Source organism: Paenibacillus sp. FSL W7-1332 (genome assembly GCF_037969785.1).
Taxonomy (GTDB): Bacteria; Bacillota; Bacilli; order Paenibacillales; family Paenibacillaceae; genus Paenibacillus_AQ.
In genome coordinates, this window is sequence record NZ_CP150209.1 from 6083093 (window position 1) to 6140763 (window position 57671).

General features: G+C 50.8%; 44 protein-coding genes, 1 tRNA gene and 1 pseudogene. 8 read left to right on the forward strand and 38 right to left on the reverse strand.

The window, feature by feature from the left end; translation table 11 throughout:
• Positions 1-78: 78 nt before the first annotated feature.
• The 10 genes from MKX98_RS27545 to MKX98_RS27590 all read right to left on the reverse strand — a co-directional run bounded on the left by MKX98_RS27545 (position 79) and on the right by MKX98_RS27590 (position 15852).
• Positions 79-3105, reverse strand: a complete 3027-nt coding sequence (locus MKX98_RS27545) for a VWA domain-containing protein (protein WP_339219590.1) — start codon at positions 3103-3105, stop codon at positions 79-81.
• Positions 3089-5095, reverse strand: coding sequence for a VWA domain-containing protein (locus MKX98_RS27550; RefSeq protein WP_339219592.1), 2007 nt, complete (start codon positions 5093-5095; stop codon positions 3089-3091). The genes MKX98_RS27545 and MKX98_RS27550 overlap by 17 nt, the downstream gene beginning before the upstream one ends.
• Before the next feature lie 260 nt (positions 5096-5355).
• Positions 5356-6303 (reverse strand): DUF58 domain-containing protein, encoded by a 948-nt coding sequence (locus MKX98_RS27555; RefSeq protein WP_071222607.1) that lies wholly within the window; start codon positions 6301-6303, stop codon positions 5356-5358.
• A complete protein-coding gene (locus tag MKX98_RS27560; protein ID WP_339219594.1) occupies positions 6300-7289 on the reverse strand; it encodes a MoxR family ATPase in 990 nt (329 codons plus the stop codon). The genes MKX98_RS27555 and MKX98_RS27560 overlap by 4 nt, the downstream gene beginning before the upstream one ends.
• 71 nt (positions 7290-7360) lie before the next feature.
• Positions 7361-9046 (reverse strand): phage tail tape measure protein, encoded by a 1686-nt coding sequence (locus tag MKX98_RS27565; RefSeq protein WP_339219596.1) that lies wholly within the window; start codon positions 9044-9046, stop codon positions 7361-7363.
• Between the two features lie 35 nt (positions 9047-9081).
• Positions 9082-10029 (reverse strand): ABC transporter permease, encoded by a 948-nt coding sequence (locus MKX98_RS27570; protein ID WP_194544394.1) that lies wholly within the window; start codon positions 10027-10029, stop codon positions 9082-9084.
• Positions 10026-10955 (reverse strand): ABC transporter ATP-binding protein, encoded by a 930-nt coding sequence (locus MKX98_RS27575; protein ID WP_071222603.1) that lies wholly within the window; start codon positions 10953-10955, stop codon positions 10026-10028. The genes MKX98_RS27570 and MKX98_RS27575 overlap by 4 nt, the downstream gene beginning before the upstream one ends.
• Positions 10952-13351 carry a hypothetical protein gene (locus tag MKX98_RS27580; protein ID WP_339219597.1) on the reverse strand — a complete coding sequence of 800 codons (2400 nt, stop codon included), beginning with the start codon at positions 13349-13351 and terminating at the stop codon, positions 10952-10954. The genes MKX98_RS27575 and MKX98_RS27580 overlap by 4 nt, the downstream gene beginning before the upstream one ends.
• Positions 13352-13701: 350 nt before the next feature.
• Positions 13702-14601 carry a formyltetrahydrofolate deformylase gene (gene purU, locus MKX98_RS27585; RefSeq protein ID WP_339219599.1) on the reverse strand — a complete coding sequence of 300 codons (900 nt, stop codon included), beginning with the start codon at positions 14599-14601 and terminating at the stop codon, positions 13702-13704.
• Positions 14602-14730: 129 nt separating this feature from the next.
• Complete coding sequence (locus MKX98_RS27590; RefSeq protein ID WP_071222600.1) at positions 14731-15852, reverse strand: deoxyribonuclease IV; 1122 nt, start codon at positions 15850-15852, stop codon at positions 14731-14733.
• Between the two features lie 125 nt (positions 15853-15977).
• Here MKX98_RS27590 and MKX98_RS27595 point away from each other — a divergent pair, with 125 nt between their 5' ends.
• Positions 15978-16451 carry a DUF2621 domain-containing protein gene (locus tag MKX98_RS27595; RefSeq protein WP_216530670.1) on the forward strand — a complete coding sequence of 158 codons (474 nt, stop codon included), beginning with the start codon at positions 15978-15980 and terminating at the stop codon, positions 16449-16451.
• Between the two features lie 204 nt (positions 16452-16655).
• Here the strand turns inward: MKX98_RS27595 and MKX98_RS27600 are convergent, their stop codons facing one another.
• The 10 genes from MKX98_RS27600 to MKX98_RS27645 form a co-directional block, all read right to left on the reverse strand.
• Positions 16656-17666: a glycoside hydrolase family 130 protein gene (locus tag MKX98_RS27600; RefSeq protein ID WP_339219601.1), complete on the reverse strand. Its 1011-nt coding sequence runs from the start codon at positions 17664-17666 to the stop codon at positions 16656-16658.
• Positions 17667-17752: 86 nt separating this feature from the next.
• Complete coding sequence (locus MKX98_RS27605; protein WP_259445158.1) at positions 17753-18697, reverse strand: DUF1861 family protein; 945 nt, start codon at positions 18695-18697, stop codon at positions 17753-17755.
• A gap of 42 nt (positions 18698-18739) precedes the next feature.
• Positions 18740-20275, reverse strand: a complete 1536-nt coding sequence (locus tag MKX98_RS27610; RefSeq protein ID WP_220684006.1) for an extracellular solute-binding protein — start codon at positions 20273-20275, stop codon at positions 18740-18742.
• A 61-nt stretch (positions 20276-20336) separates the two neighbouring features.
• Positions 20337-21209 carry a carbohydrate ABC transporter permease gene (locus tag MKX98_RS27615; RefSeq protein WP_308116261.1) on the reverse strand — a complete coding sequence of 291 codons (873 nt, stop codon included), beginning with the start codon at positions 21207-21209 and terminating at the stop codon, positions 20337-20339.
• A 51-nt stretch (positions 21210-21260) separates the two neighbouring features.
• Positions 21261-22196: an ABC transporter permease subunit gene (locus MKX98_RS27620; RefSeq protein ID WP_259445157.1), complete on the reverse strand. Its 936-nt coding sequence runs from the start codon at positions 22194-22196 to the stop codon at positions 21261-21263.
• Between the two features lie 425 nt (positions 22197-22621).
• Positions 22622-27412 (reverse strand): polysaccharide lyase family 8 super-sandwich domain-containing protein, encoded by a 4791-nt coding sequence (locus tag MKX98_RS27625; protein WP_339219604.1) that lies wholly within the window; start codon positions 27410-27412, stop codon positions 22622-22624.
• Positions 27413-27645: 233 nt separating this feature from the next.
• The gene (locus MKX98_RS27630; protein ID WP_220684004.1) at positions 27646-28692 is read right to left on the reverse strand and encodes a glycoside hydrolase family 130 protein; all 1047 of its coding nucleotides are present in this window, start codon (positions 28690-28692) and stop codon (positions 27646-27648) included.
• Between the two features lie 35 nt (positions 28693-28727).
• Entirely contained in the window at positions 28728-30260 is a 1533-nt protein-coding gene (locus MKX98_RS27635) for an extracellular solute-binding protein (RefSeq protein WP_339219606.1), read from the reverse strand.
• An 83-nt stretch (positions 30261-30343) separates the two neighbouring features.
• The gene (locus MKX98_RS27640) at positions 30344-31228 is read right to left on the reverse strand and encodes a carbohydrate ABC transporter permease (RefSeq protein ID WP_036624100.1); all 885 of its coding nucleotides are present in this window, start codon (positions 31226-31228) and stop codon (positions 30344-30346) included.
• 9 nt (positions 31229-31237) lie between these two features.
• The gene (locus MKX98_RS27645; RefSeq protein WP_339219612.1) at positions 31238-32176 is read right to left on the reverse strand and encodes an ABC transporter permease subunit; all 939 of its coding nucleotides are present in this window, start codon (positions 32174-32176) and stop codon (positions 31238-31240) included.
• 307 nt (positions 32177-32483) lie between these two features.
• Here MKX98_RS27645 and MKX98_RS27650 point away from each other — a divergent pair, with 307 nt between their 5' ends.
• The 3 genes from MKX98_RS27650 to MKX98_RS27660 all read left to right on the forward strand — a co-directional run bounded on the left by MKX98_RS27650 (position 32484) and on the right by MKX98_RS27660 (position 37334).
• Positions 32484-34751: an AraC family transcriptional regulator gene (locus MKX98_RS27650; protein WP_220684000.1), complete on the forward strand. Its 2268-nt coding sequence runs from the start codon at positions 32484-32486 to the stop codon at positions 34749-34751.
• Positions 34752-34873: 122 nt separating this feature from the next.
• Positions 34874-37198 carry a helix-turn-helix domain-containing protein gene (locus MKX98_RS27655; RefSeq protein WP_220683999.1) on the forward strand — a complete coding sequence of 775 codons (2325 nt, stop codon included), beginning with the start codon at positions 34874-34876 and terminating at the stop codon, positions 37196-37198.
• Positions 37179-37334: a hypothetical protein gene (locus tag MKX98_RS27660; protein WP_220683998.1), complete on the forward strand. Its 156-nt coding sequence runs from the start codon at positions 37179-37181 to the stop codon at positions 37332-37334. Before MKX98_RS27655 ends, MKX98_RS27660 begins: the two co-directional genes overlap by 20 nt.
• Positions 37335-37460: 126 nt before the next feature.
• Here MKX98_RS27660 and MKX98_RS27665 read toward each other — a convergent pair whose 3' ends face one another.
• Both MKX98_RS27665 and MKX98_RS27670 read right to left on the reverse strand, forming a co-directional pair.
• Positions 37461-37646, reverse strand: coding sequence for a hypothetical protein (locus MKX98_RS27665; protein WP_339219615.1), 186 nt, complete (start codon positions 37644-37646; stop codon positions 37461-37463).
• A gap of 400 nt (positions 37647-38046) precedes the next feature.
• Complete coding sequence (locus MKX98_RS27670; protein ID WP_339219617.1) at positions 38047-40389, reverse strand: hypothetical protein; 2343 nt, start codon at positions 40387-40389, stop codon at positions 38047-38049.
• Between the two features lie 228 nt (positions 40390-40617).
• On the opposite strand from MKX98_RS27670, the pseudogene MKX98_RS27675 reads away from it, so the two are divergent.
• Positions 40618-40822, forward strand: a pseudogene (locus MKX98_RS27675) (hypothetical protein); the annotation flags it as partial.
• Between the two features lie 215 nt (positions 40823-41037).
• On the opposite strand, the gene MKX98_RS27680 reads toward MKX98_RS27675, so the two are convergent.
• The 10 genes from MKX98_RS27680 to MKX98_RS27725 all read right to left on the reverse strand — a co-directional run bounded on the left by MKX98_RS27680 (position 41038) and on the right by MKX98_RS27725 (position 51897).
• Complete coding sequence (locus tag MKX98_RS27680) at positions 41038-42900, reverse strand: DUF6382 domain-containing protein (RefSeq protein WP_339219619.1); 1863 nt, start codon at positions 42898-42900, stop codon at positions 41038-41040.
• Between the two features lie 12 nt (positions 42901-42912).
• Complete coding sequence (locus MKX98_RS27685) at positions 42913-43425, reverse strand: A24 family peptidase (RefSeq protein ID WP_339219621.1); 513 nt, start codon at positions 43423-43425, stop codon at positions 42913-42915.
• Between the two features lie 209 nt (positions 43426-43634).
• Positions 43635-44621 carry a TadE family protein gene (locus tag MKX98_RS27690; RefSeq protein ID WP_339219623.1) on the reverse strand — a complete coding sequence of 329 codons (987 nt, stop codon included), beginning with the start codon at positions 44619-44621 and terminating at the stop codon, positions 43635-43637.
• A 16-nt stretch (positions 44622-44637) separates the two neighbouring features.
• A complete protein-coding gene (locus tag MKX98_RS27695; RefSeq protein ID WP_339219624.1) occupies positions 44638-46869 on the reverse strand; it encodes a hypothetical protein in 2232 nt (743 codons plus the stop codon).
• Between the two features lie 2 nt (positions 46870-46871).
• Positions 46872-47546, reverse strand: a complete 675-nt coding sequence (locus MKX98_RS27700) for a TadE family protein (protein ID WP_339219626.1) — start codon at positions 47544-47546, stop codon at positions 46872-46874.
• The gene (locus MKX98_RS27705; RefSeq protein ID WP_194544401.1) at positions 47539-47730 is read right to left on the reverse strand and encodes a Flp1 family type IVb pilin; all 192 of its coding nucleotides are present in this window, start codon (positions 47728-47730) and stop codon (positions 47539-47541) included. Before MKX98_RS27705 ends, MKX98_RS27700 begins: the two co-directional genes overlap by 8 nt.
• A 20-nt stretch (positions 47731-47750) precedes the next feature.
• Entirely contained in the window at positions 47751-48623 is an 873-nt protein-coding gene (locus tag MKX98_RS27710) for a type II secretion system F family protein (protein WP_339219629.1), read from the reverse strand.
• Between the two features lie 15 nt (positions 48624-48638).
• Positions 48639-49436, reverse strand: a complete 798-nt coding sequence (locus MKX98_RS27715; protein WP_339224594.1) for a type II secretion system F family protein — start codon at positions 49434-49436, stop codon at positions 48639-48641.
• A gap of 56 nt (positions 49437-49492) precedes the next feature.
• Positions 49493-50743 carry an ATPase, T2SS/T4P/T4SS family gene (locus tag MKX98_RS27720; RefSeq protein WP_339224596.1) on the reverse strand — a complete coding sequence of 417 codons (1251 nt, stop codon included), beginning with the start codon at positions 50741-50743 and terminating at the stop codon, positions 49493-49495.
• The gene (locus MKX98_RS27725; RefSeq protein WP_194544403.1) at positions 50743-51897 is read right to left on the reverse strand and encodes a hypothetical protein; all 1155 of its coding nucleotides are present in this window, start codon (positions 51895-51897) and stop codon (positions 50743-50745) included. Before MKX98_RS27725 ends, MKX98_RS27720 begins: the two co-directional genes overlap by 1 nt.
• Before the next feature lie 310 nt (positions 51898-52207).
• Between MKX98_RS27725 and MKX98_RS27730 the strand changes: the two genes are divergently transcribed.
• The 3 genes from MKX98_RS27730 to MKX98_RS27740 all read left to right on the forward strand — a co-directional run bounded on the left by MKX98_RS27730 (position 52208) and on the right by MKX98_RS27740 (position 55084).
• Positions 52208-53077, forward strand: a complete 870-nt coding sequence (locus MKX98_RS27730; RefSeq protein ID WP_339219631.1) for a thermonuclease family protein — start codon at positions 52208-52210, stop codon at positions 53075-53077.
• A 77-nt stretch (positions 53078-53154) separates the two neighbouring features.
• The gene (locus MKX98_RS27735) at positions 53155-54567 is read left to right on the forward strand and encodes a PepSY domain-containing protein (RefSeq protein ID WP_339219633.1); all 1413 of its coding nucleotides are present in this window, start codon (positions 53155-53157) and stop codon (positions 54565-54567) included.
• 40 nt (positions 54568-54607) lie between these two features.
• Positions 54608-55084, forward strand: coding sequence for a FixH family protein (locus MKX98_RS27740; protein WP_220683990.1), 477 nt, complete (start codon positions 54608-54610; stop codon positions 55082-55084).
• A gap of 11 nt (positions 55085-55095) precedes the next feature.
• On the opposite strand, the gene MKX98_RS27745 is transcribed toward MKX98_RS27740, so the two are convergent.
• From MKX98_RS27745 to MKX98_RS27770, 6 genes are all read right to left on the reverse strand, one after another.
• Positions 55096-55521 (reverse strand): thiol-disulfide oxidoreductase DCC family protein, encoded by a 426-nt coding sequence (locus MKX98_RS27745; RefSeq protein WP_220683989.1) that lies wholly within the window; start codon positions 55519-55521, stop codon positions 55096-55098.
• 85 nt (positions 55522-55606) lie between these two features.
• Positions 55607-55882, reverse strand: a complete 276-nt coding sequence (locus MKX98_RS27750; RefSeq protein ID WP_076324660.1) for a hypothetical protein — start codon at positions 55880-55882, stop codon at positions 55607-55609.
• Between the two features lie 89 nt (positions 55883-55971).
• A complete protein-coding gene (locus MKX98_RS27755; protein ID WP_071222731.1) occupies positions 55972-56214 on the reverse strand; it encodes a zinc ribbon domain-containing protein in 243 nt (80 codons plus the stop codon).
• Positions 56215-56342: 128 nt separating this feature from the next.
• Complete coding sequence (locus MKX98_RS27760; protein WP_339219636.1) at positions 56343-56768, reverse strand: organic hydroperoxide resistance protein; 426 nt, start codon at positions 56766-56768, stop codon at positions 56343-56345.
• 184 nt (positions 56769-56952) lie between these two features.
• Positions 56953-57035, reverse strand: a tRNA-Leu gene (locus MKX98_RS27765).
• 103 nt (positions 57036-57138) lie between these two features.
• Complete coding sequence (locus tag MKX98_RS27770; RefSeq protein WP_156088551.1) at positions 57139-57501, reverse strand: helix-turn-helix transcriptional regulator; 363 nt, start codon at positions 57499-57501, stop codon at positions 57139-57141.
• Positions 57502-57671 lie beyond the last annotated feature (170 nt).

The window sequence follows — 57671 nt, forward strand, 5'->3', positions numbered from 1 at the left end:
TTACTTCATTCGACAATTAAAAAAGCTTCGGCCGAAGCTGCACATTAGACAGCTTCGGCCGAAGCATGAGGCGGCACATCAGCGCGTGCCGCGTTTTTTGGCTTTGAGGAGGCGATCCATGGAGGAGCCTCCTTCCGGAGCCGGCCCGGTCTCCCCGGGCCGGCCGCTGCCGTCCCCCTGCGCCTTCGGCGGCGGGGGCGGGGGTGGCGTGGGCGCGCTTCCCTTGCGCGCGCCCTGGCTTGCGGCCGGCTTCGCCTGCGCCGGCCGCTCTTCCCGCAGCAGGGCATCCGCCCGCTGCGAATCGCGCGCCTCCGGCGGGGCCTTTCGGCCCCCTGCCGGAGCTGCGCTAGGTGCCGGGGCGGCGTTCCCGCCCCCGGCGCCCTGGCCCGCGCCGCTGCGTTCGCGCGCGGGCGGGGCCTGCGGCGGCGGCTTCGCGGAGCTGCCGCCGTAGAACTGGGCGGCGCGGGCTTTGCGCGCCGCCAGCCGCTCGAGGCCGGCGTCACGCCCGGCCTCGCCGGCAGGTGCCGGCCGCCTGCGGAGCAGGGCGGCCAGCCTAGCGCCGATGGCGCCCCATGGCAGAGCCAGGCGCCGCACGGCGATGTCGGCGACCCACAGCAGCAGGGCCGCCACCAGCAGCGGATAACTCCAATCATGGAGATTCATCCGCGAGGTCGCCTGCCGGTCGAACACTTCGGCCGGGTTATCCCAGGATAGTACGCGGCCCCCGGTTATCTCGGCCAGCCGCTTCATGGCTTCCTCGCCGCTGCCGGAAGATAGCCGGTATTCCGGCGAATACGGCACAACAAAACCGGTGCCCGGCGCGGCTTGCAGCGCTTCTCCCCCGCTGGCATCCTCAAGGGACATGAGGAAGGCTCCCGGCTTGGATACGTTGACGAGTCCGGTATAACGGCCGGGCGCCTCCTGAATGAGCTCTACCGTCTGCTCGCCGGCTTCATCGTCCCCGATCACCGCATTCAGCTTCTCCGGCGGACTCTCGCCCTCTGCCATAACTTGGAGCTTTACTTGGTTGCCGGCCGTCTCGGTAGTCACTTCATAGGGCGACGACGTAAACTGCGGGAATGTCCACTTCACGATTTCAGTCAACGTGTTGGCAAAGCCGGACCACGATACCCATTCCTTGGACCACTTTCCGCTTAAATCGCTCGTCCATGCCACCGTTCGTCCGGATCCGTACTGCCATCGTGACAGGATCGGGTCCGGCTCCGGGCTCGACAGAATCGTCTGGGCGGAAGACTTCGGCGTTGTCGCTACATAACCATACAGCCCCGGAACGCCCTGCTGGAACAGACTCGCCCAATCCGCCGGGTTCTGAATGGCCGGGACAAAGGGTTTATCCACGATATAGGATTTGGCCAGCATGACGGCCTCCCGGCTGAATACCGCCGGCAGCGTCGTTTCATCCTCAACGAAGTAATACCGGCCTTTGGCCGCATCCGCCAAGGATTGAAGCAGGTTGGTATCGGCATCCATCCCGACCGCCACCGAAGACATCGTAATTTTGTTCTCCACCATCATATCGGTCAGATCCTGATAACCGGAATTCATGGCGGACTGCCCGTCGGTCATCAGAATGATATGTCTGCGCTGGGTTTTAATCTTCAGCATTTCCTCAAGCGCCGAGGAAACGGCAGGATAGATGTTGGTCCCTCCCCCGCTCGGAATCGACTGGATGCTGCTGAGCACCTCTTCCTTGTCCCCGAGCTTCTGCGGCGGAACGACCCACCACGGCTGATCGTCAAAGGCGACAACGCCGACCGTATCCTTGGCTCTCAGCAGTTCCACCGTGCGCATCGCCGATTCCTTGGCCAATTCGATTTTGTTGCCGTCCATGCTCCCCGAACGGTCGATGACGAGTATGAGGCCCAGGGATGGAATCTCCCGCTTGCCTTCCAGCTCCATAGAGACCGGCAGCGCCTTTTCGATCGGGGTTTTAAAATATCCGCCCATTCCGAAGCTGTCCTCGCCGCCCGCCATCATAAACCCGATGCCAAAGCTTCGGACCGCCTGCTCGATCAGCTCCATCTGCTTGCCGCCGACGTCACTGCCCGAAACGTTATTAAAGATGATGCTGTCGTATACGGCATACTTGGCCGCTTCCAGCGGGAGCAGTTCCGGCGGAATCACCTCGGTGCCGATCATGCCGGACTCGAGGGCTGCCGTGATATTCCCCGACGTTCTTGGGGTTCCTTCCACGATCAGTACGTTCGGCGGACCTTCCACCCGGGTGAAATCGAACGCTGCATTATTGGCGGACGCTTCATCCCCGTCCATGAAGATTTCGGCACGGTAACGGTGAAGTCCCGGACTCTTGGCCAGGCCTTTCACGGCATACCGGTTCTCGCCCGGGGTGACGTCCACGCGTTCCCGGCCGATCTCACGGTTGTCCTCGTAAATGCGCAGCTCACCGGAGGTCTTAAACGTGCTGCGGATCATAACCTCCACATAGAAAGACTCCGCTTGATACAGCTTATCCGGTACCTTCAGTTCCTCCACCGCAACGTCACGGATGGCCTGCTTGGGCGTCGGAAGCACATCAACCGCAATGCCCCGGTCCTTCAGCAGCCTCCCGGCCGCTGCCATGCTGCCTACATTCTCTTCCCCGTCCGAGATCAACACAATTCTGGAATCGCTGTTGCCCTCGAACAGGCTCCCCGCGAGCTGAAGACCGGACTCCAGCCCCGTAAACTGCTGCTCCAGCAGTGCATTAAGAGAGGCTCCTGCATTCTCTGCAGAGGTTAACCGCCGTTCTACAGCGCCCTCAAGCCCCGTAGAAACAACAGCCGTGCCATCCTTCTCGCCTTTTGCCGAGAGAGAATCGTTAATCCAGCTCGCGATCCGGGCTGAATCCCCCATACTGTCGGAACGGTCAGCCAGATATACAACCTGTTTATCTCTTAGGACGGTAAAGCCATGCAAACCCGAAATCATAAGAATCAATAATAGAATGACGCAAGTTCTAAAGAATAAAGCCAGTTTCTTCCGAAAGCCGTTTAATCGAAAATCCGATTTGTATGCATAGTAAAGAAATAATCCTGCCGGAATCAACAACAGCAACAACCATGGTTGGCTAAATTGAACGCCCACGCTGGTACACCCCCCATTCTGCTGCGATCACAGCCAGTGCCAAGACAGCAAGCCATGGCATTAACGAGCCGGCGCGGTTTGCGGTTTCGTTGCTGCCGGATGTCCCGGCATGCTCTCCCGCTTCAGACTCATCCAAGTTCGGAGCCGCTTGACTTACGACCGGCCCCTGATCGTTGCTCCAATCCGCCTCGTATGGATCCGCCGTCACGGCCAGCCAGAACCTAAGCTTCTCACCCGCTTCATTTTGCTGTTCAAAAGCGTACAGCCCCGGATATTCCGGCACAAGCTGTACCGGCGATATTCCTTGCTCATTCCGGAGCGCTTCCGCAGCAGGGATGCCGCCAGTAAGAGCAAGACCGCTCGTAGGTACCCATTTTGCCGCTACCGTATCCGCCGCAATCGGTATATCCGCTTGCGCGCCAGCCATATAGCGGCCAAGGCCGCTTCCCTTGCCCGAGGTCATCCACTCCAGTGCATTGCTGACCATGACCGGGAATTCCGGCGATAACGGAAGATCGCTATCTTGAAGCAGGAAATGAAACGACAAGCGCGGTCGCCCGTTTTCGCTTCCCGCATAGACGATCGGTTGATCCCCCAGCTTTATAACGGGCTCTCCCCAGGCAGGGGCCTGTTCCACCAGCGTGCCAAAATAGACGCCCGACAAGGTTACATAGGCGGTCACCGGATGCTTGGAAAGCACGGCGTGCCCCCCTTGGTTGCCGACTTTGGCACCTTCTCCGCCGATCGTCCATAGCGGCGTTTTAGCGGCCAATTCCGCCCACTTCCCTTGCTTGAACCCTTCCGGCACGTCCGCGTCGATGACGAGCAGATCAAATTCGCCTTCAGGCACGGGCGGTACATCCGTAGCTGTGCTGCCCTTACCCGCCTCCTTATCCGCACTGCCATTGTCCTCGGCGGTCTTGTCTTTGGACTCGTCCAAAGCAACCCGGGTGACTTCGGCTCCGCTTAGCTGCAAGGCCTTCTCCAGAAACAAATTGCCCGAAGTCAGCAGAAGCACGCGCGAAGATCCATGACCCAAACCGAATGCAAAGGATTGATTGTCTGCGGCATATCCGTCATCCTGCGACAACTCAAGCCGGTACACTTCCGCAAACGGCAGATCGGAAAAGGATTCGGTTGATTTTTTACCAGGCTCCAGTTCAAGCATCTTGCTGGTCAATAGCTGTTCATCCCCGTAAAGATTCACTTCAGCCGACATCGATTCCTTGGCATTCGTGCTGAGGACAGCGACCGCCCCATAGGATGAACCTGTTTCACCCTTGGGTGAAATGCCGAATTGGTCAATGGACACGTTAAGAGGGAGCTCCCCCTGCACCTTCTCTACGGATACCGGAACCTGAAACGTTATGGGAGCCGTATCCTGTTTCCAGTAGCTGTCCGTAAAAATAACGACCTCTGCATCACGCTCTTCCCGTGTCAGAGCGGAAGCGAGCGATAAGGTTTCCCTGTAGGATGCCTGGCCGTAATAGGGCCGCAGCCCATCCACAGCCTTATCAATGACGGTGCGGTCGCTTTCATGGGAGACCAGCGTCATGGGACTTGCTCCCACGGACAGGAGGGTGATTTCGCTCCGTCTCCCTTGGTTCTTCACGTATTCCTTTATTCGTTCCTGCATCCATTGCAGCCTGGATGCGGCTTCGCCTTCAGCCGATGGCTGAATCTGCGCGCTCATGCTGCCCGAGGTATCGGCAACGATGACCACGTGGGCGCTGCCTCCGCCAGACACCTGCAGAAAAGGCTGCATCAGTGCGAAGACCATCAGCGCAGCAGCAAGCAGCTGGAGCCACAGCAGAAGCCGGTTCTGCAGCTTCTGCCACGGCCTGTTGGCCTCCAGGTTCCGAAGTACCCGCTCCCACAGCAAATGGCTGGGAACGGTTGTATCGACATATTTTCGTTTGAACATATACATAAGCACGATGGCCGGCAGCGTTAAACCGAACCATAGACTCAGCCAAGATTGAATCCCCAACGTGTCCCCTCCTTACTCCCGTGGACCCTGACTAACACGACTTGGACGTTTTCTCAAAGCATTGGATGAAGGCCTGTCATCTGTTCCTGTTTTATTTCAATGAATTCTCTTGTTGTTTCTTCGAAATAGATCACAGACAGGTGCTCATAAAGCCTGCATTTCATAGGTGAGTATTCACCGGTGTTCGCCGTCTATCAGCTACCCAAATACGTATGAAGTTCGGCAGATGCTTGGAACGGGGCCCTGCATGGGATCCCGCTCTATCCAGTAACCAGCCCAGCTCCCGCAAGCACCCCGAACATCGCATCCGTAAGCGGCATGTCCGCCGGAATGAGCACGTAAGACATCCCCCGCTCCGCGCACACGCGGGACAGCATCGTCCGGTACCGCTCCAGTTCCTCTTTGTAAGCATCGAGCACTTTACCCGTCAACGCCACTTCCTTGCCGCTCATCGTTTCGCTGTCGACCAATCGCAAATCGCCGGTCAATTTAGGCTCCAGTTCTTCCCTCGACAACACATGCACCAGCACCACTTCCTGCCCGGTGCCGGATAAAAGGGAAAGCGCCCTGAACAACTCCTCCTCGCCGCCCTCGAGCCAAAAATCCGAGAACACCCAGGTCATCCCCGGCTGCCGGGGGAGTGCGCCAGGAACCGCAAGCGCTGCGCCCAAACTGCCTTCGCCTCCCGTTTCTGCCCCTTGCAGGAACGAAAACAGGCGATGGGCCGAGCCCTTTCCTCTCATGATCGGAAGGCGGGCGTTAATCGAACGGCTGTAACAGGCGATCTGCAGTCTGTCGTAAGAGGACAATGCCATGTAGCCGATGCTTGCGGCGAGTTGACGTGCGAGCAGCCATTTCGGACTTTCCTTCGTTCCTGCCGGATCTGCAGCAGATGGTTCGGATGACGATGACATGACAGCCCCCATCGATGCCGAGCAATCCACGAATAGACTGACCGTCAGCTCCTGCTCGTCCATGAATTGACGCACGAATGCTTTTCCCGTACGAGAATAGACGCCCCAGTCAAACCTGCGGACATCATCGCCGGGTGCATACACTCGATAATCGGCAAACTCGAGGGACGATCCGAGCCGGCGGGATCGCCTCTTTCCCTGCAGCGTCCCGGCAACCCGCCGCTTGGCATCCAGGCTCAGCCGCTCCAGACGCGGAAGCCATTCCGGAGGAAGCAGGTGCCCGCCCCCGCTCACGCGGATGCCTCCAGCGCTTGCAGAACCTCCTGAATGACATGGTCTGTCGTAATGCCGAGCGCCTGCCCCTCGAAATTCAGGAACAAACGGTGGCGCAGCGCAGATAAAGCCACGGCGCGAATATCCCCTGTCGATACATGCATCCGCCCGCTGCACAATGCACGGACCTTGCTCACTGATATGATAGATTGAATGCCCCGCGGTCCGGAACCGAACTGGACGTATTTTCGCACCGCCTCCGGGGCCGCTGCCTGTTCGGGATGCGTCATCATGAGCAGACGAACCGCATAGTCCAAAATTTCCTCGGCAACCAGCACTTCCCGGGCTCCGCGCTGGATTTCCAGCAGCTCGTCGCCGGTCATTTGCCGCTCCACCTGGAATTCGTGGGAGGACGTCGTCCGCTTCACGATTTCCTTCAGTTCATCCGCGCTTGGATACGACACTTCGATCTTCAGCAGAAAGCGGTCAAGCTGCGCCTCCGGCAATGGATACGTCCCTTCGTTTTCCAGCGGGTTTTGCGTCGCCAGAACAAAGAAAGGTTTGGGCAGCTGATGGGTTACCCCACCCACCGTGACGGTCTTCTCCTGCATGGCCTCCAGCAAGGCGCTCTGGGTTTTGGGCGTGGCCCGGTTAATTTCGTCGGCCAGCACGATGCTGCTGAACAGCGGACCCTTTTGAAAGGTCATCCCGGTGTCCCCATGCTGCCCGAACGACAGGATATTGGTGCCCGTTATATCGCTCGGCATCAAATCCGGCGTGAACTGTATGCGGGAAAAGGATAGCTCCAACGCTTCCGACACCGTGCGGACGAGCATCGTTTTACCGAGACCCGGGATCCCCTCCAGGAGGGCGTGCCCTCCTGCAAAGATACACCAAAGCATTTGCTCCACAACATCCTGCTGCCCGACAATCACCTTGCCGATATGTTCCCGCAGGCCTGATATTTTCTCCATCCATTCCTGTGGTCTCACTGCTATATCCGACATGGACGAAACCTCCATCTTCTTGGTAAAGTTCAAGTACTCATTCTAGCTTCCGTGATCGATTCTTCCATCCCCTACGGATTCGGATTGATCTGTATGAAATATTCCTCGACCAACCCTTGCATCTGGTCAGGCAGCGGATTGCGATCTAACGTTTTGCGCGCTTCGGTCTCATAATCGCGATACACTTCCTCATAAGGCCTGGACATACCCGGAACGGTCGGCGAAACGCCGCCCTTCTGAATATCTCCGCCGCTGCCCTTGATCTCGCCGGAATCGTTCTGCACATTGCCGCTGCCCTTGAAATCCCTAGGGATCGTCACAAGCTCGCGACCGCCTGAGCCAAAGCCGGCTCCGCTTCCGGTTCCGCTTCCCGATCCTCCGCTGCCGCCTGAGCCGGAGCCTGCTCCTGATCCAGAGCCGCTCCCCGAACCGGAACCACTGCCGGCGCCTTGACCTTGACCTTGACCGGCCCCGGAGCCACCTTCTCCGGGGCTTCCCTCCGAGCCTTCGCCTTCTTCTCCCGAGCCTTCCCCGGATCCCGCCTGCGCCAACGCCTCCGCACTGCCGCCGTTACTCCAGGCATCCGATACCGACATCCCGGCAGCCGTCATCTGATCGGCCAAGCTCAGTGCTTGCGAAGCAAGGGAGGACGCCAGCGAAGCGGCGGATTGCGATTGACTGTCGGATGCGGCTTTAGCTTGAGCCGCTTTAGCCAGCTCCTCGGCCAGCTGCTGGAGCGCTTCTTCCAGCTCTTTCGGCAGCTTGCCTTCCTTCAGCGAGTCTGCCGCTTTCTTGAGCTCTTGCTCCAGCTTCCCGTCCTCCAGCTGCTTGGCTGCTTCCTCTGCCAATTTTTTCAAGGTATCGGCCAGCTCGTTCTTCTCTTCCTGGGACATCTTTTTCACCTGCTCGGTGAGTTTCTTCATTTCCTGCTTGAGCTCATCGGCCATGCCTTCGGCAAGCTTTTTCCCCACCTGGGACAACGCCTTCTCCTGCTGCATTTTTTGGGCCAGCTCCGACAAAGCCTTCGCTTTTTCCTCCTGCTGTTTCGCCATTTTCTCCAGCTCTTTCATCGCTTCTTCCAGCTTCTCCAGCGCTTGCTCGGGATGCTTCTCACGCTCCAGCGCTTTTTTCAAGGCATCCAGCTTCTCCTGCAGCTTCTTCCTGTCAGCAGGATCGATCGTTTCTTTCTGGAGTTCTTCCGCCAGCTTTTCAGTTTTGGCTGCCTGCTCCTTCATCCAACTCTGCGCCTCTTTTGCCGCTTCCACCTTCTTATCCATCGGATTCGGAACAAAAACAAGGATGAGCACGGCAACCAGCGAAGCGCCACAGATCAAGAGATGTCTTTTACGGTTAGGGTAAGGAAGACGCTTCGGCAATTGCTCTGCAAAACGTGCGCCATAGCGCTCCGCCTGCTCGCGCTGCCATTTTGCAGCCTGCGATTCCTCTTCTTTGAACGATAGTGCCGTTACCATCATGTCACTTCGCTCCGCTTCGTCAGGAACATGATCCATCGCAGAAGCAGCCTCTTCGATCGGAACCCGGTGCAGCCATCCCCATAACAAACCTACGAAGCCTGCCCCGACAGGAATGGCGACGGATGCAACGGGAAGCCAGGCTATGGGCACGAATCTCCCCAGCACCAGAAGCAGCAGCAGTGCGGCAAACCCTGCCATCAGTCCGTATAAAACATACGTTATGACGCGGAATCGCTGCAGCCGCCGTCTCGCGGCTTCGATAAAACGCATGATGTTGTCCATTGCTCTTCCTCCTTACCCTGCTGTTATGCTTTAGGTTACGCTTCGTCCCGCTTCATTTCCGATACTTGCGGGAGCTGTTCTTCGTTCTTATCCTTACGTTTCCGCCTGGCGACAGGACGGATATTCCGTACGGCAACCCACAGGGCGAGAACGATCACAACCGAATAGACGATGAAAAATTCCAGCCACAATTCAATGGGAGCCTTGCTGTTCAAGCTTCCGCCGTACAGCAGGAACACGTCTTTTGAGAAGGACGGGTTAAACAAACTCATCATCGCCCCAGCCGGATTCAAGCCCAGCAAATATCCGACCCAGGAATAGCTGCCTGGTGTTGGCGCCTGGCCGCTTTGATACATATTCTGCTGTTCAATTCCCATGAAGAACAAATACAGTAGTCCTGTTATAAGGAAGATAATCAGTCCCGCACCGTAGGTCACAATAATCGCGACGATGGTTCTTTTGAATAAAGTCGAGAACATCACCCCAAGCGAACCGAGCAGCAGCATCACGAATAAATAAAAAATAAAGACGGATATGAGCTGTTTCGGCGAAATCCCCCCATACAGGAAAACAATGCTGTATACCGGCAGGGTGGCCAGCACGATCAGTGTCATGAAGCTGAGCGCCGACACCAGCTTGCTCAGCACAATCGTGGCCGAGCTCTGCTGCGTTGTCAGCAGCATGCTCAGCGTTTGCTTCTCCCGCTCGCTGCTGATGACACCGGCGGTAAGAGCGGGCGCCATGAATGCGATGAGAACAAGCTGGGCAAAACTCAGCACATAGAACATCATTTGGCTCATCTGCGGATCGAATCGCTGTGGTCCCCGCTGTCCCAAATATAAGAAGAGATAAATGAAACCCATCGCAACGGCTCCGAGCGCCAATACATAAAATAACACCGACAGCATGGAACGCGTAGAACGCATCCGCAGCCGAAATTCCTTGTCAATGACCGGATTAATTAGCTTTCTGCTCCAATTCATTCGCGTGGCCCTCCTTTGGTAATTTCGAGGAATACATCCTCCAGATTGCTCTGCGCTTCCTGAAACGAGACAATCGGAATTTCCCAGGAGACCACCTGCCGCAGCAGAGCACTCTGCTGCGTGTCATCCCCGCCGTAGTGAACATGGACGCCGGTGTTATCCGTCAATACCGACGTGACAAACGGTTCGTCCCGCAGCTTCTCGGCCAGTTCCTCTTCACGCTCGAGCGTGCGGATGTGGATGACTTTTTTTACGCGGAGACGGCTCTGAATATCGGCCACCTTGCCTTGGGCAACCATCTCGCCGTGCTCGATCACGCCGATTTCATCCACCATCTCCGCCAGCTCAGGCAAAATATGCGACGAAATGATGATCGTCTTGCCCATCAGCTTCAATTCCTTCAATATTTCACGCATCTCGATCCGCGCCCGCGGATCCAGCCCCGAAGCCGGCTCATCCAGAATCAAGACGTCCGGATCATGCACCAGGCACCGGGCAAGGCATAAACGCTGCTTCATGCCCCGCGAGAGACTGTCGACGTAGGTATCCGCTTTGTCGCTCAGGTTGACCAGCTCCAGGAGCTGCGGAATGAGCTGTTCCCGCTCGGCGCGCGGAATGCCGTAACTTGCCCCGTAAAAATGCAAATATTCGGTAGACTTCAGTTGGTCATACACGCCAAAGAAATCGGGCATGTAGCCGATCCGCTTGCGGACCTCCTTGGGATGCTGGGTCACGTCGAAGCCGCCGACCTTGGCAACACCCGAGGTTGGCAGCATCAGGGTGGCCAATATGGACATCGTTGTGGATTTGCCGGCTCCGTTCGGACCGACAAATCCAAATACCGTCCCTTTTTCAATATGAAGACTGATGTCCTTCAGCGCATGGAACGTTCCGTATTTTTTACTCAGGTTTCTAATCTCGATCATTGAGTGGCCTCCCCCTTCACAGACAGCTCCGGCATCATAAAGTTGGTCTGATCCTTGGCGGTGATCATGAAGCGGATCCGATTCCCCACGATATACTGCTCCGGATTCTTGGTAATGGTAAACACATTGTTCGCGTCTGTAACAGGCTCCCATGCGCTCTTCTTCGAGTTCCAGATCTCCATCGTAACGTTGTTGTTGAATTTGGTGCCTTTCACGGACAACTCCGAATACTTCACGTTGCCTTCCGAAATTAACGGGAATTCGGCGATCAAGCTGCCCTGTCCCATTTCAACCCCATGAGGGTAAACCCCGAACATCGGCGCATTCACCTGCGATATTTCGGGAGAGAGGAAGCCGTAAGGAATGTTAATCTCCCCGTTCAATCCCCAATCCATCTCCACGGGCTGTATCCAGAAATTGAGCTGATCACTGTCCACCTCAGCGCCTTTCAGCGTATAATTCGTCAAATGGTCCTTGCTCCATCCCAAGATGTAAGCATCCCTGTTAACCATTCTGTTGGAATATCCATATTGGGACAAAATATCGCGCTCACGCTGTTTCGGATCATTCTGCGAATAAGGGTACAGCATCCCGGACAAGTCACCGCCCGTAAACTTGATGATTTGTTTCGGGTCCTGAGGAACGGATGCAGCATCCCCCTTCTTGATATCTCCCAGCTTGTAGGCTTTGCCCCCGACAACCAGCACAACCTCGGTCAAATCGTTAATCGTGTCATTGGTGACCTTACCGTTTAATTCTCCTTTGGCATCCAGCTTCAAATCCATGCCCAGACGCCCCATCTCCTCGGTTCCTTGACGATCCACCCAGACCTTGGCTAATGACCATTGGGACATGTCGCGAAGCTCCAGCGTCGTGGACGCCTGCTCCACTCGGACAAAACTCTTATTCTCGCCCATTCCTCCAAACCTGGTCTGGGACTGCCCCGTTTTCAAATACGTATTCTCCGGAAATTCCAAAGCATAGTTCCCGCTTCGAGGCGTGAAAAATGCGGAAGCCGTCGATTTAACCGCATCCCCCTGACCGTTTAGTTCAATCAAGTTGATGGTGTGCGCGAGTTCCCGCGTCTTGTCCGATGAACCGACCACGTAAACGGAACCGCTCGCGATGACGGCAATGATCGGGATCAAGAACCAAGCCCATTCCCGCTTGTCCGCCTTCTTCAAGATATAGTAGAGCAGCGGCGCAACGACGACCGCATAAATAATGAGCATCCACAACAGCAGCGTGAAGGAAGGCATCTTCAGTGATGGAAAATACTCCAGAACGTAATTCAAACTGTCCATCAGCGAATTGTAGTACATGCCATTCTGAGCGCCCACCATGGGAAGGCTATTGCGCAATATTGATGCCCATGCATCCGGATGGCCTGCCCATGAGCTCACCGGCTCCATAGCCAGATCATAGGCCGCATATTGAACACTACCTTGGCCATAGGCTTTCGAGGCAAACAAAGGTTGTCCGTCCGCTTCAATTCCGATTTGGGCGCCTTCCACCGCTTTCGCTGTGGAAATGGTAAATGCCCCATCCAGTTTCAGCGGTTTCCCGCCAAGCTTCTCCAGCTCAGCCAGCGAATGAACGGTGGTGGTCCCATCTGCAGCGACCGGCGTGATGTCGGCAAACGGTGCCGCTGTTTTGGCATATCCAGCGCCGCCGGCCAGAATCAGGGTGCCGCCGCCATTCACCCAATCTGTAATCGCCTTGCGTTGAGGCTCTGACAGCGTATCGGAGGCAAAATTGTTGATCAGGATGACGTCCAGTCCGTTCAGCAGCATTCCATCCGATGGAACGCTGGCGTTCTTAAGCGGGAACACATTCACGCTGTTGCCCTTGCCGTTAAGGACATTCATGAAATTCATTGTATCCGGATCATCGGATAACACGGCGATGAGTGCGCCCTGATATGGAGAAGCCTGCACGTAATTTTTACCTGAGGCAAACGGAATCTGCTTCCCCTTGGTATAAGACCCTTCATAGAACAGGATCTGGTTATTATCTTTATTCAACACAGCCCCTGGAATGCCGATCACGACTTCCTTCGGCGTATCCTTCGGCAGATTCACCTGCTGAACGTAGGAGGTTTGATATCCGAAGCCATTGTAGTTCTGAATCTGCACGACCACGTCACCGGATATATCCCGGTCACTGGTTAAGGTCAGTTTGAGCGGATTCCATTTATCATGTTTAATCTTGCCTTGATAACCCATTTCGGATTGAATACCAATCTTCGCTCCGTCGGCGTAGACGTTTCCGGCCGGGAACGAGAAGGATAACGTTGCAACAATCAGCAGCGCCACCATCGGCAGCAACATCCACGTTTTTTTTGTATAAAACGACAACTGATGATTCCCCTCTCCACATATAAATTGCTTTCTCATGACAAATGACACCTATGTTCAGAAGACGTATGTAAAGGTTCTCTTCACAAGTTCAACTATATTGACGAGTCGAATCTATAAAAAGTTTGACGTTTCCTTCCATAAATAAAAATCCCACTCCAATAAGAGGAGCGGGATCAAGGGGTAATCCATTGCAGCGTTAAAGTGTTAGGCTGCTCCATTGTACTATCTATGATGAATCGTCCGAATACAGCCTCATATCTTACTTGTATCTCAGGCACAGGCCCGGTTACTCTGGCATCGCTCGCCATCGTGTTCGTTCTGTTTCCAAACCTGCTGGCTGTCTTCCTGTCTGATCATACTTACGCTTGCAAATCTTACGCAGACCGTTAGTTGAATACAACCGTTTTATTGTTATGCACCAGAATCCGATCCTCAACATGCCATTTGACGGCTCTTGCAAGCACCACGCGTTCGATGGTACGGCCAATACGCTTCAACTCGTTGACATCATCCCGGTGGCTTACGCGCTGCACGTCCTGCTCAATAATCGGCCCGCCATCCAGCTCTTCGGTTACATAATGGGCGGTTGCTCCGATAATTTTCACCCCGCGGTTATAGGCTTGCGCATAAGGCTTGCCGCCGACAAAGGCCGGGAGGAAGGAATGGTGGATGTTGATAATCCGGTTGCGGTAATGTTCGATAAAGGTTGGCGAAATAATCTGCATGTAACGCGCAAGAATAATCACGTCGATATCATCGCCGATCACATCCAGCTGACGCTGCTCCGCTTGAGGCTTCGTATCCGCCGTAACCGGAATGTGGTGATACGGGATACCGAACGATTCCACGTATTCCTTCATATCCAGATGGTTGCTTACCACCAGTGCGATATCCGCGTCCAGATCGCCGGCCTGCCATTGCCACAACAGCTCTACAAGGCAGTGATCTTCTTTTGAAACAAAAATCGCCAGCCGTTTCTTACGGACCGCATGGTAGATATTCCATTCCATACGGAATTGATCGGCAACTTCCCGGAAGGACTCCTCCAGCTGAGGAAGCTTCGTGTTCAAATCCACCAGATCAAATTCAACCCGCATAAAAAACATGCCGCCGGCCGGATCCATTGTATATTGATCAGACTGGACAATGTTGGCACCATGCTGGTACAGAAACTGGGAGACCGCCGCCACAATTCCCGGTCCATCCGGACAGGAGATCAGCATGCGGGCACGATTAGGGTACTGACCTGCCGCAGACGGCAGATCCTTCTTGATGTGAATTTCCATGAGACTTGGTGATCCTCCTTTTAAATCTGCAATTAACGTCAATCGGCCTCTCAGGAAAACATGCCGCGACTTGCGGACGTTATCCCGAGAATGCCTTAGTATTCTGAATATAAAGCCATTTAATGAAGCTTATGAAGTCAGGGAAACACCGGACAACCAAGCGATCAGGCGCTGATTGATCTGCTCCTCCGAAAGGTCGGACAGCAGGCCGGCTGCCATCACCATATCATACAGGCGCTCCATCGGTTCGCGAGGATCCGCCTTTTTGGCTTTGGCATCATTCTTCAGAAGCGTCCAGGTATCCAGCACGAACGAACGGGATTCGATGCCTTCCTTCGCAAAGAAAGCACCCAGTTCTTCTACTTGCTGAGCAAAAGTCGGCCCGAAACGGCCTTCCACATCCCCGCGCAAAAGCGCAATCTCGATCTCATACATCGGACGCTGCGTTTTCGGATCTTTACCGATCCAAGGCGTCTCCAGAATGAACGGTCTGCCCTGAAGCTTCTCATGATGAACGACTCTTTGAATGGCTTCATAGCCGATCCATCCGGTTCCAATCGGCGTATGACGGTCTTTACCCGCTCCACGCGGATTCTTGCTGTCATTCACGTGCACAACCGTTAACCGGTCGAGTCCGATCAGCTTGTCGAACTGCTCCAGCACGCCGTCCAGATCATTTACGATATCATAACCCGCATCATGAATATGGCAGGTGTCGAGGCAGATGGCCAAACGGTCATTGTACTTCACCTTATCAATAATGGAAGCAATTTCTTCAAAACTGCGTCCCATCTCGGTGCCTTTGCCGGCCATCGTCTCCAGTGCAATCTTCACTTCGGTCTCATCCGTACCGCCGAGCACTTCATTAAGGCCTTCGGCAATTCGGTCGATGCCGTATTCCGCATCCTTATCGGTATACGCGCCGGGATGGAGAACGATATTCTTCACGCCGACCGCATGCGTGCGGCGGATCTCCTCTTGCAAAAAGCTTACCGCCAGCTCAAACGTGTTGGGCTTGTACGATCCGAGATTAATAATGTACGGCGCATGGACCACGATCTCCTCAATGCCGCTTTCCTGCATGGCGGCTTTGCCTTCTTCGATAAACATGGAATCGATCGGCTTGCGACGCGTGTTTTGCGGTGCGCCGGTATATATCATGAACGAGCTTGAGCCATATGATGTGGCTTCAGCCGTCGCAGTCAGCAATCCCTTGTCCGAAAACGACACGTGGGAACCAATTTTCAACATGCTGCATCCCCCTTTTTTAACACACAATTACACCTATTTTAGCTTGTATATCGAAATAAATCTAGAAATGCGTTATAATTCTCATGAAAGTGTCATGTGACAATAATCATTGAGGTGATATACAAATGAAGAGCACAGGGGCCGTCATGGGCTATTTGTCGTCCAGTGCGCCGCCGTCATGGTTCATGAACTCCATTGCCTTCTGGGGATGGGTCATGCTTGGGTTGATGGGCATCGGCGGATTTTTCATGTTCCGCAAGTTTCTGAAAGTGCTTCCCAAAGCCGATGGTAAATCAAAGCTCGATTGGCAAAATTACTGGGTAGAACGAAGCCGCCCGCTGTGGACGGATGAATCCAAAGCATTTCTGGACGAACTGGTACAGCCTGTTCCGGGACCGTTCCGGGATATCGCCAAACACTCCATTGCAGCCGAAATCGGCAAAATCGCCGTCGAATCCGGCGCAAACGAAGTCACCCGGGATCACTGCATCAAAGGTTACATCGTAGCTACGCCGAAGCGAGATTACAAATTCCTGATGAATTTCCTCCAGAAGAAGGAAATCGACTACAAGCCATATCAGCATTTGATTAATAAGTAGAAGTCTGCTCAGTTTAATGGATCGGCCAGGCTTACAAAAAATAGAAACAAAGCCTAGCCAGCCCGTGGTGCATGGCGGTTGAATTCCGCACATGCCCCACGGGCTGGTTTGTTCCACATCAGGATATAATCCGAACCGCAGGTATCATGCAATTCTTGTACAAATTTGAAGACGGAAAGATGCAGTGTTCCGCCTGCCCCATCCTTATCTCTCCAAACAGAGCCGGATTAGATCGTCCACATGAGCGGTAGCCAAGCATTCCACCGTGTCGGCGGCCCCGTAATAGATTTTCACTTCTCCATCCTCCTCCAGCACCATGCCGCCGGGGAAAATGACATCATTGCGGAAGCCCCCATCCGTCTCGTACAGTGCCTCAGGCGCAAGCAGGGGCGATGCGCTCATGCCAAGGATCTTCTTCGGATTGTCAAGATCGAGCAGCATAATGCCGGCAGTGTACCGCTTCTTCCAGGTCGGCTCCCAGCCGTTCTTCCCTCTAGCGGAATCAATATCCACCGCATGGAACGTAGTGAGCCAGCCCTTATCTGTCTTCACGGGCGGTGCAGCCGGACCGATCTTGTCATTGGCGAACGGCACCTGCTCCACCGCCAGCAGGAGCTCGGAACGGCCCCAATAGATCAGATCCGGCGACTCCGAGATCCAGGTGTCGAACCGGTCCACTCCGCCGCGGCTATAGACCGTGAACGGCCGTTCCAGCCGGACGTAGTTGCCGTTGATCCGTTCCGGGAATAGCACCATATTTCGCAAGTCTGGCGTTGACATGCTCAATACTTCAAAGGATTCAAAATCGTCTGTTACTGCGATACCTCCCCGGATGCCGTGCCGCGTATCTACGGCGAAGCACATGTAGCAGCGGCCGTCAATGACCGTCAGACGCGGGTCATAGGCGCGCACGATCTCTTCGTCGTGCAGCTTGAAGATCGGCTTCGGCCCCGCCGTCCAGTGAATGCCGTCGTCGCTGAAGGCGATGCCGAGATCCGTCGTATGGCTCGGCTCGATCGTCTGCTTCTCCAGCGAACCGTAGTCGTTGCGGAATACCATACAATAACGGCCGCCGAACTTGGCGACGCCCGCGTTGAAGACGAGCGCGGTAGGATACGGCACGCGAGCCGCGTCCAGTACGGGATTTGCCGGATGACGGCGAATGATCGGGCTGGACGCCAGCGTTCCAATGTTGGGCATATTCGAGGTTTTCATCTATTACTATCCTCCTTGTAAGCTGAAAAGTACAATTTCCGGGTTATCAACGTGTCCTTCGCGAGTGCGAATTCTCCCGTGAGCTTCTAAACAAGAAGCCCATGCCTAGCGAAAGGATAGTCGATCGTAATGCGTCCTACCTGACAATCACTAAGACCACTGTAAAGATCAGCCTTGCCGTCCGGGCGCATGACAATGCCTGAAGAAAAAACACAGTCCACCAAATACGGTGCTTTGGCAGGTCCTACCGGGTAGCAGGAACGACTACCGATCACATGAAGGTTCGATGACTCACGGGTGGTTGGATCGAAGACGAAGGCCATGTTCAGGTACACCTTCAATTCCCCTCCGTCCTCATCCTTATCCAGGTAACAAATGTGGCCAATGATTCCGATTTTGTCACTGTCTAGGAGATACGCCTGATTGACGCCTCCCCATTCGCCTTCCCCGAAGATGCCATGAATGTAAGGTGCGTTCTCGATGATGTCCGCAGTCAAATCCTCCAGTCTGTCAATGATCGTAAAGCCAATCATGGATTCGCTCCCGAATTTGCCCCTCATCTCGGCGCTGCGCGGACGCGAGAAGACGCCGATCCTGCCGTCCGACAACGGAACAAGGCGAATATCCTTCATTTTGTTAGGTCCGGTCGTGAAGTAGTACAAATTATGGAGGTCGGTGCCTCGAAAGAAATAACCGAAAAATGTGCTGTATCTTCCACTTTGGTACTGCACATGAGTCCCGCCCATTACGAGCTCATCACCGATCTCGCTGATGTAAGGGTCCTCCAGCGTATAGATCATGCTATCTTCCACCACGCTCCATTCATCCTGTCCCGTTTCCTCGAACAGGCGGACCCAAGAGCGAGCCCATTCCTCGCGGCGTTCTACCCGCCCGAACAAATAGCGCTTCCCATCCCGTTTGAATGGAATCGAAATATTGTAGACATCAAAACCATCCACGCCATGAAATTTCAAGGTTGCACTTTCATAGATCATTTTTGTCGCTTCAAATTCAATTCGTTGCTTCTGCAAGGTCAAAATCCCTCCACACCTTCCTTTTGTTTTTCAACTCATTTATTTAAGTGAAGCTTGATACTCCTGGAATTGCTTCTGGTATTCAGCAACCACTTTATCCAGACCGGCTTTCCTCATTTTTTCCAGTGCAGCCGGGAAGGCCTTATCGTATTCTTGAACCCCCATATAAATCGGAGTGATGCTTGCCGAAGCTTCCGACAAAATATTAGTGTATTCGGCCCTTACATTCGTCGGGTCAAAAATAAAATTCGCCGCGATACTGTTGATTGCATTCGGATTTGGCTCAAACAAGACTTTGTTGTTATCTGGAATGCTGTTCTCCAAGTCAAATCGCATGAAGTTTACGTTGCCGTTTTGCGAATCAGAACCTCTAAACCCCGGATTATTATTGTTATTCGGATCTTTGATCGGCTTAAAGCCCGTCTCACCGTCCTTGGTGTAGTGCTTGCCTTCAATGCCATATTGTACAAGATCATAATTTTCTTGACTTGCCAGCATCCAATCCATGAATTTGACGGCCGCTTCCGGATTTTTGCTATTTACCGGTACGGCATTTCCGTTCTTGAAGGTGAGCGGACGCATATATTCTTTCTCCGGGTTAAACCATACAACGCCGATATCGTTTACAGTGGCTTCTGGATTGTACTTCTTGAGCCCGTTCAAGCTTCCGCCAGTTCCCAAACGGACGAACCATTCACCGCTGTCGAGTTGTGCATCTACCTGCTCCTGCTTCATGACCAGGATATCGGGATTGGTAATACCCTTTGTGTACAGCTCACGCATGAAAGACGCATCTTTCTTGAATTCTTCGGTCTCAATCCAAGACTTAACCTCGCCGCTTTGATTCACATAGAAGAACTTATCCTTCACGGTAAACGGGAACGTGTCATAAGTCCGGTGCAGGACGGACGTATGCAGGTAGATCGGGTCAAAGTCAGCGCGAGTGCCAAGATAGGGCTTATTGCTTCCCTTCCAGTTCTTCATGACAATCTCCCAAGCGCTGATCAATTCAGCTGGAGTCGTCGGTTCTTCGAGATTATTCTCAGCGAGAATGTCACGACGAATATTGAATTGACCTTCACTCGCCATTTCAACCCAATAAGAGGGAACGGCATAATACTTGCCATCAATTTTAGCACCGTCGAAGATATCATCAGGAATATATTTCTTCAGATTTTCTCCATGCTTTTCGATCGCATCCGTGATATCCGCCAGTGCACCGCGGTTATAGTAGCTTGAGAACGGCGTGCGGTCCTGCATGACGTGGAACAGGTCGAAATCTTCCCCAGTGGACAGCATTAAGTTCAGCTTCTGATCCCACGCATCCCACGGGATATATATTTTTTCGACCACAACGCCGACACCGTCCGCAGCCAGCTTCTCATTGACCTTTTGGAACACTTCCTTGTAGTCTTTCGGCTCTGTGCCTGGAACTAAATATTTGATTTTGACCGCATTGGCAGGCTTGTCATTATTCTCTGAATTGGAGACTGAAGAATTGTCTCCCTTACCGCATCCAATTAAAGTCGAAAGCACAAGAACCACAGCCAATAGAAACACACCATACTTTTTCATATTAAATATTGACCTCCTTCTATAAAGTGCTTAATTTATGTTAACCCCGAAGGGGAGTATATCAGCCTTTGACAGAACCAATAACCAGGCCTTTCACGAAGTACTTTTGCAAATATGGATAGAGTAAGATGATCGGCCCGATCGTCACGATCGCTGTTGCCATCTTGACCGATTCTGAAGGAAGCGTGATGTCGCTTGTTCCGGCCAGCATCGTCATCTCGTTCAGCATGCTGATCTCCGATTGCATTTGCAGTAGCATAAATTGCAGCGGGTACAAATCCTTGCTGTCAATCAACATGATTGCATTCCACCAATTGTTCCAGTAATCAAGTCCGTAGAATAGCGCAATCGTCGCCAATACCGGTTTGCATAAAGGAAGATAGATCCGGAAGGCAATCGTAATATCGCTGGCCCCGTCTATGTTTGCCGACTCTCGCAGCGAGTCGGGAATCCCGCTCATGAAATTCCGCACAAGGAAGAGGTTGAACGGGCTGAACAGCAGCGACGGAATGATCAAAGCGAAGATGTTATTGGTCAATCCAAGCGACCGATTCATCAGATACCAGGGAACAATTCCCGCGGAAAAAATCATGGTAATAAAGAAATAGAGCGCCAATGGATTGCGGTATTTCACATTTTTGTTCGCTAACGTATAACCAGCCATGGACGTAATCAGAATCGCCAGCACCGTACCGACAATTGTGACGAAAATGGAAATACCGTAGCTCTGCATGACTTGGGAACCCCCTGTAAAGATTAGCTTATAGGCATACAAAGAGAACTCCTCCGGGAAAAGGCTGTATCCGTTCTTCAGTATGGCATCCTCATCCGTGACCGAGATCATCAGAACCAGAAGCATTGGAAGCAAACAAAGCGCCGAATAAACCGTAATGAGAGCATACATAATCGTCTTGCTGAATGAAAACGTCTTCACTTCTATACCTCCTATAACCTTACTTCGGGAATCTATCGCCGAAACCGGATTCTAATACAGCGCGCCATCTTTAAAAAATTTGCGGGTAATGGCATTCGTGCCGAAGACCAGGATAAACCCGATGACGGACTGGAACAATCCGACAGCCATAGCTTCGGAAGGGTCGCCAATCTGACGCAAAGAGCGGAATACATACGTATCAATGATATCCGTGGTCGAATACAAGGTGCCATTGTCGCCAATCAAGGCGTAGATCATCCCGAAATCGCCGTACATGATTTTGCCGACCGAGAGCAGCATCAGTATAACCACCGTTGGCATCATCAACGGAATCGTAATGCGCATGCACATCTGCCACCGGTTAGCCCCATCAATCTCGGCAGCTTCATACAACGTCTCATCAATCCCGGTGATGGTAGCCAGATAAATGATGGCGCTCATCCCTGCTCCTTTCCACACATGCATGACGGTAAGAACAGCCGGCCATACCTTCGGCTCGGTGTACCAGTTGACCGAGACGAGGCCAAGCTGGTTCAGCAGTTTGTTCACGATCCCCATATCCATAGAAAAAAACGCATACAGCACATAGCTGATGACGATCCAGGAAATGAAGTTCGGAAACAACATCATGGATTGGCTGAATTTGACGAACAGCTTCTTGCGCAGCTCGTTCAGGATCAGTGAGATGGCCAGTGCCGTCAGCGTTCCAAAGACAATAAAAAGCAAATTTAGAAAGATGGTGTTAAAGGTGACCGTAAACGCCTTGCTCGACCCGAAAAAGAACTCGAAGTTCTTTAATCCTACCCACTCGCTATGAAATATGCCCTTTGTATAATTGAATCGTTGGAAAGCAATCAGTATATACGGATACGTCAAATACCCGAAAATAAACGTGTAAACCATCGCCGGAAGGACCAGCAAGTAAGATGTTCCATTCCTACGAATATCAGAAAACATGCCGAATGCCGGTCGCTGTCTCTTTTCCAATTTCTTATCCTCCTTCTTTGAAGTGTACATTTTTGGGCTGCGTTGACGCTTGCTCTAACTCTATAGCAGCGGGTCAGCGTTTCCAATTTCAAATACCGGATATCGCTTTCACGATTCGATTAAAGGGCTTTCAAATTTCCGAACTGATTTTCATTTTGACCGAAAAATTCAAAGAGATCGACCACAAGAAGAAATTCGTCAGACGAGAAGGGACCATCATTAAGCGGAGCCCACACCTACCTCGATCGCGCTTAAGCCGCTGAATCGAATGGCTGGAATACGCCCTCTCCCATTTTGTCACCTGACAATGTGACACATTTTCGTCCAATTTTTCCGCAAAGGTCTTAAGAAACACTTGAACACGAGCACAGGCACAGCATAAGGAACTTATCTGTTCCTACGCTGTGCCTGCTGTTAGCTCTGTTTTAGTGTTCTGTACCAAGCTCCAATATCCGCACCAATATGGTCACTGCTTCCGCCCGGGTCGCAGTACCGTTCGGAACGAACTTATTATCGCCGCGGCCGCTCATGACGCCCAGCTTGCGAACCGCTTCAATCGCGCCTTTCGCCCATTTCGGGATATCCTTATCGTCCGCGAAGCCGGTCGTTGCGCCTGCTTCATCAGACAGGTGAAGCGCTCTAGCGATCATCGACGCCATTTCCGCGCGGGTAATACGCGCATTCGGCCGGATGCTGCCGTCCGCGTACCCGCTCACAATACCTGCTTCAACCGCATTCGCGATCGCTTGCTTCGCCCATCCGCCGATTTTGGCCTCGTCCGTAAACGCAGCCGCTGAACCTGCTCCTTCCAGCTTAAGCGCATTGGCCAGCATGACCGTAAACTCGGCGCGGGTAATGGCGGCATTCGGCTTGAACGTTCCATCCAGATAGCCGCTGACAAGCTTCATGCCCGCCGCGCTCAGGATGGCGCTCTTCGCCCAATGTCTCTCTATGTCAGTGAACGATGGCGCCGGCTCGTTCGGTTCGCCGCTTTCGTCCTTCTTCTCGCCTACAGCCATGACCGCAAACTTGGTGAAGTGATCCACCTCGGCCGTAATTCGATCGCCTTTCACGACGCCGCCTATTTCAATCCATACTTTCTTTGCTTCGTCATAGTAGAAGATAGCGACTCTTTGATTGTCTCCTATGAGAGACGGATCGAACTTCATCGAGATGACGATCGGCTTCTTGAAGTTTCCAGCCATATTTTTCGTCAATTCAAAGACGTTGCTGACCAGCGTTTCCTTATCGAATACGAGGTTTGCCGTACTGAGCAGCTTCTCGATCTCAATGCGCAGCTCTTGCTCCGCCGCTCCTGCGCCTACCGTAAGGATAACTTCGTTATCGAGACTGACCTCGCCGGTCCTGCCGCTCGGAATAAGGATGATGCCGTTGGCCGATTTGATAACGGAAGTATCAATGCCACTGCCTGTGCCATTACCTGTGCCGCTGACCGGCGCCCCCGGTAGCGGATCCTTCGGCGTCTCCGGTTGCGAAGCCTTCGGCGTCGCCGTCACAGCATTGGAGAACTTGCTCTCGCCCCCTGCTCCCACGGCTTTCACTGAGAACGCGTATCGCGTGCCGTTCGTCAGGCCGGTTACTGTGTATGCGGTTTCTGTGACGTTCGCCTGCACTTGCTCCCAATCGGCCGGATCAACCGGAGCCGTAGACCCTGCATACTTGTAAACAACATAGCGATCCGCTCCAGCCACGGTATCCCAACTCAGCGAAACTTTCCGGTCGTCCGCCAAAGCGGCAAGATGAGCCGGCGCTGCCGGAACCTGCGACAATGTCGAATTCGGGGTCGCCGTCACGGCCATGGAGAAATCACTCTCGCCTCTCGCATCTACGGCTTTCACCGTGAACGCATAGCTCGTTCCGTTCGTCAACCCGGTTACCGTATACGTGGCTTCCGTTACGCTGGCTTGAGCCAGCTGCCAGTTGCCCGGATCGGCCGGCGCCGCCATGCCTTCATATTGGTATACGGAATAGGTGACGCTTTCCGCCGAAGCGTCCCATCTTAAGGTTACGGATCGATCGCCTGGCGCAGCCGTCAAATTCGCAGGCGAAGCCGGAACAGATACTTCATCCGGCGACGGGATCACTTCGTTCGACGGCGCGGACGAGGCCGATTCCCATGTGGCGTTCCTTGCGATCACCGTAAAGGTATACACTGTACCGTTCGTCAATCCGGGGACGGTGATCGGGCTGCCCGAACCTTCCGCCGTCGCAACAGCTACTCCGTTTGCCCACGCGGTTACCTGATAACCTGTAATTTCGCTTCCGCCGTTATGAATCGGTGCGGTAAAGCTTACCTCGGCGGACCCGTCATGACCGACGGCATGCACATCGGCAGGTGCGTCCGGAGCGGTAGCAAGAGCCGAATATACTTTAAATTCCCAGAGCGAGTAGCCGTATTTGGTTCCTCTTTTCGTACCATACATCTGAACGTATCTTGCATTCACGGGTTCGAAGGAGATTCTATCGATTCCGCCGTCCCCGGTTGTCGTGCTGTAAACGGTCGTCCAATTCTTTGCGTCGTCGGAAACCTGAAGTTGGTACTCCTTACCGTACGCGTCTTCCCAATGCAGATCGACCTCCTGAATGGACTTGCTGGCGCCAAGATCGACATAGATCCACTGCGGATCGGAGTAGTTAGATCCCCAACGGGTATTCAGTGAGCCGTCAACCGCATTTTCGGGCCTCACGTCCGCGGCTTTGGACGAGCTTGCCGTTACCGGCTTGCCTTCGGCAAGATTGGGCGGTACTGCTTCGTATACGTTAAATTCTTTGAGCGAGTATCCATTTCCGGTGCCCTGCTGAATGCCCTGTATCCGTACGTATCTGGCAGTGACTGGACTGAAAGCGATGTCGTCGATTCCACCGTTCCCCGTCGTCGTCGAGTAAATATCCGTCCAGTCAACAGCGTCGTTCGATACCTGGATTTTATAACTCTTCCCGTACGCGTTCTCCCATTTTAACCTAACTTGATTAATCGAATATTGATTTTGCAAATCAACATAAATCCATTCATGATCCGAATCGTTTGAACTCCAAAACGAGGTTCTGTAAAGATCCGTGGCATTCGAGGCAAAATGGTTGTCTTTGCTGGATGAAGCGACCGCGCCTTTACTGTAAGCGAGATCGAATCCGCTGTCGTCAATGGATTCTCCTTCATTCAAAGTCATGCTTCGGCCTGTGAACGTATCTTTGCCGAGCCTGAAGCTTGTCGTGGATGTTGCTCCATTTCGATCCAGCGTCACGTTTACCGTGATCCCCGGTGTTTCGGGGTTGGCGACTGAAATACGGATGGGTGCCGTGGATTCGTCAATGATCACCATGGCGGGTTGATCAACGGTAACCGTCAAACCGTCTCTCACCGTCACCGTCCCGGGTTGATAGAACAGCAACTCCGCAATTCCCAGAGATTGATGCCGCACAGCCTGGATGGATGATGTATTCGAAAGAATGCTTACCGGGTTGTCGCTCGCGTAGTTGCTGATTTCATCCGCATTTTTGTTCGGCAATACAATGTATTGGTAGGATGCGTTTGCGGGTTTCACGCCATGATCGAGCCAAATCGAAAAAATCGGTTTGGTCATCGGATCCGTTGAACTTCCCGAGATGACGTCGCTCCATTTTCCGCTTTTTGTCTCCCGTTGTACTTGAAACTCCGTTGGATTCGGGAAGACATAACCGATGTTATCGTTATAGGCCCAGCGTCCGGTCGTTTGCATCGTTCCGTACGCTATCGGATTACCGTCTACGAGAACTTCTCCTACCGCTTGACTTTGGTTCAATGTCGTGTGAATCGGCGCGGCATTCGTCGAAGCGATTCCTGTGCCAAGCGCCACCATTTCATCATCGAAGAAAAAATAACCTTTCTTTCCACTTGTACTCAACTTGTTGAAATCAAATGCGGTGGCTCCATAACGCTCATTTGTTACCCCGCCTACAAAGGTTTTCGGATTGTTGAAATTGCCGTCTTTCGTAAGTGTGTATGGAGCCGTCGTGCCGGGAACGTGGGCCCAATCCATCAACGGGTAAACCGGTCTGTATTCGTCGCCGGTTCTCTGAATGGCGGTGGCTCCTTGGGGCGTCCAATACAACAGGTTGTAACCGCTGGGGTTAATCGTTCTCCATTCTCCGCCTTTAACCGTGCTGGAGGCCATCTTGACCGTAATTCCGTAGTCGGTTCGCATATGGGAGGAGACCAGCGTTTGCCATTGCGTCATATTATTGGCGTCCAGTCCGTTGCTCGTGTTCGTGCCGATCATGCGAATATTGTCAAGGAAACTGGCAAACTCCGCAGCCCGCTTCGGGTTGGCCGTCTGCATCCATTGCAACGGATCTTCATAGAAGGTCAAAGCCGCGCTCGCGTAATCCGGCCAATCAGGCCCATTCATCCCCATGCCCAAATCGGCAACTTCGCCTCTCACGAGATACCTGGTGCCGTCCAACAAATATGACGATAACGAATCAATCGCCGCTTCGCTGTACGAGAACGCGGTGCCCGAGGTAATGTAGGCCCAGAACGACATATCTCTGGCAAAGCTTCTCCCATAGCCCGTCGTATAATTCGTTTTGCCATGCATGAAAAAAGACATGTCCGACTGGATTCCCGTCACCGTCGTCGTCACATTCGACAGGATGTTGAACGCATCCACGGCGTTCCGAACGATCTGGGCGTCTTCCAGCAATAAGCCGCGGTACATATAATTTTGATTGTACCAGGACGAATTCGCTCCATCGACTGTGTGAGGGCTACTGTCTAACGTATCGATAATATTGGAGACTTGGGTTGCCGTTAAATAGCCTTCACATAGAAGCGCAATTTTTTCCAGCCTTAGTTGTTTGCCGATTCCGGTCTCCCACCAGTTGGTTGAAGTCGGCTTTACCGTGAACCAATAATCCAGCGCCTTTTGAATACCATCTAACAGCGTTGCACTATGATAGTTTGGATCATTCGGGTCAGCAAACGCCTGCGCCATCGACTGCATCCGGTCTAAGGCAAGGTAGGGCGACCAACCTCTCCCATTGGCGGCGGAAGTTGTACTCGTGTAATCGACATCGCCCCAGCTTCCATCAGGGTTTTGATTGGATAAATAAGTACCTGCCTGTGATTTGAAGGTCCATTCGACCCGACCGTTCGTTCCGTCATTTATAATATCTTTGGAGATGTAAAAATCAACCATACGCTTTTTCATCATTTTCATATCAGCAATCTCTTGAGAAGCATTCGTTTCCTCGGGAGTGTTCGCCGATACGGGCGAGTATAAAAATATCGATGATATCATTAAACAAACCGTAGTAAGACATATCCACCTCTTTACAAACCTTTGCCTTAGGTTAGCCATTCTCATGCTCCTCCTTGTTAAGCTCAAAAAGTTGTTGATAACGCTTTCACATTAATGGATTGAAGAAGGCAGCAAAAACTGCCCTCAACCCTTCAAATAAACGTACTATATATATCCTCCAAGGGGATGTCCACTACAGCCATCACTTCGTCCGCGGCACCGTAATACATGCGGATCGTTTGATCTAGTAAAATGGCTCCGCACGAAAACACGACCTCGCCGAAAAATCCATTCACCTCATATGCAGCTTCCGGTTCCAATACCGGTACACGAGATCTTGCTATTACCTTGGCTGGGTCTTTCAAGTCGAGCAGCACTGCGCCCATACAATAGCGATGCTTGCTGTCCGCGCCGTGGTACAGCGCAAGCCAGCCGCGTTCGGTTCGAATCGGAACCGCGCCGCCGCCCATACGAGCCGAATCCCAGCCTTGTTCGCTTAACCCCATCAGGAAGCGATGGTTCCCCCAATGTATGAGATCGGGCGATTCGGCAATCCACATCTCGGGGGAACCGAACGACTTCGGCACCGGACGGTGCAAAGCGTAGTATTTGCCGTTAATTTTCTCCGGGAATATCATGACGTCCTTATTTTCGGGAGCGAGCATAAGCCCGTGACGCTTGAATGTTCGAAAATCCCGGGTCTCTGCCAGGCCAACGCCAACGCCGCGAGCGGAGGCGGAGCTGTAAGTGATATAATACATGTCCCCGATTTGGGTCACGCGCGGATCTTCAATCCCCCACGCTTCCAGAGCGTGTTCCGGAAACAAGGCCGGCTGCGGCTCGATGTCGAAATGAACGCCATCCTTGCTTCGCGCCACCCGCAGATGGGATAAAGATGTGAGCATGACCGTACGTCCGTCCCTTGCTACGAAGCGCGAGTCGGAGAAATCATAGCTCGGATCGGCCTTGTCGTAGTGCTCTATAAGTACATCGGTGCCTGCTTCGTTAAGCCGGGGGACGAGCACTTCGTCCCCCCGGTCCGATACGGGCGCTTCCGAAACGCGCAGCAACAGAATAATTTCATCCCGTACTTGCGCAACGCCTGCATTAAACGCTCCAAGCACTTGAAAGTTGGGGCGGGAGGGTGCAACGTCCCGGGTCCGTATAACAGGATTTTGCGCGCAGCGTTTTACGTTCATGTGAGATACCTCTTTCCGTCTTTCAATTAATGTTATTATTTACCGGATGTAACGGCGTCGATTTGCGCTTGAATTTCATCGATCACTTTTTGTCCGCCGAGGCTCGCCATTTTTTCCTCCAGCGTCGCCTTGCCTTCATCCGCAGACAGCACACCTTGACTAAGCGGCAGGAAAAACGAATCGTGAAGCGGCGTAATTTTGGCATATTCCGTCTTCACCTTTTCAGCGTTAAAGCTGAAACCTGACGTCGGACTAAGCGTGAAATTAGCCGGGTCGGCAGAGAAGTCGAACCACTTCTTGTCATCCGGCATCATCGTATCCGGCGTGCGGTTTAGCGTTGGCCGCCAGGTCAGCACAAAGCCCGGGAACGAATAGTTGGACAGCACCTTATAGCTCGTATCGCCGACAGGCTCCCAGTCCTTCCCTTGAATGCCGTATTCCATCAAATCGTGGTTTTCCTTAATGGATAACCAATTGACTACGTCCAGAGCCAAATCGCTGTGCTTGGATGAAGTCGGAATGCAAAGGAAATTCCATTGCTGGAAAGCGGTATACGGCCCCGCCTTATCGCCGTTTGGAACGAAAACTTCAAGCTTGTCGCTGCCATCCTTCAGCATATCCGAATATTTCAATCCCTCCACACCGTCAGCCGCATAGTAGGTTGCCGCATATTTGCCCTGTTTGAACAATGTTTCCGCATTTTGCTCCTGCGCGATATTTTTGGAAATTATACCATCCTTGTAGTATTTGGTGACGCGTTCATAACCATCGGCAATCATCGGGCTTACCCATTGACCGACAACTTTCTTGTCCTTGGTTGAATAAGAGAACATGCTGACGCCGATTTCCAGCACTTCATCGAGCGCCAGATTAGCGGATTCGCTCAGGATAAATGGAAGTTTATCGGCTTTGATGCCGTTAATGACGAAGGGTCTGACGTCCTTCTCGTTTTCCTTGACCGTATACAAAAATTTCTCCAGATCTTCGAGCGTTTTGAGCTCCGGAAGTCCGTATTTCTCGCGCAAATCTTTGCGGATAAGCAGGCCGTATACCGGGCCTTGGGTGGTGCCAAGAGGAATGCCCATAATTTTGCCGTCGAATTTGTTATATTCCCACATTTCATCGGGAATGGACGCTTTAAGCTCCGGACGCTCGGCCACCATGGCATCCAGTTCCAGCAAAGAATTGCTGGCGATCATCTGATTCATCGACAACCATGGGGCATCCAAATACATATCGAAATCTTCCCCGGCAGACATCTTCACAGATACCGCATTCCCGTAATCGGACCACGGCAAGAAATTGATATTCAAGGCCGCTCCGACGTTGTCCGCTTTCAATTTGTCATTGACCGCCTGCAGCACATCGTCAAAGCCCGCTGGCTTATCCCCCGGGAAATAAGCTTTCAGCGTCACCGTTTCCTTCGGTGCGGATGTAGTGCTTTCCGTATTCGTTGGAGAATTCCCTTTATTGCCGCCTGTCTCCGTTTTGCCTCCGCAGCCCGCCAGCATCAATGACAAAGCCAATACTGTGGTCGTCACCGCGCCAAACCATTTTTTCAATCTCATTTCGTTAACCTCCCTTTATATAATGAAGAAAAAAAGTATCTATGATTAACCGGGCTGATCCGGTTAATGCCGGAACTCCTCGATTACCCTTTGACAGCTCCTACCGTTAGACCTTTGACAAAATACTTTTGAAGCAAGGGATACAGCAAGACAATCGGGCCGATTGTAAGCACGGTTGTCGCCATCCGCACGCCATAGGTTGGTGGCGTTACGGCAATGGCTGCGGCGGCGGGAATGAGATTTCTGGCGGCCTCCATATTGGATACCATCCGGCGCAGAATCAATTGCAGCGGGAACAGCTTCTCATTATCCACGAACATCAATCCCATAAACCAGTCATTCCAGTAGTTCAGGGCATAAAAGAGACCGACGGAAGCCAGAATCGGCTTCGAGATCGGTATCATAATTTGAAAGAAAATTCTCATCTCATTCGCTCCGTCAATTCTTGCGGCTTCCTCCAATTCCTCGGGAATTGTACGGAAGAAACTGACAAGCAAAAAGACGAGGAACGGCTGGCATAATAATGTTAAAATTAGCACCCAAACGGTATTCTGCAAATGCAGCCACTGACTGACCACAATATAAAACGGAATGATGCCTCCGGAAAAAAGCATAGGCAAATAGCAAAAAATCAGAAACGGCGTTTGCAGGACATTCCGCTTGTTGGCCAGAGAATAGCCGAGCATTGCGGAAATGCACAGCGCACTTAATGCGCCTACGGCGGTGATAAAAATCGTGACCGCATAGCCGCTCAGCAGCACATCCGATTGCAAAACCGCTTTATAAGCGTCCAGCGATAATTTTTGCGGAAATAAAGTATACCCATGCGCAATCAGTTCCCCCTCGTCCGTAAACGATCCGATAATCATCAGCAGAAAAGGAAACAGACAAAATAAGGTGAACAATAAAATGAACGTATAGGCAAATACCGTAAAAGTTCGATCCGCAGCACTCTGTTTCTGTCTCATCGTTACCTCCTAGAATAAAGCGGATTCTTTAGACACCCTTCGGGTTACCCAGTTGGCGGCAATGACGAAGATCAGTCCCATAACCGACTGGAACAAGCCAACCGCCGAAGACATGCCGAAGTCATGCAGCTGTCTCATGGAGCGGAATACGAAGGTGTCGATGACGTCGGTAGTCGGATACAGCAAGGAATTGTCTCCAATGATGGCATAGATCATGGCAAAGTCCCCGTTGAAAATTTTGCCAACGGCCAGCAAAGTCATGATCATAACAGTAGGAACAAGCAGCGGCAGCGTAAGGCGCAACACAATCTGCAGCTTAGATGCCCCGTCAATCCGGGCAGCCTCGTACAAATCCTCCGATATGCCGGTAATCGCGGCCAGAAAAATAATTGAAAGATAACCGGCTCCTTGCCACACGCGGATAACCGTCAGAATGAACGGCCACAGCTTCGACTCAAACATCCAGTTGACCGGTTCCAAGCCGAAATTTTGCAGCCAAGTATTGATCATCGGCTCTTCTCCGCCGAACAAGGATTGGACAATCATTCCTACCACAATCCAGGACATAAAATAAGGTAGAAAAATGAGAGACTGCGAAATTCGTTTAAAATACTTATTGCGAATTTCATTGAACATTAGCGCAATTAATACAGCAGCCGCCGTAGTAAACAAAATGAACAGCATGTTCAGCATCAGCGTGTTGCGCAGTATGACCCAGAAGTCATCTGAAGTAAAAAAATAGTTAAAGTTTTTTAAACCGACCCATTCGCTTCCCGTAATTCCTTTGGCAAAATTATAGTCTTTGAAGGCAATCATAATCCCGTATATGGGAAAATAACTGAACACGAGAAAGAACAGCAGCCCCGGCACGGCCATAGCATAGAGAAAAGGATTACGAACAATATGCTTCAGCACGGGCCGTTTCCTTGCATTAAGTTGATATTGCATAGTTTTACTTCCCCCTTTCATCGAAACAGGCAATCACATTTTCGTCGCGTTATTTATACCTTCACCTTACCGTGCCCTTACCGCAGCGACAATTCCAGTAAGCTCCAATTTTTCCTGCAAGCGCAGATTTACGAACTTCCCAAAAACAACACTACCCTCGAAAATAACCGATTCTGCAGACGGGATTAATCGTTATGCTATAATTAATAATCTGAAAATTATATGCGGGGATTCTAATAACGGGGGATTTAGAGCAATGAAGTTCAGGTTTCCAATTTTCACCTCTCTGAAGCGACATCCTACTTATATGAAACTTATTTTTTATTTTGTCAGTGCAAACGTTCTGGTTCTGGCTATATCTTTTGCGCTGCTCTATTGGCAGTCTTCCAAGACGCTTCTGGAAGAGATCGGAGATCATTCCGAATCCTTGCTAGTGAACAGTGCCCGGAACACAGCGCGACTGATGGAATGGTCTTTGGAATTCAGCTTCTCCTCCAGCGATGACAGTGCCCTCAAGGTGAATGCCCTTTCGGATCAATACAGCGATTTTGAAACTTATGAAGTATGGAGACGGCTTATCGACATTAAGAACGCCAATCCGTCTATCGATTCGGTATACCTAATCAACGATTACACAAATACTGTAGTAGATTCCAGACTTGGATTGAGTGATGCGGAAGCTTTTTACGACCAGGACATTATTAAGCGCTTGCAGGATCCGGCTACAACGGATCACAGCGTTCTCATTCCGAGAGTCTTGTCCGTTCCACTTGTCGGAATTAAGGCCAAAGAGGTGATTAGCATCGTAAGATTTTACGAAAAAGGCAGTTCCATCTCGGCTTTCGTTCTGAATATAGATACTGATAATTTAATGACCTTGCTTCAGAACAATTCGAATTATGCGAACAGGTCGGTCACCGTTCTGAATGATCGGGATGAGACAGTTTTTAGCAGCATTCCTTTGAATCAGGAACAAATTGCCGAGCTCAGGAGCCAAGGGAATAAGGGTGAAAGCGGATGGAAGTTGTTTCAGCCCCACAATCAGGAAGAGCAACTGATGGTTTACGCAGGCTCCTCCATCAAAGGAATTCAGGATTGGACCTTTATCGAAACTATCCCGAAATCTGTCATTTTAGGAAACATCACTGTTCTTCGCAACACAAGTTTGATCTTGTTCCTCATTCTGTTCGTAGCATCATTGACCGTTATCGTTCTGATTTCCAAACGGGTGTACTCGCCTATTCAAGAACTGATCAGCAGAGTGATGCGGCAGCATCAAGCTGAAAAGCCCGGCGAAGGATACAGCGCAAATGAACTTGACTACTTATCCCATGTGTTTACAGCCCAACGCAATCAGATTTATGAACTGACCGAGCACTGGCGGCATACTAAAATTCTGGGTAGGGAGCGGTTTTTACGGGATTTACTGGGGGGCATCTACCATACGGCAGAGGAAATATGTTCTCAATTTCAAGAATGGGGAATTGCTCTGCCGGAAGACCAACTGTCGGTGGCCATCTTCCGAATCGACCGCTTCTCGGAATTTACGGAGGCCTACCCGGAGAAGGACCGGCGTCTACTCCGATTTGCGATGTCCAATATTATCCAGGAATCGCTGCAATTTTCCAAGCACAAGCTGCAAACGGTGGACATGGGGAACGATCACGTGGCGGTTGTCTTATCGGCTCCATTGTCCGAAGAATTTGCGAAGAAGCTGCAAGTATCTAAGCAGTTAATGGAGCAGTATTTGTCCATCGGCACGACTGTCGCTTGGGGTAGGACGTTGCCCAGCCTGACCGACATGCATGAGGTATACATGGAGACGTATGAACTAACGCACGAACGGTTCCGATTCGGGCACGGAGCGCTCATCATGAAAGCATGGCTGGACGACGCGCCAGGAGAACTGTATCATTTGCCTGTGGACAAAGAGCGGCAGATCGCTCAGGCTCTTCCCAAAGGTAACGCGGATACAGTTCTGGAAATCATACGCTCAGCCGTGGTCAAGCTGCGGGGACTGCCCTATTTTGAATGTAAAATGTCGTTGATTACCTTGTTTATGGACATACGCCGGCTCATGCAGGAGCACTCCAGTCAGCCGCTGCCCCATTCATGGGGGTTGACTTCCATCGAGAATCAGATCATACAGCAGGAGACGATGGAAAACGTAGTGCCTTGGATGGAAGCGCTTATAACCAAGACGCTTGAAGACATTGAGGCTGCCCGCAGTCTGTCCAAAAACGCGGCCCTGATCGAGCAGGCGGACCAGTTCATTGAAAAACAATTAACCGATTCGAACTTGTCCGCAAAAATGCTGGCCGACCAGTTGGGTCTGTCCGTGAACTATTTCCGCAGTTTGTATAAAGCGGAGACAAACCAGTCGGTTACGGAGAAGATATCGGAGAAGCGCCTAAATTACATTTGTCAGGAGTTGCTTGCCTCCGACTCGCCGATTGAGCCGATCATCCAGAAATACGGATTTTCGTCGCTTAACACGTTTTATTCCATCTTCAAAAAGGTGTATGGAATGACGCCAGCCCAATATCGGAGGATACATAAAAATGGACAGTATTGACATGCGTCTCAAACCTTTCAAATAAACGGACTGACTTTCATTTTTGCGAGAAGGAGTACCTTTTTAGCCAGATATGTCCTATAGTGAAGAGGCTATATTAACGGCATTGGGAGGAATTCTTCATGCGGAACACCATGAATCGGCTTGTTCGATACAAGGCGTTTCAAAAACTTACAATTTCATATTTCCTGCTCGTTCTACTAACCGTCAGCCTGCTGTCCGGCGTCCTCTTCCTTCTCTTCTCCAAAAGCGCCGTCAAGGAGATCGACCGCAATTCCAAAGCCATGTTGTCCCAAATCACTTACGCCTCGGAGGTCGTCTATAACCAAGTCATGACAATCGGTAATGCGCTGCTCATCCAGCCGGAGATCACCTCATTCCTGAGTGACACGTTGGAGGACAAGACGAACAATTATCGGATATTCCAACAAATGAACCAGATTATAAGTGTGTATCCTTATATTTACAGTGCCGGGATCTACCGGCCTTCTACGGGAACAGCCGTCGATACAGCCGGGCTTCCATTCGACTCCTCGCTCATCACCCTTAGCGCGGAGAGGTACATGGAATTCTATCCACGTAGCTTGACCGTTGCCGACCGCAACAACGATGCGCCGCTTCAGCTCCTGACCTTTCTGCTGTACCCGGATTTTTCATTCAAGACCTCCGACAACCCGCTTATCTATATCAATGTGGAAGAAAAGTCGATTCTGACGACGATCCGCAAAATCAGCAAAACGGATTCCGCCAACAACGTTTTTGTCATCAACAAAGAGGGCAAAGTGCTCTCCCATACCGATTCAAGTTTATTTCTGAAAGATTGGTCCGAGGAACAGTATGTGCAGCAAATTCTAAATCAGGACAAGGAAGAGAACAGCTTCACAACAAATATTCAAAATAAAAAGCATCTGGTCACTTATGTGAAGTCGGAGAAAATGGACTGGTATTTTGTAAGCGTTTCCCCCTACTCCGGACTCATCTCCAACATTGACCGTCTCCGCAACGTTACGCTGCTTGTGACAGCCGGAATTGTACTGACAGGTCTTCTGATCTCTATTTTTCTGACCAAGAGCATTTATAGACCGTTATCGACGCTGTTTGAAAAGATCATGCCGGACACGGATTCTCCAGTCTCCGATTCGCCGTTCATAGATGAATATAAGATGATGACCGAGGTTTTCCATTCGTTGGAGGAACGTGAAAAATCGATGCAATTCGTGATCAACCGCTCTTCCCGAACGATTCGTGAGCATTACTTACTTTCCTTACTCTGGGGTCATCCGCTGGAACATTCTGTTCCGAGCGAATTAATTCGGGATATCGACAAGAAAATATCCGGGCCTTATTTTTGCGTGCTTGTATTCAAAATCAATGCGCTGGAACCGACAAAAGGGAGGATGGAGACGGAACAGCAGCCGCTGCTGCTCTTCGCTCTAGGCAATATTGCAAAAGAGATGCTGGAGCCTATCGGAGCATGTGATTACCTGTTTATGGGGGGAAATGAAGCCGTCGCAATCCTTCAGTGTACGAACAACCAACAGCCTGAGGAGCTCGAGGCTGCCTTGGGCAATATTCAGAGTTTTCTGAACCGTTACTTCAAGGTAACGGTGTCCATTGGCATAGGGGATATAAGTTACGGCAGGAAAAATATTGCTTACTCCTATACTTCGGCGCAGCAGTATGTTAAATACCGGCTAATCTACGGGAAGGAATCGATCCTGGATGCCGTAACAACACGGCCCCATATGATGACGGCCTTAAGTTATCCCAGCGCCTTCGAGAAGAAGCTAATCGATGCTGTGCAATCCGGGAAGCCGGAACCAATCCAGGAAGCAATCGGACAATTCGTGGAACAGATCTCTAACGGTTCAATCAATCAGGTCATTACATACAGCACCCAGCTCATGCTATCCTTACTTAAACACTTTGACTATTTACAGCATGTGCCGGATTCCAATTTCAACGAGTATCTGGATGCGGTGACCGAAATTGAATCCGCCGAACATCTGACGGAAATCAAGGAAACTTTCAATCGCTATTGTTTTAATATCTGCACATTAATTGAAGAGAAGAATCTCTGGATGAATGCCCAGAAGCACAATGTTATCATTGAAAAAGTGCAGAATTACATCCAGCAACATTATGCCGAGCCAAACTTATCTCTGGAGCTGGTGTCCAACATTGCTGGCCTGTCGCCAAGCTATTTGGGAAAGCTCTTCAAAAAAGCCACCCGTCAATCGTTCAGTGAATACCTGAATCACACCAGGCTGGAGAAAGCAAAGGATTTGCTTGCTTCCACCCATGAGACTGCAGCCAAAATCAGTGAATCGGTCGGAATGTACAATATCACTTACTTCTCCACTCTATTCAAGAAAAAGTACGGCCTCACTCCTTCCGTCTTCCGCGAGCAGGAGGTGATAAGAGGCAATGAAAGGGCTGGAGAATAAACAAATTAGTGCTTTCGCTTTGCGAGAAAAAACTGGTGTTGCAGCTAAATTTCCAACTCCAGATATGACAGTGACCTCAACGAGTAGAGTGATGTTCTCAAGCTACAATACAAAAAGAATTCATTTTTATCTATAGATGATTCTAAACAAAAAAGCATCGACTACACGCCATACCAGCATCGCTGGAAGAGTTACTCTTGTTGGAGCTTATAAAGCCCCTTCCAGGATTGTCCGTCTGGGCTTCTGGCAGGGGCTATTTACCTTAGCCAGTTAAATTAAATAGATACACCATTATCCCTACAAGCAAAGGTCCTATCACTAAAAACCCGAATATCAGGGCAATAACTTTTAGAGTTCCTGTTATTCCTTTTGACGAGTTCAAGGTGTCTAGTTTATTATTGATTTCTTTTAGCTCTTTCAGTATTTCTCTACTTAGATCTTCAGACACATCAAAGTCCTCCTTATACACACGACCATTCCTTTAATAATGTTACCCCCTCTGGAATATGCAAACTTGGTTCCTATTAGTTAGTAGGTATACCATAGCATCATACCAAATGTTTCTAAATACATACAAAAAAGAAAAAACCAAAAGAATTCCCATAAACCAAGGAACCCATTTGGTTTTCTGCAATAATCCAACTTTTCTCCAAACTACATAGAATAATAGCTACGCAAATCTTACTTCTACTATAATATCCCGTATTAATATTATCCCCTTCGCATGGTAAACGACCATCCAGCAATAATAAAGTTATCTCCATCCACCAAAGGATATTCTTTATAAGGCACCATGGATTCCCCTTTCAACACCGTACCATTTCTGGAACCCAGATGGCCTATTCCTATTACTCTTCCTCTTCTTCAACCGGAATGTCGACAGACACCTTAACCTCACCCAGATCAGTACGTACTATGGCACGAAGCGTATTCTGCTCAGAAAGCGGGACAAGCGGGGCAACAAGCCGGAAGCGGATCGTATCCACTTCTCCAGGCTGATTAATGCCCAGATTGATATGATCAAGCGTTTCCGCCAAATACGGCTGATTGCGGACAACCAATGATCGGGGAATAAATCGAAATCCAGCAGGAAGATCGATGTGCAGTTGCTTCACAATGGCAATGTTGGTCACATTTTGGACCGCTATCGTGATCGTTATTTCTCCACCAGGGAAAGCGTCAGGCGGGTCCAGCACAATGTCTACAAGCGGAGGTGGGGGTGTGCAGAAAGTAGGCACGAACACCAAGGCTGGAGAATAAGGCAGTATCCTCTCCACACCGGCCTCCGTCCAGCTTGCCGAGGCTTCGATATTGACCGGAATATCAGGAAGATTCTCGCCGCTGTGTGAGATTACGCCGGGATTCGGAGTAAGGTCAAAAGCGACAGCAGCCCTGAAGAAACGCCCTTCTTGAAGGACAGCTTCCTCCGGAGCCCACAGGTTCCCGACGCGTAAAACGATGATATAACGGTCTCCCTCTTCGGTCACGCTGACAAATCCGCTATTCAAATCGGCAGGCTGAAAGAGAATCGGACTTTCCGGCGTTCGCACAAAGGCAACCTGGAGAGAATTCGTATCCAATGTGAAGGTGCCGTCATTCTGCAAAGGTGACACAGCGCTGGAACGACGGGGAACTATATCCGTGATAACGACATTGCCAAAAAAACCAAGCTCTGCGTTAGTGACCGCAAGCATCTGATCACGCAGCGCGTCTTGAGCATGGGCAATTTCAAGAGGAACAAAAAATGCTTGGCCGGAAGACGCCGTTTCATTCAAATATTCGGGCAACAGAACCGAATGGCCGATCCCGATCGTATCGATCCTAATTCCGTTTGCACGAATGGCCTCCGAGGCGGCGATCATAAACCGCTTAGCTTCGTTGCTGCCGAAAATATTGCGGCTCGTTCGCTCGTAATAATCGATAAGCCGGGTTTGCGGGATTTTTTCGTCGGTGGCGAAGACCATAAGCTCCGTTTCGGAGTTGTCAAAGGTGACCGTCTCGAGCTCGCGGCCGATCAGGCTTTGACGGAAAAAAGCATCTTCATATACCGGTTGAAGCGGAACACCTGTATCTGATTGCGAATATTGCCAAATGCCGCCCACCTTGGCGAAAAACGGGCTGTGCTGGTAGTAATAATAATTAGCTGCAAATCCGATTCGGCCATTAGACCAGTAATAACCGTTTAATGTAATGTCATCAAGCAAATTGGGTACGGCTGGCACACGTGTCGCGTTGTCGTTGTTTCTTCCATCGAAATTATGCCATTCACCGGCAAACGGATTGATGGCGAGCGACTGGGTTGCAGCTGCAAAAAACGCTTCGCTTCTGGCCAGCGCACGCAGCTTGAGGCTTACGGTTTGCAACGGTGTGAAGGCCGCCGGGTCGAAGCTGCTCGGATCGAGGCCTTCCCGGATTAAGTCCTCATTCGTCACTTGCGCCCGGATCCCGTTGTAGTTGGCAAATAGTTGGTTCCCCTCTTGCAGCAGAATGGCCGCGTTAATCCGGTTTGGAATATCGGCTTCATTATAATAGGCATAGAAAGTGGACGAGGCTGCGCTCTCCCCATCCGTCATAAGAATGATCAACTTGTGCGCTTCGACGGGAATATCCTCTAACAGTTCACCTGCCAGGAGAAAACCCGATTCGATATTGGTATTGCTGTAACGGCTGATATTGTTGATCATCGTTTCAATTTCTTCCTCATTTTCATAGAAAAAAGCGGTTTTGTCCGCTACGCTCCGAAAGTTGGCTAATGCCGTCACCGCCTGCGCAGGGTCATAGCTGTTGGCGCCAATGTAATGATCTTGTACCGGCGCACCGCCGCCGGCTGGTACCGTTAAAGGAGCCGGATTGACTAGACCGCTAAACCTTCCTTCGGCGTCAGTTTGCGTGACATGCACCCTGGCCCCGTTTCCGAACGATACAACGGCGATATGCTTCTCGACGGAAGCATATTCTTCCGAAAAAATAATGTCCAAAAAGCCGTGAATCGCCTGAACTGCGACCTGAAAGCGTGTTTCCGTATTATTGTTGACATCCTGTGTGCCCATCGTCGAAGTTGCATCAATGACAAACACTAGATATAAAGGCAAATCAAATGTTGTAAGACTGCCTTCCGCTGTAAGCTCAACCCGGAATGTACATGGCGCCTGCGGGCTGCTGTCTGCGCTCTTACTAATGATTAATGCCAAGTTCTCACCTCTTTCTACTTTAGAATTGGAATTGTTTTTCCAAACAACAAATATTTAATACCCCTTAACTGGACGTATTTAATATTAAAGGAATCCCCTTATCGCTCTGTTATGTATATGCCAAAACTAATCTCAACTATTACGGCATATGGAGACTTTGAAAAAAAACAGAGACCATCCGGGACTATGGCGAACATAGCTACTTCCCGTGGGCGCAAAGAATGAAGCATTGCCACCCATGGCGGTGCAAAACACTGGCATGGGCGCCACAAAAGACAGTTGGTTTGAACACATTGCAAACACCGCAAGCACGCAAGAATGGCTGGAGCAAGGTTACCAGTTAAACTGGTTTATTTCTTGTTGCCTTTGTAGCCAGTCTGTGACGGTCCGTGGCCGTAAATTTCGCCTGAACATCTCAAGTCTATCGGAATAGTCTTGATGGTCAAATCCTTAGTCCTGAACCCGCTTAGCGGATGGTTTTTTGTTTCGCACGTTTCACGTTCTCAACTGGCTAAAACCATAATAAAAAACCAAAAGCCCCTCTAAAAGTTAGGGTACACTTTTGGTTTTCTGCAATAATTCGAATATTCTCTCAAACTTCATAGAATAATAGCTACGCAAATCTTACATCTACTATAATATCCCGTATTAATATAACCCCCTGCGCAGGGTAAACGTCCATCCGGCAATAATAAAGGCATCCCCCTCCATCAGAGGATATTCTTTATAAGGCACCATGGATTCCCCTTTCAACACCGTACCATTTCTCGAACCCAGATCCTTCAGGACGTAACCCCCACCTTCACGCGAAAGTTCGACATGCGCCCGTGAAGTCCCCACCCCCTGTGCGATGAATTGGGCTACGTCAGGGGATCGGCCGATGATGAAATGGGGCTGATATAGTTCAATCCGCTGCGGGGCGGCTGCATTCGGTTCGTTTAGCTCGAGGTAAGCACCTGCTGAATGCTGCACGGCTGGACGGGCTGTTGCATCCGGACTTAGCAAGACGGTAGCTCCCTCACCTCCAGGGAACGAAAGCACTTCCGTCCGTTGGGACAAATGGGCATAATAATCCCCCTCTTCCCCATATGGATCCGCGGCCGCAGCTGCTGCCTCAGATGAACGCGAATAAGCATGGCCCTGCGGAGATTGTGCGGAATATCCCCCTGAATGGTGATCTCTCTCGGAGTTGAATGGAGATTTAGGGACCCGCCATCTCCGATTCTCTTTCCCCTCCTCAAGCCCTGCTTCTGCTTTTCCAGCGTCTGTTTCCGAGTTATCCCCAAGAAGACCCGATAAAGGGTCCGCCTGAAAGCGCGGGACAGACTTCCACTTGGAATGCTCCTGCGGATTAAGCTCTGTTGACTCGAACATGGGCAAGGAACCGGACCAATCGCCGGATCTCCGTGAGAGCAGCTGGAGTTTACCTGTCCAGCCAAGCCAGGTTACCGCAGCAAGCAGAACCGTAATACCTACCGACAACCCTAGCATCAGTGGAGCAGGCTGATTCATGTAAAGCAATCTCCAAGCTCCCGCTGCGGCGAGCAAACATCCTAACATAATATAGGTGCGAACCGGCGAGGCTTTGTCATTGTCCGAAGCTTCTGAATTTGTGTCATCCGTATCGGGCAGCCACGAAGGAGTGGAACCCAATGGGCTTCGACCCGCATGAGAATTCATTTCCTCGCTCTTGCCCCTCTTCCCGAACATCTCATTCGTACGTTCCTTCAGACCTTGAATTAAACTCTGTTTATCTGTGTAGATGTCATTCTCCGTCTGTGGCACTGCTGTCCGTCCACGAGTCGGTTCTGCAAATGCGAATGAAGGCTTGGAGCCCATATTGCTTGATTGACTATCGGTATAGGGCGATCCTTGATTCAAACCTAAAGGCACTGCTGCATTTGCTTGAGTTACAGTACGATGGTCTTCACCCTCTCCTGCTAACAGTTCAATCACAAGCTTCTTAAGGCCCGGTAGATTGAAGCTCTGTTCGCTGCAGAACGACATCAGTGCCTGTATCCCTCCCCCTTTTAGCTCCGTCACCGATGCGAGCAACCTTGTCATTAGTTCCTTGAGCATAAGCGGAAGACGAGTGCCGCTTACTTCGGTAGCTGCAACGGGAACATAAGTTAAATATAAAGTGCCAAGATGCAGGGAACCTTCAATAAACAGATAATCCTCATGCAAAATATAATTGTCCGGTTGAAGCATATACAACTTGCTGTCCTCCAGAGCCGTGACGATCTGAAGCAGCAATCCAAAATATTCAGTCAGTGTCATGCGCTCGCTCTTTAACGTTTGAGACAGCATTTTTTTGCCGGTAATATCATATTCCAGCGTTACCTTATAATCGACTTCTTTCATATGCAGCTTCAAGAAATGAGGGATTCTCGACGAACGGATCATTCCCAGCTGTACATGATTAAGTTCTGATGATTGGATTCCTTCAGCCCGGTCCAGCACCATAATGGTTCCACCGTTCTGCATAAAATCCGCCTTTAATCCGAGCATAAGCTCCCCCTCCTATATGTGCAGTACCACATACGTGCTGATAACGCCAGGAAGGACGGCAATCATAAAGGGGAATCGCAAGTGTTCCTCCTGGCTGTTGCGCCATAGCAACCAGCTCTTCATCACAAAAACGCCGGCGATACTACCAACGATATTACGTACTCGCTTCATCGTTTCCCGACGCCATAGCAGGATAAGCAAACCGATGACACCGGCAAAAAGGACAGAATACATAATGCCCTGCAAGGTAAACCATAAGCCGGTCCAGGCACCAATGCCCCCAAACAGCTTAACGTCACCCGCTCCTACAGCCCCTATAAAATACATGATCAACAAGATAAGAAACCCGACTCCAAGCCCCTTCAAAGAAAAGAGCAGCCCCTCCCACCCGTCCAGAACGCCATGATAGACAGGGCCGGACAGCATAGCCGAACCAGTTAAAACATTCGGTATTTTCATGGAACGAAGGTCTGTAATGAATGCGGCAATCAAATAAACAGCACAAACACCAAAGGCAACGGACATGCGATATCATAACTCCCTTGCTAAACTATTCACTGGAATAGCCGTGATAGGATTTTAACTATGGATGTACAACCAATGCTTCTTGGAATACTTTCTTAAACACTTCTCTAAAACGCTTCTTTGAAACACTTCCCTGAAACGTTCTTTGAAACACTTCTCTGGAACACTTCTTAGGGAATCCTTCATTTCAAACTCTTGCTATCAAGGTTTCAAGAACCTGACCGCGCGACCACCGTAAACGGCACCTCAATCCGCTGCCCGTCTGCTGTCTCAACGACAAACAGCCACGTTCCCGGCGTTGTATTAAAGCCTACGTTCCATTCCCATTCGATATAGCCGTTACCGTCCGCGGTTTCCCAGCCCAAATATTTAGCCGTACTCTGACCACTCTTATAATAGACTGACAATTGAGCACTGCTGCCCGGCTTCACTTTTACTTTTACCTTAGCCTGCTTGCTGGCAACGGCCGGATTCGGCTTCTCCAGCAGCTCGATCGCCCCGTTTGTCCCCGAGCCATCCCCTGAACCCGTCCCTCCCTCACCGGTGTCGCCAATCCATAGTCTCTCCTGAGCTTTTGCCTGCAGCACGATGCGTTTGTTCAAGAAAGGAACCCGGATCGGAAGCGCGTAATTCACCTCAATGCCGAAGTAGGGACTCGCTCCGCTCTTCAAATTGGGAATATGAACATTGGACACATGGATTCGGTCATATTCCAGAAGGTGGTCAGGCATGAACGGCTTCATCATCGGCTTTACCACGGGGTCGAGTACGGCTTCCACGGTTTGGTTCTTAATCTGCTGCAGCGGCTCCTCGCCTGACGCTACGGCTTGCGTTATCCACTCATGAACAGGAGAAGGAAGAGAGTCGCTGTAATTCGAAACCCAATCAGAAAGTGACAATTTGGGAATCTCCCAATGGGATGTGCTTGGTGAGCCTTCTCCTGTTCCACTACCATCGGCATTGGCCTGCACGGCTAGCGAGACGGGATACATATGAGCCGCTACGATTTTGACCGTATCCGAAACGGTACTCTGGAGTGCTGTCGATATCAACGTCATTTGCACGATATAAATGAGGAAAATGACAAAAAACATAAACATCGGCAGCACAAGTGCAGCTTCCACGACCATGCTTCCTTGTTCCGATGACGCTTTACCTTTATGGAGAGGTTTCTGTATTTCCGATAATCGTTTCATTCAAGTACCCCTAATCCTAATAGGAAAAATCCGCCTTACGCTTCACCATGTAACGACTTCCCTGAACTTCGTCCCCATCGCTTCCAAATACAACGCCGATCGCCTTCGTCACCCCTGGAAGAAACCATAAACGCATGGCCGTCCTGACCTCTCCCGAAGCGTAGGTGAATCGTTCCGCAGGATTGGTGCCGGTGTTCAATCGAATCAACGCCAACATGCGTGACAGTTTCTTCTCGTTATTACTGTGAATAAACAGAAATATTCGCAAATGATCCCTGTAAGTCAGTTCAATGGGGGCATACTTGGACAACTGTACGCTCCCCTTCTGACACAACTGGATCATATCCTCTATGGCCTTCTCAATCCCATACAGAATGGCTGCCGCCAAAATCGCCAACGGATTTCCTAATTTACTATTCACAATAAATCCTTCCATCGTCCGGACCGCGAGCCTGGAAGCAAAAATCTCTGCATAGGCCGCCGATATATTCCCGGCAGGGTTATGAAATCCGTAAAGAATGTACTCCACTTCCTGGTTCCCAATGGAGAATTCTTGGACGACATCTCCGCCATTGTTGGAACCATCAACCATTCCGGTTAATTTCCCAATATCAAAATGCTGATAATAATGAACGGCGTACTCATTTTGAAACAGTTCATCCCTGACACCACCAAGCACGTTCCCCATAAATCCAAACATACCGTCCATATTATCCATTGCCTGTTTACCGGCATCATACGGATCATCGTCTATTGGCTTGCCCTTACTCATGCTGTCTGCTTCGGCATTAAATTCAAGACTTTCGTCATAGTACTGCTGAAGTTCACGGAACTCATCCATAATTGCCTGATGTTGTCCATTCAACCCGTTAATTGCCTCAATGACTTTGGATGCCTGCTTCAGCTTCTGATTGGCCTGCTTCTCCATCGCCTTCCGTTCCTTATCCGATGTGCGGAACTGCTCCAATGACGCCAGCTGCCGATCTATAATATTTCCACTGCCTGATACTCCATAATTGGAAACAAAACGCTCTAATGTGCGACTGGCTTCAAGTACTGTTCCCTTCATTCCCTCTCCCCCAAGAGAAGACTGAAGAGAAGTGACCGCTCGTGCTACCTGTTGGTATCGACTCTGCTGGCTATCAATCTCTTGTCGGAAGCCGTTCAAGAATTCATCGCTATGAATCAATTTGTCAGCTTGCTTCCGTATGGATTGAATCATCTCCGCTTCCGCCCCGGAAGAATCGTTAGACCCTGGCGTTACATCATTCGTGACCTGATCATATCCCCTATTAGATGAACGGTTCTCGGAATCCTTGATGACCTGCTTCATCTCTTCATTCAGATTCCTTGCTTCCTCCCATAATTGATGTGCATCCGAGAGCAGCTTGTCATTCTCCCTCTGAACTCGGCTGGCCTCCTTCGAAATCTGTGAGCCAATGGAAGAAATTCCGCTTCGGTAAGCCATGAGCAGCAGCGTATACTGTTGTTCCTTGGGAGGCCTGTCCGCATCCTCCTGTTGTTTAGCCTTATAATCCTCGTATTGTGATGCCACATCAGCGGCGGTATACATACTGTCCCCCAGCGAAGTGTCGGAGATCGATTGTCCCGGCGGATCCATAACCAGCTTCGAAAGCCGGATTGCGCCCTCCCCTGCCTTACGCTGCTTTGCCAGCATCTCATCCAGTGCCGCTTCCCGCTTGTCATACAATTTGCGAAGCTTCTTAAGGACATCTACCGTATTGGAAGCTTCCTTCATGGACTGCGATAACGGTTTGAACTTACCCACTAATTCCAAAGTGAAATCAATCGGCGCTTTATACTTCATATCCTCGTTAATCTGCCGGTTGAATATGTCATAAGTCCCTAGCGGACGCTGCAGCTCAAGACCGGAACTATCGAGCTCCATTGCCATTAACCGGAATGCATCGCTCCGTTCTCCCGGATTCATGCTGTCATTCAGCACATTGCCCATAATGAGATCTCCGCTGGTGTCCCCAAGGGCATATAATCCATATTCCTTCTGAAGCTGCGGATCATAAGAGGACATCACGGAGCGTACGGCCGCTCTGGTCAGCCTTTCGCTCTGTACCTTCATCGCCGCTATGCGGGAATAATCAATAAAGATAGCTACAAACATGAATACAGCAGCCAGGGCGATAATCAAAAAAACAGATACAGATCCATCGGAAGATCGGCCGCCCTCTCTCCTTCTCCGTCTCGACCGTGCTTCCCTACGCTTCATCATGACTATCGCGAACCTCCGAACTTTTGTAGAACTTCTCCTGCGGCAGCCTTATCCGTTCCGTTTCTCCCGCCTTGAAACTTCGATCCGTAATATCGCATTAAATCCACCGTGCGAATAAATTCAACAGGATCCACCACGATCGATTGTGCGCTGACCTTGATCTGGCCTCCATCATCCAATATTCGGCTCAATGGCGTCAGTGATACCTGCTCATTTAATGAAGTCGTTACTTTTCGAATGAGCAACTGATTGGTATAACGCATCTCTCCCTCCATGCTAGCGGGCACAGCCGTGCCGCCCTTGGACATCTTAAGCTCGGGCAATTTTCCGCCCTCAGCCTCGCCCTGCGGCAATGTAATTGACCTCGTACTGTCTCCCCCTGCCAAACCAAATAGAGTTCCGACTACGTTATCTTCCGTTAACCGCCAATATAGCGAATCATATTGTCCCTGCTCTACGGATCCCGTGGCTGCAATCTTATGGCTGTTATCCCAGTTATACGCAGTCCGCTCGGATGCTGCAGCTGAAGCCTGGACCAGCATAGACTGTTGATAGATGTACAAGCATAGGAACAGCAGCAATACCGTCACCATCAACACGATGGGAAGCACCAGGGAAGCTTCCACCGTGAAGCTCCCCGTATCGTCCTTCCATCTTCTCTGAAGCCGATTATTCAAGAAACTCTTTACTCTTGTTGTTCACGTTTTTAAACAAGTTGTTCACCAAGGCGGTAATCTGATCTTTAAATATCAGCGCGATAATCAAAATAACGACAAGGATCAGAATCATCTCAAGTGTTCCGATTCCTTTCTCATCCTTCCAAAAAGCTTTCATACCGCTCTTTACCATGGACAACATCATAACGAATACACCGATCCCTTCTACATGTTCATCATCATAAATGCAGGCGCTCCGAGCAAAACAATCACGATCATGAAAATGACCACCATTGGCAGCACCAGCTTTGAGGAGGCCTGCTCCCCCCTTGTTCTTCCGATGGCCTTACGCTTCTCCCAGAGCACTCGGGACAAATCGCGCAGTGCCAAAACAAAGTCATTCCCGCCGCGTCGAAAATTAAGCAACACGGTTGTTGTAAATATCGATACTTCCTGAACGCCACACCGTTTATTGAACTGTTCGAAGGCTTGCTGAAACGGATGTCCGCCTTCCCATTCAAGTACCATTCGCTTCAGCTCGACATACAGAGGGTGGTTCATGTCCTCATTCCGCTCTACACAATGAATGACCGCCCGCTGCACCGTCTCACCGGCGCCAACAAGTAACACAATCTTGTTTAGAAGCTCCGGCAGCTCCATAACGATATCCTGCTCCCGCAGCATTACCTTTTTGTGGAGATCCTTTGCCATAGCAACAGGCAGCAACACTCCCAATCCCAACCCAGCCAGAAGTCCGATGACATCTCCCGACAACAATGACCATATACAGCCACCGATCAAAATGAGCCATGTATAAGCTAGAGCCTCGGCCATAAACAACAACGTCATTTCTGCGCTGTGCCGCAAGCCATGGATCTTCTGGACGGAGCCCTGCATCCGATAGAACACGATCGGACAACGCATCGGAATCTTTCCCTGCTCCAGCAGGAACAACAGAGGCGGTGTTAACCGTTGCAGCCTGAGACCTTCCATGGGCACTTTGCTGAGACGATGGTATCGTTCACCGCACATATGATTCAGCACCACCCAACCACCCACAAGCAGAACCACCAGCGCGCCCGCTACCCATGTCAACATGCCCGCCTCACCTCCTTACACCTTGATATTCATCATTTTGCTGATCCACAGGAAGCAGCCTCCTAGAGCGGCCAGCGCAAAAGTAGAGATCATAATCCCCGGTCCGCTGTACATCGTCTCTATATAATCGGGAGACGTCAGGTTCATGAACAGCAGCAGCAGGAACGGCGCAGCCAGCAGCGCCTTGGATTCGAACCGCTTCTGGGCGATCATCACGGATATCTCCTGCTGAATATCCAGCTTTTCTCCGATGACTGAAGAAGTTCTCCGCACGACTTCAACCAGATCGCCGCCTGTGCGTTTGCAAGTCGAGAAAACATCCGCAAAATTCGCTATATCCTCCATCCCTGCCCTTCGGGCAAAATCCTGCAAGGCCACTTCAATAGGCTCGCCGTACTCCAGCCGAGACACAATGACTTTGAGCTCAAAGATCAGATCACTCTGGCCTCCTGGATCAAGCAGCAGCAAATCCTGTACCGCGTCCCTGAACCCATTCTCTACAGAGCGACCAGCGGACAAAGATGAGGACAAGGAATACAGAGCTTGCTTGAAGTGAAGGTTCAGTGTCTTGCGCCTGCGTTCCAGCATAAACCGTCTCCAAAATTTAGGGATCGTCAGACCTGCCGTTCCAAGCAGCAGCGACAAAATCAGATTGTGATAAAACAGATAACCGATAGAGAAAAACATAAAACCGCCAAGGATAATACAGCTCATTCTCTGTCTCATCGAGAGATGATAGACGCCGTAATCCGGAAGAGTGTTGGTTCGAGCTGGAGCAGCTTGCTCACGCTTTCCAGCTCCATTCCTCTTCATGATCACCCGCTCACCTTGACCCTCTTCCGGAGTCAAGACTGAACCTTCATATCGCTTCACGATGTCACCTCCAACATCTTCTGCAGCGGCCAAGTCGCAATCCCAGCCATATGAAGCTTGTCCGACGATTGAAGCGGGTTCCCGCATGGCTCAAGAGACCCAATCACCCGGCCGCCTGACTCGCCCGTCTCGCGGAATCGGTACAGTGGATTCAGCAGCACCTCGGCGCCTCTCATTCCGATCACTTCACTAATCTCGGTTACGCGACGCGATCGATCCCTAAGCCGGGATAAATGAACGAAAATATCGATCGCCGAGCTTATCTGCTGACGGACTACACTGATCGGAAGATCCGCGCCGCTCAGCACCATCGTTTCCAAACGGCTGATCATGTCTTGTGTGCTGTTAGCGTGCCCCGTCGACAGACTTCCGTCATGCCCGGTATTCATCGCCTGCAGCATATCCAGCGCCTCGCTTCCCCGCACCTCGCCCACCACGATCCGGTTGGGGCGCATCCGCAGCGAGGATCGGATCAGATCGCGTATCGCGATCTCCCCCCGGCCTTCCGTGTTGGCATTCCGGGTCTCCAGCGACACGAGGTTCGGGACCGTCACGATCTTCAGCTCCGCCGAATCCTCAATCGTGATGACACGTTCATCAGGCGGAATATACTGCGATAATGCATTCAGGAAAGTCGTCTTCCCTGAACCTGTCCCTCCGCCTATAAAAATGTTGTATTTCCCCTTAACCAATATCCGAAGCTGTTCCGCCGCCTCCTCTGTCAGGGCGCCCCTTCGTACCAGGTCATCCATCGTCATCGGCGATTCCGGAAACTTACGGATCGTCATGGTCGGTCCTTTCAGCGCTATGGGAGGAAGCACGATATTTACCCGCGAGCCATCCTTCAATCGGGCGTCAACGATGGGGGTGGATTCGTTCACCACCCGGTTTACCGTACCGACAATGCTCTGGATGATATCCTCCAGGCGGCTCTGCGATTCGAATTGGAGCGGCAGCTTCTTCACCTCCCCATCCTGCTCAATGAATATATCCTGGTGGCTGTTAATCATAATTTCCGTAATTCGGGGATTATCCACTAATGGTTGAAGCACATCCAACCCGCGAAAAGAGTCAAATACCCTGCGCACCAGCCGCCGCTTCTCAGCGGCTGTCAGCTCCATGAGCTCGCGTCTTCTCCACACCATTTCCTCGATACGGGCCATCAATTCCGAATTGTTAATGCTCGCACTCATATCAAGCTCGGAACGAACCTGGTCACGAACTGACTTGAACGGATCCTCCATCATCACTGCCCACCACCCGCTTGCACCGCCATGATACCCGAGCCCTCCAGCAGCTGCTGGCAGAGCTTCAATACCTCTCTCTGATAGATCGGTGAGGACAACAGCAACTCTTCCCGATGGAGCTGTTTCCATGAAGGAATATAAGGCAGTACGCTACCTATGCTTATATCCTTGCGGGGGAATCCGTTAACAAGTTGTCCTGTGTACCGATTGACAATGAATCGGCTCCGCTTCTTCAGGCTTCCGAAAAGCGCGGGATCCTCGAGCTCCAATTGATCCATCCACACACCGCTCTTATACATACTCATAAGATCATCCAATAAAACCCAGATTAGCACTCCGGCCTGTTCAAGAACCGCCTGCATTCGTTCTTCCATGTATCCCTCGGTATCCACGACAATGACATCATATTGATTGCACGATACGAGGGAAGCCAGCAGCAAAGCCGTGTCCTCCATGGTCATCTCCGTGATTTCCTTCACGTTGAAGCTGGGCTCAAAGGAATCGCACTTCAGGCCATGATGTCTGATGATATAAGGGGTTACTGACAAATCGGTCCCCGAAGCCGTTTCTTGTGAGGCCTTAATGTCGTACAACAATCTTGAAAAGCTCCCCTCCATACCCACCGAACCGGAAGGAAATAATGCACTGCTGTTCACCGTCTCCAAATTGAGATAGAACACCTTTAATCCCAGCACGCCCAGCTGCTTCGCCATGTTCATGGCTATCGTTGACTTCCCGCTCCCGCTCAAGGGAGATACAATGCCAATCACCGAGGTTGTTCCGACATTCAATTTCTCCAGCGCTCCACCGCTTCGCTTACAGTGGGTGATGATGACTTCCATCAGCTGAGGCAGCGGTTGATACTTGAATGTACTGCTGCCGCCCTCTACAAGAGAAGAAGATGAATGACCTTCACTTAGAAGCAGCCACGGAACCGAAGTCTCCCCCCGGCTAAGCCAGCTCTCCAGCATTTCCGTATCCCCCACGACCAGATTGGGCACTTCCCCCACTTCCATATAATGTAGAAATGAATCGATGCGGGTAAATGCGGTCACCTGAAGAGCCGATCCGTAAGAACTTCCATGCAAATAACTCAGCAGCGGTTCAACATACCGGGAATCCTGCACTGCCAGCACAAGTCGGGCCGGTATCATAAATCCAATCCCTCTCTTCTGTAACAACGCCAAAAAAGCACCGTCCAAGGCCGCAATATGCGGTCCATGAACGGTGCTTCCGTTGTCTGTTATAATTTGACATTAGAATATCACAGTTGCAGCAGAACGGCAAGATATTATTTTGATATACAGATAGCCCTTAATCACTATTGTCAAAACAAGGATATATGTCCTACTATATAGGCTTAGAACGAATGTTCTCTATATAAGAACTACTTATATAGAACCAACATTACATAAACTCCTAAACCATCTGAACCAAACTTCCAAGCCAGGAGCGTGACAACAAGTGAACAAACGAATGTTAACCGCTATGCTAACCGCCTTGCTGCTATTATCAGGCTGCAGCCAGCCGCTGATGTCCCCGGCGACATCAAACGAAGGAACCGCAACAAGCGTTAAATCCGAAGCCAAGACAAACAACACCAGTACAACGAATTCCAAACAAACGACCTATCCAACCGATGATCTGAATCTTCCGCGGGTAGCCGTTGAACTGGTCAAAGCCGTTGACGGTGACACCATCAGCGTGATGTTCGAAGGGAAGAAGGAGAATGTCCGGATGCTCCTGATCGATACCCCCGAGACGAGTCATCCGAAGCTGGGCGTACAGCCATTCGGGCCCGAGGCCAAGGCTTTTACGAAGGAACTGGTGGAACAAGCCGACCTTCTTGAATTGGAATTTGATATCGGTCCGAACCGCGATAAATACTCCAGGCTGCTTGCGTATGTATATGCCGACGGAAAAATGGTCCAGGAATCGCTGCTTGAAGAAGGACTCGCCCGCGTAGCTTATATCTATCCGCCCAACACCCGCTATGTGGACAAATTTGATGATTTGCAGCGAATTAGCCGGGACCAGGCACTCGGGATATGGGGCGTAGAGAACTATGCCCAGGAAGACGGCTTCCATCCGGAGGAGCAGGACAACACAAACAACAAGAACAACGGCAGCCGTAATAACACAGCGGCAATCCAAGCTCCGAAAGAGAACAGCCAAGAGTCCAAGCAAGGCTGCGACATCAAGGGCAACATCAACTCGAAGGGCGAGAAAATCTACCATACTCCCGAATCCCCATACTATGAGCGCACGAAGCAGGAGCAGTGGTTCTGCAGCGAGGCAGAAGCCGTCCAGGCCGGTTTCCGGGCCCCGAAGTAAACCATCTGTTATATGAAATGAACCCTCAAGTTCATCTTATATAAATTTTAGCCTTAATTGAAAAGGAGCCACCAGCCATGGGGAACAAGAAACTTCCAGCAGCCAAACCAAATGAAAGTCAATCATCTAATCCAAACCCTGCCGCATGGTACAAAATCGTGTGGAGATGGCATTTCTATGCCGGCATCATTTTTGCGCCCTTTCTGATCATCCTGGCAATCACCGGCTCCGTTTACTTATTTAAGCCTCAGATTGAACAAGCGCTATATCGGGACTACTACACGGTAACCCCTCAGGTTGAACGGGTAACGCCCAGCAAACTGGTCGGACAAGTTAAAGCGCTCTACCCTGACGCTACGATCACGAAATACCGCCCCGGCGAGTCGGATTCCCGCTCTACGGAGATCAGTTTGACCTCAGGGGGCGAATCCATGACCGTCTTCATGGACCCCTATACGGGAGAAAAGATTGGCGAGCTAAAAGACAAAGACCGCATCATGGACAAAATCGAGGAGTTCCACGGTGAGCTGATGGTCGGGACCGTGGGGGACCGGATCGTGGAGCTTGCCGCCTGCTGGGCGATCGTGCTCATCCTTACCGGCGTGTATTTGTGGTTTCCAAAAAATAAAAACAAAAGCAAAAACAAAAGAAGCCTCGCGGGCATCCTGTATCCGCGTCTGGGCAAGGGCAAGCAGATTCTCCGCAGGGACCTGCACGCCGTTCCCGCCTTCTGGATCGCGGCAGGCATGCTGTTTCTCATCATGACCGGCTTGCCCTGGTCAGGCCTGTGGGGCAGCAATTTTCAAACGGTGGCAACCAATACCGGTGCCGGCTATCCGCCTTCCATCTGGTCAGGCAGTGCGCCATCCTCCCATGTGGTTCAGACGAAGGAAGTCGCAGAGGTCCCTTGGGCGGCCGAAAATCTGGAGGTACCTAACTCCACCATCTCCGACTTTATGCCGCTTCCAATCGAAGATGTCATGTACGTAGCCCGAAGCGAGGGGATCCATCCAAGCTACACCATCAGCATTCCGCAGCAAGCGGACGGGGTGTACACGTTGTCGGCCTATCCGCCGAAAGCCCAAGACGAGGCTACCATGCATATCGACCAGTACAGCGGCGCGGTGTTGGCGGATTATCGCTATGATCATTATGGAGTCGTTGGCAAAGTCGTTGCCCTGGGCATTACACTGCATAAAGGAACACAGTTCGGTATCGTTAACCAAATCTTCAGTTTGCTTATATGCATAGGCATCATTTTCATTGCGGTAAGCGGTTTGTACTTGTGGTGGAAGCGAAAACCGGAGCATGGACTGGGGGCACCAAAAGCACCCGAAGTTAAAGCCAAGAACATGAAGGTATTCCTTCTGCTGCTCATCGCTTTGGGTATCCTGTTCCCGCTTGTGGGCTTGTCGCTCATCATCGTGTGGATCATCGATTATGTCATCGTTCGGAGGGTACCGGCGATCAAGACATTTCTGAATGCCTGATTCGGTCTTTACTCTAACTACAATAAGGGGTGGCGGTTTCATGATCATGAAAAGCCGTTTTATATTATGCGCACTGCTATCGTTCCTGCTGCTGAGCGCTTGTTCGGCCAGTCCCGAAGCAGTCAACCGGTATGAAAAAGAAATCCCGCTGATCGCCGAGGTAAACATACCGGAGACGTTATCCGTTCATCAACCGGAGACCATTGAGATCATTCTCACCCAGGATGGCCAAAGAGTACCTGGTGCGGATTTTGTCCACTACGAACTGTGGAGCCATGACGGCTCCCTGCGGGATCCCATGACGGATGCGGTAGAGGTCGGTGATGGCGTGTATACGGTAACCAAAACCTTCGATAAAGAGGGGCTATATTTCATCAAGCTGCACAGCGGCAACAACGGTTCCATCATCATCCCCCAGAAACCGTTCGCCGTCGGCAAACTGTCCGAGGCCGAGCTTGCCTACCTGCAAGCGGGGACCCCGACATTTCAAGAGGGTACGGCAGATCATCATCATTAAAGCAAGCTGGATTAGGACAAAAACCGGCGCCGAATCTCCGGCGTCGGAACCATGCATTCCGTCGATTGTCCGAACCACCGATAGCGGTTCTTTGCCACCCAGCGGTACACCAGATTCCGTAAAAAAGGGGGAATCAGGATAAAAATATACGACAGCGGCCAAGGAAAGCGAAGACGCCGTGCAATCCGCAGAGCTCCCGTCGACCTTGTGTAATACCTCCCCTGTTCAATCAGCACCATCGTTTCCGTAGTATCTCCACGAAGCCCTCCCTGCCTCAACAGCTCCTGCCCAATCTCGGATTGCAGCGAAGCGAAGCGAAAGGCACCGGCAGGATCTCTCTTGATAATGAACTGCGTCAGACCCTGGCACAAATGGCACACACCATCAATCAGCACAATCGCATAGTCCTCATGATTATCGGTTGCACGATCCTTCATATATTTCCTGGCTCCCTTCAGGCCTAAAACAAGAAAAAACGCAGGAGCCCTCTCCTACGCTTGATCAAGTACGCTTATTGGTTTATTACTCAGCAGCTTTGTTCAGCCACTCGCCGTCTTTCATCTGCTGGTCGAATTCGTTCGAGAATTTCTCCATGCATTTGCATATGAAATCCTTACGACAAACCGGGCAAGGTACTTTCCCAAGTCGGCTAAGCGCAGTCAGTTTCCATTCCGGGAAGCGGTTATAGAATACGCGAATATCCGTTCCGTCAGCCGTGTGGATAATGAATTCGTAAAGCCCTTCTTTTTCATTGCTTCCAGCTGTGGTCACATTTGCAATCTGCGGTCTGTATGGCATGTTCATCACCCGTTTATTTTATTTAAATTCCCTATGACTGGTTTGTACTTTCTGGTACTTAGTCATATTAAAGAATTTTAGGGGTGATGTCAACCGAAGAACACATCCAGGATCGAGCCAAGCTGCCCCCTCTTTTTACCTTCTAATATATCCGGGTTGAACACTTCCACATATCCGCAGTTCGTACAGGAAACAAATAGGAAATGATTGTGCTGAATATCAAACATCTTGCTCAGCCCGGCCCCTGACATCGAGACCTCTTTCGTCTGGCAGTGATTCCCTCCGCATTTGCTGCATACAAACCGTTCCTCTATCATTTGTTCAATACTCATCTTAAGCGCCCCTTTCCAATTCATAGCTTTAACTGAAATACGGAGTATCATGTAAAAAGTTTCATATTCCGCATCGTAAGCCGACAAAAAAGGATGGCCCTCCATTTCAGAGGACCATCCGAATTCCTTTATGGTTCGCTTACGCTTAACTCCACGTCGATGTTGCCTCGGGTAGCCTTGGAATAAGGGCAGAACGCATGCGCCTTCTTCGCGAGGTCCTCCGCCTGGCTTCGTTCGATTCCCGGCATTTCGATCTTCAGCTTCACCGCAAGCTTAAAACCGTCAGCGCCATCGTCCTTTCCGATCATGACCTGAGAATGGATCACGACATCCTTGAGCTCGATGCCCTCTTTGCGGGCGATATGAGCCAGGGCGCTTTCGTAACAGGCGCCATAGCCGGCCGCAAACAGCTGCTCCGGATTGGTTCCGTCACCGCCCGGTCCTCCAAGCTCCTTCGGCATGCTTAATTTGTGATTAAGAACCCCATCGGTAGATTCAACAGAGCCTTCACGCCCTCCAATGACTTTTACATCTGCTGTGTATAATGGTTTCATGCTCGTTCATCTCCTTCATGCCCTATTATGGTCTCTACATGTACTCTTTAAACTTGCAGCACAAATTGAAACGATAATTGGGCAAACTCGCATAAGAAACAGCATGTCCCAGCTTGCCAAGCAAACAAAAAAGCCGTTTATCAAAGGAAGAATTCCTCTTGATAAACAGCTTCTTCATAAAGTATGCGGTAGAGAGGACTCGAACCTCCACGGGTATACACCCACTACCCCCTCAAGATAGCGTGTCTGCCATTCCACCACTACCGCATGTTATAAGGGATGTTCTGTAGCGAACATTCCCTATTATACTGTTCCGTCACACAAAAGTAAAGATCCAAATTATGGGGGGGTCGCTTAGACGCATGAGCAGCTAGGTCTTATCGTTTCGTTTTTCCTTCCGGTATGCCGAAAACTCGATGTATTCCCGGATAAACTCCTTCTCATTCTCTGCCAATCCGGACATGATGGGAAGATCGGATGATTCCGGGTCCACTTCGTACTCCCCACGCGCTTCATTGACGCGGGTAGGGTTGCCCTTGCCAATAATCAACCAATCCAAGCTTACGGAAAAGAATGCAGCAATCTCAATCAATTTATTTGTACTCGGCGTTGTTTTCCCCCTCTTCCAATCACCAAAATTTCCTGTGCTGATCCCGAGGGTTTCACAAAACGCCTTCTTGGTCATACCTCGGCTTTCTATGAGATGTTCGATTCGTTGGTAAATAGACTGCATCAAACAACCGCCTTCCTAGTTCTCTTTGAAAGAAAATTACTTATGTACGTATTTTTCTCTTGCAAAACCACTTATTTACGTGTATAATCAAATATATATTGCCTAAATTATACCATAGTACTCATGGATCGTTGTATCTTTTACTCATGAGTCTATTCAGTATGAGGAGC

What these genes read in the sequence shown, in the direction of transcription:
- MKX98_RS27685 (WP_339219621.1), bottom strand. Translation starts at nt 43,425, where the DNA reads ATGTCCGTTGCCTTTGGTGTTTGTGCTGTTTATTTGATTGCCGCATTC.
- MKX98_RS27740 (WP_220683990.1), top strand. Translation starts at nt 54,608, where the DNA reads ATGATCATGAAAAGCCGTTTTATATTATGCGCACTGCTATCGTTCCTG.
- MKX98_RS27565 (WP_339219596.1), bottom strand. Translation starts at nt 9,046, where the DNA reads ATGGACAACATCATGCGTTTTATCGAAGCCGCGAGACGGCGGCTGCAG.
- MKX98_RS27580 (WP_339219597.1), bottom strand. Translation starts at nt 13,351, where the DNA reads ATGAGAAAGCAATTTATATGTGGAGAGGGGAATCATCAGTTGTCGTTT.
- MKX98_RS27690 (WP_339219623.1), bottom strand. Translation starts at nt 44,621, where the DNA reads ATGAAACGATTATCGGAAATACAGAAACCTCTCCATAAAGGTAAAGCG.
- MKX98_RS27655 (WP_220683999.1), top strand. Translation starts at nt 34,874, where the DNA reads ATGCGGAACACCATGAATCGGCTTGTTCGATACAAGGCGTTTCAAAAA.
- MKX98_RS27750 (WP_076324660.1), bottom strand. Translation starts at nt 55,882, where the DNA reads ATGCCATACAGACCGCAGATTGCAAATGTGACCACAGCTGGAAGCAAT.
- MKX98_RS27760 (WP_339219636.1), bottom strand. Translation starts at nt 56,768, where the DNA reads ATGAAACCATTATACACAGCAGATGTAAAAGTCATTGGAGGGCGTGAA.
- MKX98_RS27570 (WP_194544394.1), bottom strand. Translation starts at nt 10,029, where the DNA reads ATGAATTGGAGCAGAAAGCTAATTAATCCGGTCATTGACAAGGAATTT.
- MKX98_RS27630 (WP_220684004.1), bottom strand. Translation starts at nt 28,692, where the DNA reads ATGAACGTAAAACGCTGCGCGCAAAATCCTGTTATACGGACCCGGGAC.
- MKX98_RS27735 (WP_339219633.1), top strand. Translation starts at nt 53,155, where the DNA reads ATGGGGAACAAGAAACTTCCAGCAGCCAAACCAAATGAAAGTCAATCA.
- MKX98_RS27715 (WP_339224594.1), bottom strand. Translation starts at nt 49,436, where the DNA reads ATGAAGAGGAATGGAGCTGGAAAGCGTGAGCAAGCTGCTCCAGCTCGA.
- MKX98_RS27610 (WP_220684006.1), bottom strand. Translation starts at nt 20,275, where the DNA reads ATGAAAAAGTATGGTGTGTTTCTATTGGCTGTGGTTCTTGTGCTTTCG.
- MKX98_RS27650 (WP_220684000.1), top strand. Translation starts at nt 32,484, where the DNA reads ATGAAACTTATTTTTTATTTTGTCAGTGCAAACGTTCTGGTTCTGGCT.
- MKX98_RS27660 (WP_220683998.1), top strand. Translation starts at nt 37,179, where the DNA reads ATGAAAGGGCTGGAGAATAAACAAATTAGTGCTTTCGCTTTGCGAGAA.
- MKX98_RS27635 (WP_339219606.1), bottom strand. Translation starts at nt 30,260, where the DNA reads ATGAGATTGAAAAAATGGTTTGGCGCGGTGACGACCACAGTATTGGCT.
- MKX98_RS27720 (WP_339224596.1), bottom strand. Translation starts at nt 50,743, where the DNA reads ATGATGGAGGATCCGTTCAAGTCAGTTCGTGACCAGGTTCGTTCCGAG.
- MKX98_RS27725 (WP_194544403.1), bottom strand. Translation starts at nt 51,897, where the DNA reads ATGATACCGGCCCGACTTGTGCTGGCAGTGCAGGATTCCCGGTATGTT.
- MKX98_RS27770 (WP_156088551.1), bottom strand. Translation starts at nt 57,501, where the DNA reads ATGCAGTCTATTTACCAACGAATCGAACATCTCATAGAAAGCCGAGGT.
- MKX98_RS27560 (WP_339219594.1), bottom strand. Translation starts at nt 7,289, where the DNA reads ATGTCGGATATAGCAGTGAGACCACAGGAATGGATGGAGAAAATATCA.
- MKX98_RS27590 (WP_071222600.1), bottom strand. Translation starts at nt 15,852, where the DNA reads ATGTTGAAAATTGGTTCCCACGTGTCGTTTTCGGACAAGGGATTGCTG.
- MKX98_RS27625 (WP_339219604.1), bottom strand. Translation starts at nt 27,412, where the DNA reads ATGAAAATGATGAAAAAGCGTATGGTTGATTTTTACATCTCCAAAGAT.
- MKX98_RS27600 (WP_339219601.1), bottom strand. Translation starts at nt 17,666, where the DNA reads ATGAAAACCTCGAATATGCCCAACATTGGAACGCTGGCGTCCAGCCCG.
- MKX98_RS27710 (WP_339219629.1), bottom strand. Translation starts at nt 48,623, where the DNA reads ATGTTGACATGGGTAGCGGGCGCGCTGGTGGTTCTGCTTGTGGGTGGT.
- MKX98_RS27745 (WP_220683989.1), bottom strand. Translation starts at nt 55,521, where the DNA reads ATGAAGGATCGTGCAACCGATAATCATGAGGACTATGCGATTGTGCTG.
- MKX98_RS27640 (WP_036624100.1), bottom strand. Translation starts at nt 31,228, where the DNA reads ATGAGACAGAAACAGAGTGCTGCGGATCGAACTTTTACGGTATTTGCC.
- MKX98_RS27680 (WP_339219619.1), bottom strand. Translation starts at nt 42,900, where the DNA reads ATGCTCGGATTAAAGGCGGATTTTATGCAGAACGGTGGAACCATTATG.
- MKX98_RS27695 (WP_339219624.1), bottom strand. Translation starts at nt 46,869, where the DNA reads ATGATGAAGCGTAGGGAAGCACGGTCGAGACGGAGAAGGAGAGAGGGC.
- purU (WP_339219599.1), bottom strand. Translation starts at nt 14,601, where the DNA reads ATGGAAATTCACATCAAGAAGGATCTGCCGTCTGCGGCAGGTCAGTAC.
- MKX98_RS27755 (WP_071222731.1), bottom strand. Translation starts at nt 56,214, where the DNA reads ATGAGTATTGAACAAATGATAGAGGAACGGTTTGTATGCAGCAAATGC.
- MKX98_RS27645 (WP_339219612.1), bottom strand. Translation starts at nt 32,176, where the DNA reads ATGCAATATCAACTTAATGCAAGGAAACGGCCCGTGCTGAAGCATATT.
- MKX98_RS27575 (WP_071222603.1), bottom strand. Translation starts at nt 10,955, where the DNA reads ATGATCGAGATTAGAAACCTGAGTAAAAAATACGGAACGTTCCATGCG.
- MKX98_RS27595 (WP_216530670.1), top strand. Translation starts at nt 15,978, where the DNA reads ATGAAGAGCACAGGGGCCGTCATGGGCTATTTGTCGTCCAGTGCGCCG.
- MKX98_RS27705 (WP_194544401.1), bottom strand. Translation starts at nt 47,730, where the DNA reads ATGATGTTGTCCATGGTAAAGAGCGGTATGAAAGCTTTTTGGAAGGAT.